Source organism: Clostridium sp. AF15-41 (assembly GCF_003604095.1).
Taxonomy (GTDB): Bacteria; Bacillota; Clostridia; order Lachnospirales; family Lachnospiraceae; genus Coprococcus.
Genome location: NZ_QTMQ01000009.1, coordinates 1 through 57671, shown reverse-complemented (window position 1 = coordinate 57671; position 57671 = coordinate 1). Strand labels below are relative to the sequence as shown.

51 protein-coding genes (1 of these 51 running past the window's edge) are annotated in these 57671 nt (G+C 40.8%); 49 read left to right on the top strand and 2 right to left on the bottom strand.

What is annotated here, in order from left to right; all coding sequences use genetic code 11:
• On the top strand, positions 1–1223 hold the 3' portion of the coding sequence (locus DWW43_RS07800) for a glutamine--tRNA ligase/YqeY domain fusion protein (RefSeq protein ID WP_044946142.1). The gene continues 442 nt to the left of window position 1, outside the view; 1223 of the gene's 1665 nt are visible here — the last part of the coding sequence; the start codon falls outside the window, past its left edge; it ends in the stop codon at positions 1221–1223.
• Between the two features lie 19 nt (positions 1224–1242).
• Positions 1243–1857, top strand: coding sequence for a hypothetical protein (locus tag DWW43_RS07795; RefSeq protein WP_119963226.1), 615 nt, complete (start codon positions 1243–1245; stop codon positions 1855–1857).
• Positions 1858–2098: 241 nt separating this feature from the next.
• Here DWW43_RS07795 and DWW43_RS07790 read toward each other — a convergent pair whose 3' ends face one another.
• Positions 2099–2818 carry a DUF6062 family protein gene (locus tag DWW43_RS07790; protein ID WP_044946144.1) on the bottom strand — a complete coding sequence of 240 codons (720 nt, stop codon included), beginning with the start codon at positions 2816–2818 and terminating at the stop codon, positions 2099–2101.
• 347 nt (positions 2819–3165) lie between these two features.
• On the opposite strand from DWW43_RS07790, the gene DWW43_RS07785 reads away from it, so the two are divergent.
• The 43 genes from DWW43_RS07785 to DWW43_RS07575 all read left to right on the top strand — a co-directional run bounded on the left by DWW43_RS07785 (position 3166) and on the right by DWW43_RS07575 (position 50861).
• Positions 3166–3453 carry a co-chaperone GroES gene (locus DWW43_RS07785; protein WP_021943267.1) on the top strand — a complete coding sequence of 96 codons (288 nt, stop codon included), beginning with the start codon at positions 3166–3168 and terminating at the stop codon, positions 3451–3453.
• 35 nt (positions 3454–3488) lie between these two features.
• Complete coding sequence (gene groL / locus DWW43_RS07780) at positions 3489–5120, top strand: chaperonin GroEL (RefSeq protein WP_119963225.1); 1632 nt, start codon at positions 3489–3491, stop codon at positions 5118–5120.
• A gap of 315 nt (positions 5121–5435) precedes the next feature.
• Positions 5436–7418 carry an InlB B-repeat-containing protein gene (locus DWW43_RS07775; protein WP_119963224.1) on the top strand — a complete coding sequence of 661 codons (1983 nt, stop codon included), beginning with the start codon at positions 5436–5438 and terminating at the stop codon, positions 7416–7418.
• A 249-nt stretch (positions 7419–7667) separates the two neighbouring features.
• Positions 7668–10871 carry a leucine-rich repeat protein gene (locus DWW43_RS12325; RefSeq protein ID WP_243104434.1) on the top strand — a complete coding sequence of 1068 codons (3204 nt, stop codon included), beginning with the start codon at positions 7668–7670 and terminating at the stop codon, positions 10869–10871.
• Between the two features lie 130 nt (positions 10872–11001).
• A complete protein-coding gene (locus DWW43_RS07765; protein WP_119963258.1) occupies positions 11002–11313 on the top strand; it encodes a flavodoxin in 312 nt (103 codons plus the stop codon).
• A gap of 9 nt (positions 11314–11322) precedes the next feature.
• Entirely contained in the window at positions 11323–11469 is a 147-nt protein-coding gene (locus DWW43_RS12085) for a hypothetical protein (RefSeq protein WP_165853044.1), read from the top strand.
• A gap of 251 nt (positions 11470–11720) precedes the next feature.
• The gene (locus tag DWW43_RS07760) at positions 11721–12593 is read left to right on the top strand and encodes an acyl-CoA thioester hydrolase/BAAT C-terminal domain-containing protein (protein WP_119963223.1); all 873 of its coding nucleotides are present in this window, start codon (positions 11721–11723) and stop codon (positions 12591–12593) included.
• Between the two features lie 310 nt (positions 12594–12903).
• Complete coding sequence (locus DWW43_RS07755) at positions 12904–13905, top strand: calcium/sodium antiporter (RefSeq protein ID WP_119963222.1); 1002 nt, start codon at positions 12904–12906, stop codon at positions 13903–13905.
• Positions 13906–13923: 18 nt separating this feature from the next.
• Positions 13924–14619: a TMEM165/GDT1 family protein gene (locus DWW43_RS07750; protein WP_119963221.1), complete on the top strand. Its 696-nt coding sequence runs from the start codon at positions 13924–13926 to the stop codon at positions 14617–14619.
• Positions 14620–14804: 185 nt separating this feature from the next.
• Positions 14805–16124, top strand: coding sequence for an MATE family efflux transporter (locus DWW43_RS07745; RefSeq protein ID WP_347475257.1), 1320 nt, complete (start codon positions 14805–14807; stop codon positions 16122–16124).
• An 8-nt stretch (positions 16125–16132) separates the two neighbouring features.
• A complete protein-coding gene (locus tag DWW43_RS07740; RefSeq protein ID WP_119963219.1) occupies positions 16133–17002 on the top strand; it encodes an AraC family transcriptional regulator in 870 nt (289 codons plus the stop codon).
• A 63-nt stretch (positions 17003–17065) separates the two neighbouring features.
• Positions 17066–18409 (top strand): MATE family efflux transporter, encoded by a 1344-nt coding sequence (locus DWW43_RS07735; RefSeq protein ID WP_207666006.1) that lies wholly within the window; start codon positions 17066–17068, stop codon positions 18407–18409.
• A gap of 309 nt (positions 18410–18718) precedes the next feature.
• A complete protein-coding gene (locus DWW43_RS07730) occupies positions 18719–19213 on the top strand; it encodes a hypothetical protein (protein ID WP_243104433.1) in 495 nt (164 codons plus the stop codon).
• Positions 19214–19296: 83 nt separating this feature from the next.
• Complete coding sequence (locus DWW43_RS07725; protein WP_008402805.1) at positions 19297–20094, top strand: PfkB family carbohydrate kinase; 798 nt, start codon at positions 19297–19299, stop codon at positions 20092–20094.
• Between the two features lie 128 nt (positions 20095–20222).
• Positions 20223–20480: a DUF4143 domain-containing protein gene (locus DWW43_RS07720; protein WP_243000361.1), complete on the top strand. Its 258-nt coding sequence runs from the start codon at positions 20223–20225 to the stop codon at positions 20478–20480.
• Between the two features lie 36 nt (positions 20481–20516).
• Complete coding sequence (locus DWW43_RS07715) at positions 20517–20969, top strand: GNAT family N-acetyltransferase (RefSeq protein ID WP_008402810.1); 453 nt, start codon at positions 20517–20519, stop codon at positions 20967–20969.
• Between the two features lie 216 nt (positions 20970–21185).
• The gene (locus DWW43_RS07710) at positions 21186–21383 is read left to right on the top strand and encodes a hypothetical protein (RefSeq protein WP_119963217.1); all 198 of its coding nucleotides are present in this window, start codon (positions 21186–21188) and stop codon (positions 21381–21383) included.
• Between the two features lie 74 nt (positions 21384–21457).
• On the top strand, positions 21458–22210 hold the full coding sequence (locus DWW43_RS07705; protein ID WP_119963216.1) for an EFR1 family ferrodoxin: 753 nt from the start codon (positions 21458–21460) through the stop codon (positions 22208–22210).
• An 8-nt stretch (positions 22211–22218) separates the two neighbouring features.
• Positions 22219–23133 (top strand): alpha/beta hydrolase, encoded by a 915-nt coding sequence (locus tag DWW43_RS07700; RefSeq protein ID WP_243104432.1) that lies wholly within the window; start codon positions 22219–22221, stop codon positions 23131–23133.
• Between the two features lie 117 nt (positions 23134–23250).
• Positions 23251–23661 carry a peptide deformylase gene (locus DWW43_RS07690; protein ID WP_119963214.1) on the top strand — a complete coding sequence of 137 codons (411 nt, stop codon included), beginning with the start codon at positions 23251–23253 and terminating at the stop codon, positions 23659–23661.
• A gap of 12 nt (positions 23662–23673) precedes the next feature.
• Positions 23674–24405 (top strand): hypothetical protein, encoded by a 732-nt coding sequence (locus tag DWW43_RS07685; protein WP_119963213.1) that lies wholly within the window; start codon positions 23674–23676, stop codon positions 24403–24405.
• A gap of 135 nt (positions 24406–24540) precedes the next feature.
• Entirely contained in the window at positions 24541–25308 is a 768-nt protein-coding gene (locus tag DWW43_RS07680) for a zinc ribbon domain-containing protein (protein ID WP_119963212.1), read from the top strand.
• A gap of 152 nt (positions 25309–25460) precedes the next feature.
• Entirely contained in the window at positions 25461–26210 is a 750-nt protein-coding gene (locus DWW43_RS07675) for a helix-turn-helix transcriptional regulator (protein WP_119963211.1), read from the top strand.
• Between the two features lie 157 nt (positions 26211–26367).
• The gene (locus DWW43_RS07670; RefSeq protein WP_008402823.1) at positions 26368–26715 is read left to right on the top strand and encodes a P-II family nitrogen regulator; all 348 of its coding nucleotides are present in this window, start codon (positions 26368–26370) and stop codon (positions 26713–26715) included.
• 27 nt (positions 26716–26742) lie between these two features.
• Entirely contained in the window at positions 26743–27879 is a 1137-nt protein-coding gene (locus tag DWW43_RS07665; RefSeq protein ID WP_117784925.1) for an ABC transporter ATP-binding protein, read from the top strand.
• Between the two features lie 13 nt (positions 27880–27892).
• Positions 27893–28759, top strand: coding sequence for an ABC transporter permease (locus tag DWW43_RS07660; RefSeq protein ID WP_119963210.1), 867 nt, complete (start codon positions 27893–27895; stop codon positions 28757–28759).
• 3 nt (positions 28760–28762) lie between these two features.
• Positions 28763–29563 carry an ABC transporter permease gene (locus DWW43_RS07655; RefSeq protein ID WP_008402826.1) on the top strand — a complete coding sequence of 267 codons (801 nt, stop codon included), beginning with the start codon at positions 28763–28765 and terminating at the stop codon, positions 29561–29563.
• 74 nt (positions 29564–29637) lie between these two features.
• Positions 29638–30702 (top strand): spermidine/putrescine ABC transporter substrate-binding protein, encoded by a 1065-nt coding sequence (locus tag DWW43_RS07650; protein ID WP_117784922.1) that lies wholly within the window; start codon positions 29638–29640, stop codon positions 30700–30702.
• Between the two features lie 52 nt (positions 30703–30754).
• Positions 30755–32233: an aldehyde dehydrogenase family protein gene (locus tag DWW43_RS07645; RefSeq protein ID WP_119963209.1), complete on the top strand. Its 1479-nt coding sequence runs from the start codon at positions 30755–30757 to the stop codon at positions 32231–32233.
• Between the two features lie 344 nt (positions 32234–32577).
• Positions 32578–33930 (top strand): putrescine aminotransferase, encoded by a 1353-nt coding sequence (locus tag DWW43_RS07640; protein ID WP_008402829.1) that lies wholly within the window; start codon positions 32578–32580, stop codon positions 33928–33930.
• 294 nt (positions 33931–34224) lie between these two features.
• On the top strand, positions 34225–34788 hold the full coding sequence (locus DWW43_RS07635; RefSeq protein ID WP_117807660.1) for a rhomboid family intramembrane serine protease: 564 nt from the start codon (positions 34225–34227) through the stop codon (positions 34786–34788).
• A 33-nt stretch (positions 34789–34821) separates the two neighbouring features.
• The gene (locus tag DWW43_RS07630) at positions 34822–36087 is read left to right on the top strand and encodes a glycerate kinase (protein WP_243104431.1); all 1266 of its coding nucleotides are present in this window, start codon (positions 34822–34824) and stop codon (positions 36085–36087) included.
• A gap of 107 nt (positions 36088–36194) precedes the next feature.
• The gene (locus DWW43_RS07625) at positions 36195–36899 is read left to right on the top strand and encodes a response regulator transcription factor (RefSeq protein ID WP_117807659.1); all 705 of its coding nucleotides are present in this window, start codon (positions 36195–36197) and stop codon (positions 36897–36899) included.
• Entirely contained in the window at positions 36877–38436 is a 1560-nt protein-coding gene (locus tag DWW43_RS07620) for a HAMP domain-containing sensor histidine kinase (RefSeq protein ID WP_165853043.1), read from the top strand. The genes DWW43_RS07625 and DWW43_RS07620 overlap by 23 nt, the downstream gene beginning before the upstream one ends.
• A 340-nt stretch (positions 38437–38776) precedes the next feature.
• Positions 38777–39193 (top strand): cytidine deaminase, encoded by a 417-nt coding sequence (locus tag DWW43_RS07615; RefSeq protein ID WP_021943733.1) that lies wholly within the window; start codon positions 38777–38779, stop codon positions 39191–39193.
• Between the two features lie 13 nt (positions 39194–39206).
• Complete coding sequence (locus DWW43_RS07610) at positions 39207–42137, top strand: insulinase family protein (protein WP_119963207.1); 2931 nt, start codon at positions 39207–39209, stop codon at positions 42135–42137.
• A 121-nt stretch (positions 42138–42258) separates the two neighbouring features.
• Positions 42259–43164 (top strand): GTPase Era, encoded by a 906-nt coding sequence (era, locus tag DWW43_RS07605; RefSeq protein ID WP_008402838.1) that lies wholly within the window; start codon positions 42259–42261, stop codon positions 43162–43164.
• On the top strand, positions 43161–43904 hold the full coding sequence (gene recO, locus DWW43_RS07600) for a DNA repair protein RecO (protein WP_119963206.1): 744 nt from the start codon (positions 43161–43163) through the stop codon (positions 43902–43904). Before era ends, recO begins: the two co-directional genes overlap by 4 nt.
• Positions 43905–43968: 64 nt before the next feature.
• Complete coding sequence (locus DWW43_RS07595; protein WP_044946160.1) at positions 43969–45366, top strand: glycine--tRNA ligase; 1398 nt, start codon at positions 43969–43971, stop codon at positions 45364–45366.
• A 280-nt stretch (positions 45367–45646) separates the two neighbouring features.
• Positions 45647–48292, top strand: coding sequence for a pyruvate, phosphate dikinase (ppdK, locus tag DWW43_RS07590; protein WP_119963205.1), 2646 nt, complete (start codon positions 45647–45649; stop codon positions 48290–48292).
• 265 nt (positions 48293–48557) lie between these two features.
• On the top strand, positions 48558–48806 hold the full coding sequence (locus DWW43_RS12320; protein WP_119963204.1) for a DUF6075 family protein: 249 nt from the start codon (positions 48558–48560) through the stop codon (positions 48804–48806).
• A gap of 57 nt (positions 48807–48863) precedes the next feature.
• Positions 48864–49613, top strand: a complete 750-nt coding sequence (locus tag DWW43_RS07580) for a LytTR family DNA-binding domain-containing protein (protein WP_119963203.1) — start codon at positions 48864–48866, stop codon at positions 49611–49613.
• 246 nt (positions 49614–49859) lie between these two features.
• Entirely contained in the window at positions 49860–50861 is a 1002-nt protein-coding gene (locus DWW43_RS07575) for a GHKL domain-containing protein (protein WP_161117334.1), read from the top strand.
• A gap of 146 nt (positions 50862–51007) precedes the next feature.
• On the opposite strand, the gene DWW43_RS07570 is transcribed toward DWW43_RS07575, so the two are convergent.
• Positions 51008–51313 (bottom strand): helix-turn-helix transcriptional regulator, encoded by a 306-nt coding sequence (locus DWW43_RS07570; protein WP_243104430.1) that lies wholly within the window; start codon positions 51311–51313, stop codon positions 51008–51010.
• A gap of 256 nt (positions 51314–51569) precedes the next feature.
• Between DWW43_RS07570 and DWW43_RS07565 the strand changes: the two genes are divergently transcribed.
• From DWW43_RS07565 to DWW43_RS07550, 4 genes are all read left to right on the top strand, one after another.
• On the top strand, positions 51570–51701 hold the full coding sequence (locus DWW43_RS07565; protein ID WP_008402847.1) for a cyclic lactone autoinducer peptide: 132 nt from the start codon (positions 51570–51572) through the stop codon (positions 51699–51701).
• 6 nt (positions 51702–51707) lie between these two features.
• Positions 51708–52280: an accessory gene regulator B family protein gene (locus DWW43_RS07560; RefSeq protein ID WP_008402849.1), complete on the top strand. Its 573-nt coding sequence runs from the start codon at positions 51708–51710 to the stop codon at positions 52278–52280.
• 43 nt (positions 52281–52323) lie between these two features.
• A complete protein-coding gene (locus tag DWW43_RS07555; protein WP_165853041.1) occupies positions 52324–55554 on the top strand; it encodes a prenyltransferase/squalene oxidase repeat-containing protein in 3231 nt (1076 codons plus the stop codon).
• A gap of 1 nt (position 55555) precedes the next feature.
• Positions 55556–57671, top strand: a 2116-nt coding sequence (locus DWW43_RS07550; protein WP_279221095.1) for a transglutaminase domain-containing protein, incomplete at its 3' end; no start/stop codon positions are given.

The following is a 57671-nucleotide window of genomic DNA, read 5'->3' as shown; positions in this document are numbered from 1 at the left end:
GAAGTATTGAAGAAAATCTTGCATTATTTGAAGCAATGAAGAACGGAGAGTTCCCGGATGGAAGCAAGGTGCTTCGTGCAAAGATCGATATGGCTTCACCGAATATTAATATGCGCGATCCTGTTATCTATCGTGTTGCCCGTATGACACATCATAATACAGGGGATAAGTGGTGTATTTATCCAATGTATGATTTTGCTCATCCGATTGAGGATGCGATTGAAGGTGTAACGCATTCTATCTGTACACTGGAATTTGAGGATCACAGACCTTTATATGATTGGGTAGTACGGGAACTGGAATATGAGAATCCACCAAAGCAGATCGAATTTGCAAAGTTATATCTGACAAATGTAGTTACAGGTAAGAGATATATTAAGAAGCTGGTAGAGGATGGTATCGTAGATGGCTGGGATGATCCAAGACTTGTATCGATCGCAGCACTCAGAAGACGAGGATTTACTGCTTCTTCTATTAAGAAGTTTATGGAGTTGGTTGGTATCTCAAAGAGCCAGAGCTCTGTTGATTATGCGATGCTTGAGTATTGTCTGCGTGATGATCTGAAGCTTACAGCAAACCGTTATATGGCAGTCCTGAATCCGATCAAGCTGGTGATCGATAATTATCCGGAGGATCAGGTAGAATATCTGCCGGTTGAAAATAATCAGGAAAATGAGGAAGCAGGCTCCAGAGAAGTTGCATTCAGCAAATATCTCTATATTGAAAGAGATGATTTCATGGAAGAACCGCCTAAGAAATATTTCCGTCTGTTCCCTGGCAATGAGGTACGTCTGAAGAATGCATATTTTGTAACCTGTACAGGATATGAGAAGGATGAAGATGGAAATGTAACAGTTGTTCACTGTACTTATGATCCTGCAACCAAGAGTGGTTCAGGATTCGAAGGAAGAAAGGTAAAAGGAACGATACATTGGGTATCAGCAGAAAGTGCAATTGATGCTGAGGTTCGTTTATATGAGAATATCGTGGATGAAGAAAAAGGTAAGTTGAATGAGGATGGTACTTTGAATCTGAACCCAAATTCATTGACCGTATTACAGGGATGTAAGCTCGAGAAAGCATTTGAAGATGCAAAACCTGGTGAAGCATTCCAGTTCCTTCGTAATGGATTTTTCTGTGTAGATTCCAAAGACTCTACTAAGGAGCATCCTGTATATAACCGTATTGTTTCATTAAAGAGTTCCTATAAGCCGGGAAAATAATATTTAGCCTATTAAAAGTATGAAAAATGATATATCAGAATTAGAAAACAGAAAATTATATATCCTGATCTCCAAGACACACACAGTTCCTGCAAGAATCATCAAATTCTGGACAAAAGAGCCATATGCACATGCATCCATTGCATTGGATCTGGAGCTTCGGGAGATGTACAGCTTCGCCAGAAAGGGAATCTATAATCCGTTCAACTGTGGATTCATTATAGAAGATATTGATACCGGAATATTTGGCAGAGATGTTGAAACAAGCTGTGTTGTTCTGGAACTGACCGTGACAGATAAGCAGTACAGACATGTACTGCAGGAGCTTGCGGCATTTAAAGCAAATGCTGATCTCTATCGGTATAATTTTTGGGGACTTTATGGTGTTATACGAAATAAGGCGATTGAGAGGAAATATAATTATTTCTGTTCCCAGTTCGTGGCAAGTGTGTTAGAATGTTCTGGTATACATATTCTCGATAAACAACCGGGGCTTGTAAGGCCGGATGATTTTCGGAAGAGCAGTAATGTTAAGGTGATTTACAAAGGCCTGCTCAGAAGATATCGTGAATACCTGTGGACACATGATCTGACACAGGCATTTGGCGGTCATGTAACCAAACAGGCAATGTAAAAAAAGTGACAATATTGCTGTGAATTTTATACTATATAAAAAATACTGTGTACATTACACTCACTATTATGAAGCAAACCTGCCCGAACGCCAGTCCTTAGTGAGCCATATAATACGGCGAACTTAGTACTGCTGCGTTGAGGGTAGAGCGAAAGCGTTTTGCGGAATAATATGTGAAGTGCAATGTACACAGTATTTTTGTGTGTATCCTATGTTTATCAGGCAGTAATATTGTCGCTTTTTATTCTACAAATGTATGATTAGCCTTGATTATGCCGCGAGGTAGGGCATCCTTTGAGTTCTTCCATGGTTCATTCTTGAATCGATAGTCGAATTTATCGATGAACCATCCGATATCTCCGTTGACACGTTCCATGTTTTCAAAATATAAGTGATTCAAAGCTTCTATGAATTCTTCACATTGGTTTTTGGACAGCTTTGTGACAGAGGTATCGTAGAGGATACCGTAGTGGTAAGTACAGAAGCCCTTGCTGCTTTTGAAGGTATCCTTGAATTCAGGATCTTTTTTCCACATATGAAAGATCGTATCGACATAGCGGTCAAAGGTACGATTCATACGGTCACAGATAAAGCAGGAGCTTTCCAGTTCTTTGATATATGCACCGACACCGGAAAAATTTGACTGCTTGGAAAAAAGTCCCGGTTTTGCAGGAGTTCCTTTTTCTGATAAAGCTTTCAGATCCCGGATCGTTTTATCAGTGTGTGTCTTTAACATCAGGGCAAGTCCCAGACGATTCTTTTCTTTATATAACATGCCGATGTGATGGGAGCAGAAGCCCATTTTATCTGTCATAGCACGATTATCGTCTTCCATATAGCTTGGTCCCATCGTATATTCGATGGCATGTTCCTCCAGCGTTTTCTGCATCTGACAGAGAGGACATTCACAGTCTGCATGAAAGGCATCGTTGACAGGTATTGTGTATAATTGTTCAGCCATAGTATTCTCCATTTCTATATATCATTTGGATAGCAGCCTTTGAACAGGCGTTATCCTGTATCATGTCAGAAATCATCGGTTTGATTCCTGTATTAGAAGCATATCATGCAACACCTGAATTTACAAATCAAAATCGCCGGTTTTCGTTCTGAATTCAGGGTATATTTCATATAATGTAAGAGACCTTGTCCATTTAATATATTTTTTATCATTTTAGGGGTTGATTTTTTCCACAAAATGAATACAATAATAATTGTGTTAGCACTCGAGAGATATGAGTGCTAGGAACTGCCGGAGTACATAAGGCAGATAAGAACGGATTTAATATGTTAGGAGGAATATATATTATGAAATTAGTACCATTAGGAGACAGAGTTGTATTAAAACAGTCCGTAGCAGAAGAGACAACAAAATCAGGTATTGTATTACCGGGACAGGCAAAAGAGAAGCCACAGTATGCAGATGTTGTAGAAGTTGGTCCCGGAGCTGTTGTCGATGGCGTTAAGGTTCCTATGGAAGTAAAGGCAGGAGACAGAGTTATTTATTCTAAATACGCAGGAACAGAAGTTAAGCTCGGTGATGATGAATATATCATCGTAAAACAGAGTGACATTCTTGCAGTTGTAAGTGAATAATCAGATAGCAGAAAAACAGTTGGAGGTAGAAAAAAATGGCAAAGGAAATTAAATACGGAGCAGAAGCCAGAAAGGCTCTTGAAGCAGGCGTAAATCAGTTAGCAGATACAGTAAGAGTAACACTTGGACCAAAAGGAAGAAATGTAGTTCTTGCAAAGTCATATGGTTCACCACTTATCACAAATGATGGTGTTACAATTGCAAAGGATATAGAGTTGGAAGATGCATTTGAAAACATGGGTGCTCAGATCGTAAAAGAAGTAGCAACAAAGACAAATGATGTTGCAGGTGATGGTACTACAACAGCTACTGTTCTTGCTCAGGCAATGATCAATGAAGGTATGAAAAACCTTGCAGCAGGTGCTAATCCAATCATCCTCAGAAAGGGTATGAAGAAGGCTTGTGACAAGGCTGTAGAAGCAATCTCAGAGATGAGCCAGACAATCAACGGCAAAGAGCAGATCGCAAGAGTTGCATCTATTTCAGCCGGTGATGATGAAGTTGGACAGATGGTTGCAGATGCTATGGAAAAGGTATCAAACGATGGTGTTATCACGATTGAAGAGTCCAAGTCCATGAAGACAGAGCTTGACCTCGTAGAAGGTATGCAGTTCGACAGAGGATATATTTCAGCTTACATGTCAACTGATATGGAGAAGATGGTTGCAGAACTTGATAATCCATACATCCTGATCACAGATAAGAAGATCACAAATATTCAGGATATCCTTCCGGTACTTGAGCAGATCGTACAGGGTGGTCAGAAGCTTTTGATCATTGCGGAAGATGTAGAAGGCGAAGCACTTACAACATTGATCGTAAATAAGTTAAGAGGCACATTCCAGGTTGTAGCTGTTAAGGCTCCGGGTTATGGTGACAGAAGAAAAGAAATGTTACAGGATATTGCTATCCTTACAAATGGTAAGGTTATTTCCGAAGAACTCGGTTATGATTTAAAGGATACGACATTAGATGACCTTGGTCGTGCTAAGAGTGTAAAGGTAACAAAAGAGAATACAGTTATCGTAGATGGTTTCGGAACAAAGGAAGATATCCAGGGCAGAGTAAATGTTATCAAGGCTCAGCTTGAGGAGACAACATCTGAATTTGATAAAGAGAAGCTTCAGGAAAGACTTGCAAAGCTTGCAGGTGGTGTAGCAGTTATCCGTGTTGGTGCAGCTACTGAGACAGAGATGAAGGAAGCTAAGCTCCGTATGGAAGATGCATTAAATGCTACCAGAGCTGCTGTTGAAGAAGGCATCATCGCAGGTGGTGGATCAGCATATATTCATGCAGCTAAGAAGGTTGCAGAACTGGTTGCAGACCTTGAAGGCGATGAGAAGACAGGTGCTAAGGTAGTTCTTAAGGCTATGGAAGCTCCGTTATTCCATATTTCAGCAAATGCCGGTCTGGAAGGATCTGTTATCATCAATAAGATCAAAGAATCACAGCCGGGTATCGGTTTTGATGCATACAATGAGAAGTATGTAGATATGATCGAAGCAGGTATCATCGATCCTGTTAAGGTTACAAGAAGTGCTTTACAGAACGCAACATCCGTAGCATCTACATTACTGACAACAGAATCTGTTGTAGCTGATATTAAGGAAGATGCTCCAGCTATGCCGGCAGGTGCAGGTATGGGCGGCGGAATGGGTATGATGTAAAAATAAAATATCACTCATAAAGTTCAAATAGAGAATAAAAAGGAAGATAGTATTGTTTATTATCGTGTAAGATACATGATAGTGACAGGCTATCTTTCTTTTTTTATACACGCATAGACCATATTTCCAGACCTAGTGAAACATTTCATGCCGTTTTTCAGACATTTCGTGCATAGAATCCGGTATGGGGAAATGATTATGGTACAATACCAGAAAATAACTTATTTGGAACAACATAATGAGACATGCAGATATAATTATACTATATGTTGTATTATGTGTTGTATTCAGATGAATGAAAGGGGATAAGAAAATATGGTAAGACGACTAAAAGAAAACAAAGTTACAGGCATCCTGACAGCCTTGCTGGTTGGTATTGTTATGTTTGTAGGCATGGGAACAATGAAAGTAAATGCAACAGAATACAGGTCAGGAACGATTGATCCTACGACTCTACAGGTAGGGGATACGGTTTATGTAGGAGCTGAGTTATCTCCAGACAAACAGATAGTAGTCTGTAAGCAATGTCATATGATCTGGATAACATACGGTGGCTCTTCGCAATATTGGATTGGAGACAGAATCAATTCTATTGTAATGAGATCAGATGCACACAAAGATCATGCCGGTTATGTTGGATATAGTGAGTTTAATTTTTACTTCACAGGAGAATATTTACCTAGTAATACGCCATATACAGTTATGGGAAATTCAAATCTTGGATATACGATTAAATATAATACAAATGGTGGTAGTGCAATAGCGGATGCTGTTAAACAGACACATATACCGAGTACATTTCCAACAACGACCAAAGCTGGATATGATTTTATTGGCTGGTATACAGATGAAAATCTTACACAGCCGGTATCGCGAGAACTTTCAATATTTGAAGATATAACATTATATGCAAAATGGATAGAAATAGGTGCACATGAGCATACATTTTCTAATAGTTGGAGCAGTAATGCATATGGTCATTGGCATGCGGCAACCTGTGAACATAGTGATTTGAAGGAAGATTTCCAGGAACATTCTTATGGAACTGCAGGTGAAGCCAGATATACATGTTCAATCTGTAAGTATGTAGATGCAGATAAGAAAGCTGCGGCAGATATCGTAGATGCGTCAAATACAGTATTAAAAGCAGATGAAGTGCAGGTTGGAGACAAGATTTATTTTGGTAATCAGTTATCGCCTAATAAATGGATCACTGTATGTAGGAAATGTCATATGATCTGGATCACATCTGCTGACTCTGATCCGGATAATATAGATGTAGGAATCAGTGATGGAGATCAGAAGTGTTATGAGGTTAAGCAGACGGATGAGCATAAAAACCATAAAGATGATGTTGGATATGCAGATTTTAATTGGTATACAACAAATTCAAACAGTCCATTAGAGAGAAATGTTCCATATACAGTTATCGAGAATGATAACCTTGGATATAAGATCACATATAACACAAATGGCGGAAGTGAAGTAACTGAAGCTGTACACCAGAAGAAGCTCCCGGATGTGCTTCCAACAACAAGTAAAGCTGAATATGAATTTGCAGGCTGGTACACAGACGAGGCACTCACAAAGGCGGCTGTGCCGGGCAAAGCTTTAACAGGAAATACAATTCTTTATGCAAAGTGGACAGTGAAGCAGTCTACGCCATCAGATCCAGAGCCTTCAAAGCCAGTAGTAAAAGCAAAACGGACAAAAGTAAATGATCAGGCATTAAGCTCCAAGTTCAGTATCACTACAGGAAAGACGATAAAAGTAACGTGGGGTAAGGTTGCAAAAGCAGATGGATATGATGTATATATGGCATATTGTAAGAAGGGAAAATACACCGTTGTTAAGTCTGTAAAAGCTGCAAAGACCTTATCTGTGACGATCAATAAGCTGAACAAGAAGGCTGTAAATCAGAAAGATAATGTAAAATGTTATGTAGTTGCATATAAGAAGGTTGACGGCAAGAAAGTGACCATTGGAAAATCCATTACAGGTCATGCGGTTGGCAAGAAGAATACGACTGTAACAGATGTCAAGAAGATTCAGATAAAGAAATCTGCTTACAGCCTGAAAAAGGGAAAAACAGCTAAGATAAAAGCAACTATTGTTAAAAAGAATAATAAACTTCCACTTTTTGGTCATACAGCAAAATTCAGATATGACACATCAAATAAAAAGGTAGCAACTGTATCCAAAGATGGCAAGATCACAGCAAAAGGAAAAGGCACCTGTTATGTATATATCTATGCAGTAAATGGATGCGCTAAGAAAGTAAAGGTAACAGTTAAATAAAAGTAAATAGAAAGAAGTTATAAATTCGGCAGTGGCTTGGATGGACAGTAGTCTGAGACCACTGTCGTTTTCTGTAGTAGACAACGACATAACAGTGGCAACCTGCGTGAAATTATGCCGTTTTTAACAGGATTTCTTCAGTGATTTAGCTTGTATGGGTTGACACTGTTTAAACAAGAATGCTATAAAGAGAAAAAGGTGGGTAATTTCATAATTCAAATCTAAAAATCAAATATGGGGAGGTAATCTATGAAATTAAAAAAGAAAGTGTTTGGAATGTTGGCAGCAGTACTGCTGATGGTGACGGCTGTATTTATTGGAACGCAGGGTATGGGTCTGGTACATGCGGAGACTTTAAAGGTATCCATAAACGGAACCGAACTGCAGGATGGTAAATATTATGAATTTGGAGGAAGCAGAGGAAGCGGAACGATGAGTGAGTGTGCCCCGGATTCGCTTCCTGAGGTATATATCTATTATGATGCCGGCGTTATAGAAGTATATGGGAATGTAAGGATATATTCAAATGGAGGAAGTTCAACAGAAATCCTGAAAATTGAAAACGGAACCCTGACGCTGAAAGGGTCGGGCAGATTCTATTTGGCAAACAGTGAAGATACGAAAGCATTGATTGCCGGAACTGAGGATTCATCCCTTATAACGGATGAGTATACTGGAAATATTGTGCTTAACGGATATGGCGGAAATGCTCTTATAAAAGGACTTTCTTTGGTAGATTTAAAAACCACCGGAGAAATAGCACTTAATAGTAATGATGCAATGGTCGGTGATGCATTCATATCTGCCGGCTCTGTTAAGCTTGAGGCAAATAATTTTGGCTTATACCTGTCGGACGGAACGGTGAAGCATATGATAGAGGCAACGGATGCACAAAACGGAGAAATCAGCTTGATAAAAACAGGCACCCGTAATTATTTGGATTTAATTAATGGCAGTAATATTAATGCATCAGAAGCCTTTTTCAAAGCAAAAGATATTTATCTGTCATCAAATGGAACTACTTCGAATCGGAGTATATTGTTTATTGGAGAAACAATAGCAGAAGGTAATCTTAAGGTAGAAACCCAAAGTGGTGTAGAGATGAATGTCCAGAAGACCGCAGTAAATGGTAATCTTAAGATAGATACAACAGGCAGCGGTTATGAAAAAGTAACCAGTGAAGAGGGCGTTGTATCAACCGGAAATACAGAAATCAATGCACCTGCGACAACTGTTCTGTTACAGGCAAATGGTAATGCTGCTGTAATCGAAGGAAATGCGAAGATCAATGCAAAAAGAATATCCATGATGAGTGCAAATAATGCAGTAATTGCTGGTAATGCAGAGCTTCAGGCTCAATATGGGATTACCCTTACCGGAGCAGGGGGATATCCGGTCATAGGGGGAAGCACCATTATACTGAATACATCAGGAAACGAGATTTCGATAAGCAGAAGTGGAAGTACTGATTCCAATACTATACCGCTCCTTGGAGGGACATTGCAGACCCGGAATGATACAGTATCGTATGAAGATGGAGAGAAAAAATGGGTACAGATGACGGCAACCGGTCAGATATATTATGCAGATAATTGTGAACATCCGATTATATTAGGATATTCCGGTCGCTGTATGGTGTGTGAAACATCCAATATTGAATATGCAGAGCTGATAGGAGCAGATGGAACTTCAAAGAGGATGCTGAATGGTGATCTTGGCGGAGAGGGAGCATATAATGATCTGAGATACTTAGAGGATGGAGATACCATAAAACTTATCCGGGATGTGTATGCAAACGGAAGATATGTGGCGATTGATGAGGCGAAAGCTGTGACACTTGATCTGAATGGACATACGTTAGCGATTGGTACACTTGCCGCAGAAAATGACCTTACAATTATAAATGGTAACTACAAAGGCAAGATTGAAAATACTGGTACCAGTCTTACTAAAGTATTGACTTTCCAGAATGCAAAGGCAAGACTTGGAAATTTGCAATGGATGACAAATAGTGGAGTAGTGCTCGAAGAAAGTGAAGTTACGGTAGCAGGAAATAACAGTTCTGGGCAATGCTGGTTGGAGAAGCTTACAATGGATAAAACTTCAAAACTGGTATTAAACAATGTGGGGGATGGAATCGGAAATTATGGTCAGAATACACTGGAAGAGAGTCTGGGCTCCATTCAGGAATTTCTGCCAGACGGTTATTCACTTGTACGGAGAAAAAAACATCCGACAGATACAGCAGACAGAAATACAATCAATGACCCTAGTGGAGAGATCGCTCAAAGTGCAGAACTTCGTTATCGCAGAATGACTGATACAGAGGTATCTGTTACACTGAATCCGACAACATATACCTATGACAAAAAAGCAAAGGAGCCGGAGGTATTTGTGACCTATGCCGGACAGACACTGGCAAAAGATAAAGATTATACGGTTGCTTATGCAGATAACATAAATGCCGGAAATGCAGTTGTTACGATTACAGGTATGGGCATATATCATGATGAGACACAGGTAAAGTTTAAAATCGAGAAAGCAGCCAAAGCAGCGCCAGCAAGGCTGACTGCCATAAATGTAAGTAAGGCAGGGGCAAAGGACGGAGCAATCGATAAGCTGACGACAGCAATGGAATACAGTACAGATGAGGTTCATTGGGTCAGTGTAACATCAGGCACAATGGTGAGTGGGCTTGCAGCAGGTAATTATTATGTACGATATGCAGAGACAGAGAACTATCTGGCATCTCCGGCAATAAAGGTAGTGATCGCTGTTCCAGTGAGCTCCTATAAGCTGACAAATGCAAAGACAGCTGTTACTTTGGGTACAACAAAATATGCTTATAACGGAAAGGCGAAGAAGCCTTTGGTAAAATCTGTAACCTTTGCTGGAAAGAAATTGAAGGCAGGAACTGATTATACAGTTACCTATAAGAAGAATAAGAATATTGGAAAAGCATCCGTGATTATCAAGGGAAAAGACAAATATACCGGAGGCATAACCAAGAACTTTATAATATATGCAAAGAAAGGAACAACAGTAACATCTGGTGCATATAAGTATAAGTTTACCAGTGGTTCTGAAGTTGCCTTTGCAGGTATAAAGAGTACAAAGACCACAAAAGTAGTGATTCCGAAGACTGTGAAGCTTGGTGGAAAGACCTTTAAGGTAACTTCGATCGCAAAGAAAGCGCTGTACAATAAGACTAAAGTAAAGAGCGTAACGATCGGAGAAAATGTAAAGACGATCGGAGCATCTGCATTCCAGAAATGTAAGAAGTTATCTACGATAACTGTAAAGACAACAAAATTAAAGAGTGTCGGCAAGAATGCATTTAAGGGAATAAAAGCAAATGCAAAGATCAAAGTGCCATCTAAGAAATTAAAAGCATATAAGAAGATCCTTAAAAATAAAGGACAGGGAAACAAGGTTAAAATTGTAAAGAAATAAAAACGGGAGCTTTTTAATGGAATATAAAGTGCGTAGGTTATAAGCAACAATTAACACACTTTATATTCCACTTTTTTACGGAAAAATTGGATGAAAGAATTTTGGGTTATGTTAAAAACAAGATCTTAGAATATCAGCAAAATCCTTTATATATCTATCAGAGTTTATTCAGAAGGCAGTCGGTGGAGATCTGTTTGAGGTTGAGACAGTAGATGATTATTCGAAAGATTATCATAAATGTACAGAAGAAGCACAGCAGGAATTAAGAGAGAATGCAAGACCGGAGTTAAAAAAATATCTGGAAGATATTTCAGATTATGACAATATTTCCGTATGTGGCCCATGCTGGTGGGGAACTTATCCGGTAGCTGTATTTACACAGCTTGAACGGCTTGATTTTACAGGGAAAAAGGTAATACCATTCATGACAAATGGCGGATGACCGGGACATGTGATCAAGGATATGATCAAGGAATGTAAAGGTGCAGAGATCATAAAGCCAATGGAGATCAAATTTGACTCACAAGGCGGTCGGGTACTGCAAACAGCAGAGAACAAAATTAATGATTGGATCGCAGAGGTGAAAAGAAGCCTATAGAGAGAGTTAATATTTATTTTCCACTTTTATGAGCAGTGTGCTATAATGACATGGATTAGAAATGACTAACTTGATGTTTTCAATTCTTGTGTTCTGGCGAAATTGTGCGCCATATGAATGTGAAAAATACAAAGTCGACAGGCGGTATAAAAGAAAGGCTTGTACGGATGAATATTCATGAATTTGGAAAAGAAAATAAAGAAACAATTGTTTGAGAAGATGATACAGGAACTTTGATAAAGGAGACAGCTATGAAAAAACAGAGATATACATATCTGAACGATGGATTTGAGGGAGTTTTATATGAGGCAGAAAACAAGGATGACAGGCTACTGATCGTTATTCAGGGACTTAAGGGATTGGAACTGCCTGAGAAGTACGCGGAGTTATTTTCAGGGAAAGGGTATTCAGTTCTTGCCATGACTTATTATGGCGCACCCGGACAGCCGGATCAGATGCGGGCAATTCCTTTGGAGATGTTTCAGACTGCGGTTGACCGTATGAAAGAGTATGGAGATGGCAGATTTAAGCGTTTTGGTATGTATGGTAATTCCAAAGGCGCAGGAATGGCTTTGCTTGCTGCATCAGTTGTTCCGGATATCAGTCTTGTTATAGCTGCATCTTCCTTTGGACATATTATGCAGGGCAGTGGTAAGGCAGATGCAGATCCATGTAAGGCTATGGTTTCATATCGTGGAAATGATTTCCCTTATGTTTCAAATAAGCATATGTTCTCCAACTTCCTGAAAAAATGTATAAAGGAACATCATGTGCGGCTGTTGTATTTTTTTGAGGAATGGGAGAAAGAGGGAACGATTGAGAATGAGATACCGGTAGAAAAGATCTGTGGAGATATTCTTTTTCTTACCTCTACACATGATGAATCTGTTCCGGCAAAGCATGATGCAGAATTATTGACAGCACGGTTAAAGCGGGAGAACTTCAGCTATGGCTTCAAACACATCAATTCAGAGACTGGCAGTCATAATCTCGGATATTTTCCGGTAAATAATGGTGCGCTCCCAAGAGAGAAGAAATATCCACAGGAATGTCAGAAAGCAAGAGAAGATACACTTGAAATCATTTTAAAGACATTAAATGCGTGGAGCGTAGCTGATTTGTAAAGAAAAATATTTCTAAAATAAGATGTTGACACACATGGTTACATTTGATAATATTTATCGAGTAACTTAATATTCCATGAGGGAGTAGTTAGCGCGAAAGTGTGATTTGTCAACATTCTGATTATAATAAGAGAGTATAATCTGGCAAATCTTAAATAATGAGACTCATGTATATCGATTAACAGCTTGTGTAATATACACCGGCGGATAATTGATATACATGAGTCTTTTTTAATCTGTCGGACATACTTTATAGTAGCAGACAGTTCGGCTGACATCACTGGTATGGATAGAGAAAAAGGAGAATAATATGGAAAAATTCATTAACAACGCCCCGTTTGCTCTTGTAATTGTAATTCTTGTGATCGGTTTTGTACTGCTGATCAAAGGAGCGGATTTTTTTGTAGAGGGAAGCTCGAGTGTAGCAAAGAGACTGCATGTTCCATCTATAATTATTGGACTTACAATCGTTGCGATGGGAACATCACTTCCGGAAACAGCGGTCAGTGTATCAGCATCAATAGCAGGCAATAATGAACTTGCAGTTAGTAATGTAGTTGGTTCTAATATTTTTAATCTGATGGTTGTTATCGGAGTATGTGCAATATTAGCCACAGTAAATGTTGCAGGGGAAACGATAAAGAGAGATATTCCGCTTTCGCTTATATGTGCCGGACTCTTAATGCTTTTAGGAATAATCGGTCTTGGAGACAAAACAGGCATGACGCTGGGACATATGGATGGTGCTATATTTGTTGGTTTATTTGCAGGATACATTTTTTACATGATCAGGATTGCATTAAAGGCCAACAAAGAAGGAAAGAAAGTTGAGATTGAAGGTGGCTCGGATGAGGATATTAAGCTTGTATCCGTTCCGGTCAGTATTCTGTTTATCGTTGGTGGAGCAATAGCGATTGCAGTCGGAGGAGATGTGACCGTTGATGCTGCATCCAGAATCGCAAGTGATCTCGGAATGAGTCAGACACTGATCGGACTGACAATCGTTTCGATAGGCACATCACTCCCGGAGCTTGTGACCTCAATTGTTGCAGCCAGAAAGAATGAAGTTGATATGGCACTTGGTAATGCGATCGGTTCAAATATATTTAACATACTTATGGTACTTGGTATTGCATCATTGATCAGTCCGATCAGTATAATCAGAGAGAATATTATTGATCTGTGTGTACTGGTTGCATTTACTGTGTGCGTATGGATATTCGCAGAGACAAAGAAGAAAATCGGAAGAATCGAAGGGTTGTGTATGGTTGCTCTCTATGCAGTATATGCAGTTTATATTGTAATAAGATAAATGAGGGTATAACAACAAATGATATTATTTTTAAAGGTATTTTTTACGGAATTCATAGCGGAGATGGGAGATAAGACACAGCTTATGTTGATTGCTCTTACGTCTAAGTACAAATTAAAAGATATCATATTAGGAACTGCTGCTGCAATTCTTGTACTGAATGGTCTGGCGGTTCTTGCAGGTGGACTTGTCAGCGAATTTGTTCCGGAATGGCTCATTAAGAATATTGCGGCACTTGCATTTCTTTACTTTGCAGCATCAACGATTTCCAATGACGACGAAGAGGAAGAAGAAAACGGACGATCAAAGATCAAGTTTGCGCCATTGGCTGTTTTCTGTACATTTTTTGTAGCTGAGCTTGGAGATAAGACTCAGCTTACCGCTATAACATTTGGTGCAAATGAAGGTATGGGGGCAGCACTTATTGTATGGATCGGTTGTTCGCTCGGACTATTTGCAGCGGACATTCTTGGAATGCTGATCGGTTATCTCTTAAAGAGCAAAACTCCGGATGGACTGCTTAACACACTGGCATTTGTGATATTCTCGATATTTGGTGTGTATGCACTTTATCAGGGCCTTAAGCTCATCTCTTCAAGTGTCTGCCGGATTCCGGTACTGCTGATACTTATAGCTGTAGTCGTTGTATTTGCGGGCTTATGTGCATTCCTTTTCGTACGGCGAAAAAAGAAAAAAAATACAGGAAACGAATAGAATACAAATCTCATTTCATTAAATAAATAGTCTGGATGTCAACGATAAGATTAACAATTCTGATAGATTATTGCGCGAAATAGTAGAAATAGTGCCATTTTTGTTTGATATTATACAAGAAACACATAAAGATATATCGTATTATTGATAATATATGTTATATTTGTATGTAAGGAGAAAACATGATGGTTGAAAGGAAAACATTATCGCAATTATCTGTGCCAATATGCCTGGAAACTTTATTCTATATGCTTTCAGGGATGGTTGATACACTTATGTTATCATCTGTAAGTGATCAGGCTGTGGGAGCAGTGGGAACAGCAAATACTTATATAGGTGTTTTCATTGTCATGTTTGGAGTGATATCATCGGGTATGATAGCTGTTATGTCACAAAATATCGGAGCGGGAAGACCTGGGATAGCGTATCAGGCCAGACAGCTTGGACTTATGTTTAATGCGTTCATTGGTATTCTGATGTCTGTTGTTCTTGCAATTTTTTCCGGCAGAATACTTAAAATAGTAAGTATTGCTCCTGCTTTGTTTGAACCGGCTGAAACATACCTCAAAATTGTTGGTGGAACATGTTTTTTAAATGCGCTTATTCCTATTTTTTCCAGCTATTTGAGAGTATTTGGATATACAAAGCATTCCCTGATAGGAACTATTGTTGGAAATGTTCTTAATATAATACTAAATTCGGTATTCTTATTTGCATTTAACTGGGGAGTAATGGGAGTTGCCGTTGCCACGGTTATTTCAAGGGTTGTAAATCTTGTTATTGTAGCGGTGATGGGCGCTGTACTTATAAAAGCAAAACAAAGTCCTGATCGTATTTTGCCGCGAAAGATACTTGCGCAGATTGTTAAAATAGGTTTTCCTTCTGCATTTGAAACAGCACTTTATAATATAGCAATGACATTTATAGTGCGTTTTATGAATCAGATGGATGCGAACGGAATGAATGTCACAGCTCGTTCGTATGCTATGCAGATAGCAAATTTCTCATATTGTGCAGGAGCTGCACTGGCACAGGCTAATGCTATTATGACAGGCTGGAGAATCGGAGCAAAGGAGTTTGAAGAATGTGACAGGGGTATAAAAAAAGCAGAGATATATGGCCTTGTAATAGCCACATGCTTCTCTGTGACATTTGCACTGTCCGGACACATTATAGTGCATATATTTACGGATGATGCACAGATGATAAGTCTTGTTGTAAAATTGTTAATAATAGATATATTCCTTGAACTTGGAAGGGTGACAAATCTTGTGTATAGTCAGGCGTTAAAAACCAGTGGAGATGCAGTTTTTCCGGTTATAATGGGTGCAATTTTCATGTATCTGTTTGCGGTTGGCGGTACATATTTTCTTGGAATACATTTGGGCTTTCTGGCGGTAGGAGCATATATTGCCATGGCAGGTGATGAATGTGCGAGAGCTGTTGGAATGGTGCTTCGATGGAAAAGCGGAAAATGGAAAAGTAAGAGTCTTATAGAATTATAGGAGAGATTATGTATTTTGAATTAAAGGAAAATAAACCACATGGTACAAAGGATGATCCGTTCAGTATATATCACATAGAGAATGCGGGGCAGTCCTTTCAGATACCGGTACATTGGCATGATGAATTTGAAATTATATATGTAAAAAGTGGCTTTTTGACTGTAAATATATCAGGAGAGAACTATATCGGGAAACCCGGGGATGCCTTCGTTGTATCACTGGGTAATCTGCATTTTATGGGTTCAAAGACCGGTACTGTAGATTATTTTACTTTTCTTTTCCCATTGAAATATATATCTTTTTATACAGATGATATACTAGATGATAGATTACTTGAACCCTTAGACAGTGGTCGTCTGATGATTAGTCCCAGTGTAAAAGATACGATAAAAGAATTGTGTGAGCAGTTAATTGAGATATATGAAGCAAAAAAGAGTGAAAGAGAGTTGAACATAACGACGCAGATAAAGATCAAAATAATTCTTTTACAATTTATTCTTGAAATGTGGGAAAAGGGATTTATAGTAGAAAATAACACAAGTGGTAGAAACATTGTAGAAAAAGAAATGGTCTCGTATATACAGCAGAATTTTACAGGAAAAATATCATTAAGGGAATTTGGGAAGCAATTTCATCTTTCTGAAAAATATATATCCAGATATTTTAAGGAGCATTTTCATATTACACTTTCACAATATGTGGCGTATTTACGATTAGAGTATGCAAAACAGCTGTTGCAAGACACCGATATTTCTGTTACAGAGGTAGCAATGCGGAGCGGTTATCAAAATATAAGCTATTTTATCAGAAGTTTTAAAAAAACATACGGAGTTTCTCCGTTAAAATACAGAAAAAAGCAAGTTGACTGTATGCAATAACATTGTATTGGCCGCGTTAGCTCTGATTTTGTAACGTTTTACGTTTTATGGAGGAAAATGATAATGTCAAAAGATGAATATTTAATTACAGATGCCCCTATAAAAGCACTGACTGTATTTGCAATGCCTATGATTCTGGGCAGCTTCTTTCAACAGGTATACAATATGGCAGATTCAATCATTGTTGGTCAGTATGTCGGTGCTCCTGCACTTGCGGCAGTTGGCGCATGTGCCGCACTGACAAATGTTTTTATCTGTATAGCACTCGGTGCCGGGGTAGGGGCGGGAGTGCTCGTAAGTCGTTATTTTGGTGCCCAAAATTATAGCAAAATGAAAACAATTGTAGCAACATCCTTGATCAGCTTTTTGATTTTAAGCGTACTTTTGGGTATTTTCGGTTTTTGTTTTTCTCGTTTTATGATGACTTCATTACAAACACCTGCTGATATACTGGAGGAAGCAGTGTTGTACCTTCGCGTTTATTTTGTGGGATTTCCGTTTTTGTTTATGTATAACATTCTTTCAACGATGTTTAACTCAATCGGTGAATCGAAGATTCCGTTAGGCCTTTTGATAGTTTCTTCTATTTTGAATATTTTTATGGACATTTGGCTGGTAGCCGGTCTTGGTCTGGGTGTGTTCGGTGCTGCTCTCGCAACTCTTATTGCACAGGGAATTTCCGCCGTGTTCTCGCTTTTGATTTTCTTTAGCCGGATGCGTCGATATAAAAGTCCCTTTAACTGGTTTGACAGGCAGGAACTATCTTCTATGCTTCAAATTGCCGTTCCGTCTGTTCTGCAGCAGTCTACAGTGTCAATTGGTATGATGATCGTTCAGGCTGTTGTAAATCCATTCGGCACGCAGGCTCTTGCAGGTTATGCAGCAACGATGAGAGTAGAGAATGTTTTTTCATTGATATTCGTATCCATTGGTAATGCAGTTTCACCATATGTTTCCCAGAACTATGGTGCAAAGAAAATTGAACGTATCAAAAAAGGATATCATGCTGCGTTGGTGTTGGATGTATGTTTTGCAGTGCTTGCTTTTGTAGTCATTGAAACACTGCACACACAAATTTCTTCGCTATTTCTTGGTAAAGATGGAACTGCTTTGGCGTATCAGGTGTCTGGCGATTATATGAGATGGCTTGGTTATTTTTTCATTTTTATGGGTATTAAGATGGCAACTGACGGAGTCCTTCGCGGACTTGGAATTATGCGTCCGTTTCTCATTGCAAATATGGTAAACCTTGCGATACGATTGTCGGTTGCATTGATTTTCGCACCCCGTTTCGGTATTGCGTTTGTCTGGCTTGCTGTACCGGTCGGCTGGCTTGCAAACTTTCTGATTTCGTATGTGGCACTTAGAAAAAGCTGGAGAATTCAACTAAAATTATACAGCAATTAATACGGGAAAGAAGATGGAATGATATAAAAGAATTTGAGTGATTAAAATCGATTTACGCGTTTGTAAGAGATGAAGATCATAGAGTGTGGTTTTGTCAGTTTACATAGCATAAATCTCAATTAGTTTTATTGCTTTTTTCTTGATAATTACATATAATGTAAACGAGCAAGTACACTTGCTTGATTTAAGTGCGTTGCTACTTTGAGTGCAAACCTTTAATTTAAGTGCTTTGCAGCTTAAAATGCGAATTGTTAATTTCAGGGAGATAAGATGATTAGCTCCCTGTTTTGCTATACTATGGAGATAGAAATGAAAAATAAATCGGTGGATGCATTCTATACGGCTGAGATTTTGGCACTTGTAGTTGCTTTGATTTTCTTTGTGGCGGGTATGACGCAGGTGGTCGGATATGCCTGTAAGAAGAATCATACAACAGGAACTGTAACATATCAAAGTTCTCGGCAGAGCTCCAATCATGTCAAGGTACATAGCGGAAATGATGTCAGAAATTATAAATCACGTTATGGGAAAGGCATCCGGTCAACTTATACGGTGCTGCAGATTAAGTCGAATTCGCCTGTCAATGGTGCCGATGTGTTCTGGTATGAGGGAAATTGCAGCACTCTGGGCAGTAAGAATGTTTATATAGGCTATAATGATAATTCCATGTCGGTCTTATCACAGTTTGAACTGGTAATGACGATCATAAGCGGTGCATTTTTATTATTACATGCAGTTTCAGCACGGTTGCTCAGTAAGAAAAATCCATATGGCGGGAAGCTTTTCTGGTTTTTTAAATTTTGACCAACCCTGCCGGAAGTCATTTTATATTATGACAGAATTAAGTTGATAAAACAGAAAAATTAGAAATTTTAGAGGTATAAAGAATGATAAATTTAGTAGCACTTCCGTGTTTATGTGTAGATGTTTTTGATGGAACTGATGAACTATATGCTGGCGGTGAAGCCCTTAATTTTGCAGTCCATGCATCAAAATTTGAGGAGTTCAATGTTTCAATATTGGGTGCGGTTGGACAGGATTCTTACGCAAAATTTATTATGGATTCTATTTCTGATAAGAGAATAGATGTAAGCCACGTAAGAGTAGAAAAGGATAAAGTAACAGCGAATAATCGTACATATCTTACAGCCGACGGTGACAGATATTACAAAGATGATTCATGGACGGGTGATATTGTTGATAAAATGATATTGAACCATGATGAATTGGAGTTTATCAAAAAATCAGATGTTGTATTTGTACATTTTTGGGCAGGCTGTTTTGGACAAATTATAGATTTAAAAAAGAATAACAATTTCAGATTGGCAGTGGATTTTGTAGAATATCGTAATTTTAAAGAAATGGAAAAATATGCACCATATATAGATTATTTCATGATTAGTGGAGAGAAATCAATTCTCCCAATATTTGAAGCGTTTTCAGAGAAGTATAAAGGGCTATTTAATGTGTCTTTAGCTGATAAAGGAAGTGTTACATATCATAATGGTGAAAAGTATTTTGTTCAAGCTAATAAAGTTAAAGAAGTAATTGATACTACAGGTTGTGGAGATAGTTACCATGCAGGCTTTGTATGTTCACATTTGATAAATGGGAATATTTATGAGGCTATGAGAGTTGGGACAGAATTAGCAACAGAGACGCTGTCTCATTATGGTGGATTTTAAGAGGAAGAGAGTTTTTGGAGTTCCTGAATTTCAATGATGGTTGGAATAGTATTGGATAATCTGTTACGGTGAAAAGAATTGTTATGAGAAAACAGCATATATTTCTTTTTATAACAACCAACGGATGAATGCGGTATAAATTATTTATGCTGGATGTCGGATTACTGGGGGCATTAAGTGAGTTGCCGGCGACATCTATATTGGAAGAAAATGATATTTTTATGGAATTCAAGGGTAATCTCACAGAGCAATATATGTTGCAGCAGATGATTTCAGATACACCGCACACACCGTATTATTATGGAACAGAGAAAGCTACGTTTTTCGGCTCTAAAGTATATGGATCAGGAATGGATGGTAAATATACCATTGTATGCGGTATGTAATTTATAAATATCAGTTTGTATAAGGGAATCGTGAAAATGGATATTAGATATAAAAGACTTACAGAAAAAGAACTGAATACGTTTATTCACATGAGGATAAATCAGCTTAGAGAAGAAGGTGCTAAAGAAAAGATAGATTTGGTTCCTGCATTGAAGGAATATTATACTCGACATATGGCGGATGGAACATTTGTATCTTGGCTTGCCCTTGATGAGGAAAATATTATTGGAACAAGCGGGATGTCATTTGTGGAGAAGCCTCCCTATTTTGGATGCCCAAGTGGAAAGATAGGATTGTTGTCCAGTATGTTTACTGATCCGAAATATAGAAGAAGAGGTATTGCAAAGGAGCTGCTATCCCGCGTTATAGATGACGCCAGGGAATATGGCTGTGGAACAATACAGATTACGGCGTCTGATATGGGAGTTAAATTATATACGGATTTTGGATTTGTACATAATGGTAACTTCATGCAATATAAACTTTAACGGCTATAGTATTTCTGATTGAAATGGGTAGAAAACAGAGGGATTATTTGATAAATTAAAAAGAGGAAAAAAATTTGACGATTGGTGCGATCATAGGCAAAGAGTATGAGCAGCAGTATTTTGATGACTATTCCTATTTTTGTGATTTTATCAGTGGAAAATTAACGGAACAACCTATTTTTTTCAGAAGTCGAGAAACAAGAAATTAATTTAATAATGGCTTACATAAAAGAAAGTGGAACATACGCCCAAAAATTCTACAGCGGAAAAATATCAGAGAACAATGTGGATATGGAGAAGATTGCATATGTGAATGATAATTTGTACGATAGGATCTGCGATAAAATAGGACGCCTACATAAAGAAAATGGGGAGCCGATGCCATACGAGAAAAATGACGATATTGTGAGATGATTTCAAGAAGAGTGTTGGAGAAAAAACTTTTATGAAAAGCTTGGCTTTGAGGCAAATACGGAGGTAATGTTATTATGATCTTGTGCTTTTCCGGAACTGGTAATAGTCGTTATATAGCAAAGAAAATTGCAGATGAATTGCAGGACGAGATTGTAGATATGAATGCAAAAATCAAGGCAACAGATTATTCGCCAATGAAAACAGGCAGAAATATAATCGTAGTGGTTCCAACTTATGCGTGGCGTATTCCACAAATTGTATCGGAGTGGCTTTGTAAAACGGAACTGCTTTCTGCAGAACGCATTTGGTTCGTGATGGACTGTGGAGGCGAGATTGGGAATGCAGCGAAATATAATCGGCGCCTTGCGGAGCAAAAACATTTATGGTATATGGGTACAGCTCAGGTTATTATGCCGGAAAATTATATTGCTATGTTTGGTGCACCGAAAGCAGAAGAAGCAAGAAAGATTGTTAGAAATGCGGAACCTACTATTATGGATATAATTGCGCACATTAAGGCAGAGCAGCCGTTCGCTGTACCAAGAAACAATCTTTATGACCGGTTAATGAGTGGTCCGGTAAATCCGATTTTTTATCATTTCTTTGTGAAATCTGATGCATTTCGTACGGATGCTACCTGTGTCGGTTGTGGTCAATGTGTTAAGAACTGTCCATTGAACAACATTACGCTTAAGGACAGAAAGCCTGTATGGGGAAAGCAATGCACTCATTGTATGGCTTGTATTTGTTATTGCCCTACAGAAGCTATTGAGTATGGAAAAAAGAGTGTTGGAAAACCGCGTTACCACTTTGAAAAAATATTCTAAGAGTAATATTGATTGTAATCACGGTTATTACATTATTCGTGATAATATCATTGGTTCGCCATAAAGTATGCAGTTCAAGAGAAAAGGATTTATTAACTCCGTTAGGTGAACTGGTAGAAGTCAACGGGCCCAAGATGAGCGTATATACAGAGGGGGATGGTGATAAAACGCTTGTGTTCATGTTCGGAGGTGGAACCTGCTCGCCAATATTGGATTTTAAGTCTTTGTATTCGCTGCTTAGCAATGATTATAAAATCGTTGTAGTGGAAAAATTCGGATATGGCTTTAGTGATGTTGTAGACGAAAACAGGGATATCGATACGATGTTAAGCGAAACAAGGATGGCACTTGATAAAGCCGGAATAAAAGGCCCATATGTGCTTTGCCCCCATTCAATGTCCGGACTTGAGGCTTTATACTGGGCACAGAAGTATCCGGAAGAAGTTGAGGCTATTGTTGGTTTGGATATGGCAGTGCCAGACTATTATGATGAAATGAACATTAATATTCCTATTATGAAATTAGGGCAGTATGGTGCGGCACTTGGAATCACCAGATGGATACCGAGCCTTGCCGAGAGCGATGCAATCAAAGCCAGAACATTGTCTGAAAAAGAAAAAGAGATTTACAGAGCAGTATTTTATCAAAAAACTGCAACTGTAACGATGATCGATGAAGTAAAAGCTGTAAAACAGAATGCAAATATTGTAAAAGAAAACGGAATTCCGCAGGTGCCGATGTTATTGTTTATTTCTGACGGCTCCGGTGGAACCGGTTTTACAAAAGAAAAGTGGAGAAGTATTCCCGAAAATTATATTTCAGGTTGTGACAATGCAAGCTATATTGAATTAGATTGTCCGCATTATGTCCACGACTACAAATATGATGAGATAAGTAAAGAAATCAGGAAGTTTATTCAGTGAATGGAACAGGTGGTACATATGACTGTGTTGCTTTAATGGCATATTATGTCATTTGCAAATCAGTGACAAATCTTGACGAGATAGAAGAGATAAATGAGAACTTATGGAGGATGGAAAATGGTAAAACCTATTGTAAAAGATATTCTTTTTCTGGGACAGAAATCCGTTCCGGCAACACAGCTTGATATGAATGTGGTAAATGATCTTCGGGATACATTAGTTGCAAATCGTGAGCGTTGTGTCGGAATGGCAGCAAATATGATCGGGTATAAGAAAAATATGATTATTGTAAGTGCCGGACCTGTAGATATGATTATGATCAATCCGGTGATCTGTTCTAAGATCGGACGTTATGAAACAGAAGAAGGTTGTCTGTCATTAGAGGGAAAACGAAAAACAACGCGGTATAAGAAGATAGAGGTAGAGTTTCAGGATGCTGGTTTTGTAAAAAGAAAGATGGTATTTGAGGGATTTGTGGCACAGATTATTCAGCATGAGGTGGATCACTGTAATGGGATAGTGATATAACAGGAGACAAACATGGAAAAAGACTCAGGCAAATGGATCATGTATGGTGTAGACTGGGATGATCCGGAGTGTATTCATACAGTAGATGAGGCAATAGAATATATAAATGAGATTGGCTTCCTACCGCTTTTTAGAAATGATATACCGGGATTTTCGCTGGAAGAACGAACCGTGCCGGAGTACTGGTGGTGTGAGGATGTTGACAGAGATCCATGGATGTGGCGGGCGGTTATCGCAAGAAGACATGACATCGTATATGGCAAGTTTTTTAATAAAAAGGCAGGTTTTATATCGAGAAAATGGCTTCCTGTATTTGCCAATTACAGACGGGATGGATATGATTTTGATGCGCTGTATGAGGATGGAAAAGTCCCGAATAAGCATAAAAAGATCATGGATCATTTTATGGAAGAACATGTGGATACAGAACTGTATTCCAACGAACTGAAGAAAATGGCAGGGTATGGAAAAGATGGCGAAAAGGGATTTGATGGAGCTGTCACCAATCTTATGATGCAGATGTACCTTTGTAATTGCGACTTCAGAAAACGTGTAAATAAAAAAGGACTGGAGTATGGTTGGGATGTGGCGGTTTACTCGTCTCCGGAACATATCTATGGGTATGATTATGTAACCTCCTGTTACAAGGATGATCCGCAGGAGTCGTGGAATACGATCATCCGACACATGTATGATATTTATCCGATCGCAACAGATGCACAGATAAAAAAGCTTTTGAAATAGAATCAAAGAAATTTATTATATTTAATCAAATTTATCTTATGTGCAGGATAGGAGCACATATGACAGGCAGGAAACAGCAGGTTGCTTTTTATAAAACAGATTCTCCTGTATGATATGAATAAAGGAGGACGAGTCATGGAAACAAAAAATATTATTTTTGAACTTCGTACAAAGAGAGGCATGTCACAGGATGAACTGGCTGAGAAAATAATGGTGACGAGACAGGCTGTATCACGTTGGGAGAATGGAGAGACAATTTCTAACACAGATACTTTAAAGCTTTTATCGAAGGAATTTGATGTATCGATCAATACACTACTGGGAGAGCCTAGAAAACTTATCTGCCAGTGCTGCGGAATGCCGCTTGAGGATGACACAATCATAGGACATAATAGTGATGGTTTATTGAATGAGGACTATTGTAAGTGGTGTTATGCGGATGGAACATATACCTATAGTGATATGGATGAATTGATAGATGTCTGTGTTAAACATATGGTAGATGAAAATGTTACAGAGAATCAGGCACGTGTTTATATGAAGGAACTTCTTCCGAAATTGGATTACTGGAAAAGATATGAAGAACTGAGTGACAATGGTCAGTTTGATCAATTCAAGAAGGAGCTGATCAGAGAAATTAATGATCTTCATGTAGAAGGTCTGCCTGAGGTAAAAAGACTGAACGCCCTTGTTGGAGAATATGTGAATTTAGAATACAGGCTTCCGAATGGAGAAAAAGTGAAATTCCTGGATGACCGGAAAACATATTTAGGCAATCAGCTTGAATGTGAATTTTGTGGAGACAGATACTTTGGAGTTCTTGCAGATATGGATTTTATTCTGATTTCAACATATGAAGCTCAGGGCAAAGATCCGGAACTGATAATTTACAAAAAAAGATAACTGATAATTTACACAAAAAGATAATTGCTTGACAAATCATTTTTTTGTGCTATACTTCGTACCAACAGAATAGTAAAAAATAAGTACGCAAGGGTGTGTTACATCGGTTGCGTACTTTTTTGTTTTATGAAATACAAGGGAGGTGGAAACTGGTGAAGACCCTTGAAACAAATGACTGGCTGGTCATGAACAGTATCATATACAAGATCTACACAACCGGTGATTTTGACGCCATGCGGACACAATTTCTGGAACAGATCAAGACCGTCATAGATTTTGACAGTGCAGATTTTTATCTGGCATCATCAAATGAGAAAGAAAATCTGGAACGTCCGGTATTCCTCAACTGTGATGAAGACTTGTCAGATATTTATGAGAATATGGATTATAGCCGTGGTATTATGTTCAGTGGCAGGAGTATGGTATATCGGGAAACTGATATCATATCTGATGAGAAAAGAGTTCAAACCGAATATTATCAAAGAGTATATAAGCCAAATAACTGGCATTATGCGTTACAAATGATATTTGGACGGAACAAACATTTTCTGGGCGTGGTGACACTATATAGGACGATTGGTAAAGAGGACTTTACATATGAAGATGTATTCCTGATGGATATGCTTAAAGATCATATGGCATACCGGTTGTCACAGGACAGAAACAATCAGATGACCAGTCAGGAGAAACTGACGCTGACACAGGCAGTAAAGGCCTATGATCTGACGAAGCGGGAGCAGACCATATTGCAGCTTTTGCTGCAGGGAATGGAGAATACGGAGATCTGTGACCATTTATCCATAACGGTAAATACACTAAAGAAGCATATTTTAAATATTTACCGGAAACTGGGAATTCGAAACCGTGTTCAGATGTTTAAACTGATTAAAGAAAAAGAGTAGTTAGTACTATAAAAGTAGTAGAAAAATGGTAATCCTGTTCTATTGAAGAATTAATTTGAAAGTAGTATATTTTCGTTAACAAGCAAAGGAGCTGTTCAGAGATGAACGGCTCTTTTTTGTTATATTAGTTGTATGTTGCAGATTGGAGGAAGAAAGAATGAAAGAAATCATATTAATAATCAGACCGGAAAAGCTGGAAGTATTAAAAAGCATATTGGATGAGAAAAATTGTGGTGGTATGACAATCTCAACCGTTATGGGATGCGGAACACAGAAAGGAACTGTTGAGGGCGTAAATGAGATTAAAGGCTTTAAAACTACGATCAATCTTCTTCCAAAAGTAAGAGTTGAAGTAGTAGTTGAAGATTCCAAGGTAGAACAGATCATTCTGGATGTAAGAGAAAAGGTAGCTACCGGACATGTCGGAGATGGTAAGATCTTCATTCGAAATATCGAAGAGGCTATACGAATCCGTACCGGTGAACGAGGAGAAAAAGCATTATAGAGAAATTTGAAAAAGAGGTGATATGATTTGGCAAATGTTATAGTTGATATCAAAGACGTAAATAAAATATACGGAACAAATCATGTTGTAAAAGATCTGAATCTGCAGGTAGAGGAAGGCGAGTTCCTGACATTGCTTGGATCATCCGGATGCGGCAAGACGACAACGCTTCGTATGATCGCAGGATTTGAAGAACCGACGACAGGCTCCATTCAGGTAGAAGGTGAGCCGATTGAAGATAAAGAGCCATTTGAGAGAAATGTAAACACTGTCTTTCAGAGTTACGCTTTATTTCCACATAAGACCATATATGACAACGTAGCATATGGTCTTAAGATGAAAAAGGTTCCAAAGAAAGAGATCAAAGAACGGGTAACGGAGATGTTAGAGATGGTTCAGTTATCCGGATTTGAGAAACGGTATCCAAGTCAGTTGTCCGGTGGACAGAAGCAGCGAGTTGCGATTGCAAGAGCGTTGATCAATCGTCCGAAGGTTCTGCTGTTGGATGAGCCGCTTGGTGCATTGGATCTGAAGCTTAGAAAACAGATGCAGCTGGAACTGAAACGGCTGCAGAAGAAATTACACATCACATTTATCTATGTTACACATGATCAGGAAGAAGCGCTTACGATGAGCGACAGGATAGCTATTATGCATGATGGTGTCATGGATCAGATCGGATCACCGACAGACATCTATGAAAGACCGGCAACCAAGTTCGTAGCAACCTTCATCGGAGAGACAAACGTATTTGACGGAACGATCAAATCGATCGTAAACGGAAAAGCGGTTATAGGAATTGAAAATGGAGATGTAACAACCTCCGGTTCCGTGACTGAGACAGAGGAAAAGAACACTGGATTTTCAGTTGGTGAATTTGTAACTGTTTCTGTTCGACCGGAAAAGCTTCATTTTTCGGCAGAACCGGTAGAGGGCTTCAGCGTACCGGCACTGGTCAAGGATTATATCTATGTTGGCTCAGTCGTCAAATGTCTGGCGGTTCTTCCAAATGGAAATGAAGTAAAGATGGAACGTCTGGCAGGCGAAGAACTTCCAAAATCCGGTGACAAAGTATTTATCTGCTGGAATCCGGAGGATGCGGTATTGATCCACAGTCTGGATAACAGCTTCTATCAGAGTATGGAAAATATAACACTGGCATAAGGAGGTGTTTGATATGAATAAAAAGAGATTCAGAGAAAAGACACTTCCGGCAACGATCATGGTAGGGCCGGTGACCTTATGGCTGATCCTGTTGGTAGCGGTTCCACTTATCTATATACTGGTCATGAGTTTTTGCAGTATTGATCAGTATTACAATGTAACATTTCAGTTCACATTCGATAATTACAAACATCTGGCGGACAGTTCTTATATTAAGATCTATGTTCAGTCACTTGTGATCGCATTACTTACAACCGTGATCTGTATCGTGCTTGCATATCCGTTTACCTATGTTATTGCAAGGACAAAGAGCAGATCAAAGAATCTGTTATATATGCTGGTTATCATTCCGTTCTGGACGAATTCACTGATCCGTATCTATGGATGGAAGACATTCCTTGGTTCATCCGGCTGGTTGAATACCGTGCTTATGAAGCTGCATCTGATATCAGAGCCATTGAACCTCTTATATAATCAGGGAACTACCGTATTTGGTATGGTGTACTGCCTGTTCCCATTTACGGTACTTCCACTTTATACCGCGATCGGCAAGCTGGATCATACTTTATTGGAGGCTTCCTCTGATCTTGGAGCTAAGGGCTGGCGGACTTTCTTTGAAGTGATCCTGCCACTGACAGCCAGCGGAATCTTTTCCGGCTGTATCATGGTATTTATTCCATGTCTTGGATATTTCTTTGTATCGAATATCTTAGGTGGTGGAAACGCAGATGTTATTGGTAACCTGATCGAGCGTCAGTTCAAGAGTGGAAATAACTGGCCGCTTGGTGCAGCTTTATCCATCATATTAATTGTTATCACATTGATCCTCGTCAAACTGTACCAGAAGACAGGCGGCGATATGGATAGTCTGGGGGTGTAAACGATGAGCAGAAAAGCAAAAGTAAGAACAAAGAGTATTCTTTCAAAGATCTTTTGTTCTCTGATTTATATTGTATTGTTTATGCCGATTGCAGTTGTTGTAGTGAATTCCTTTAATGCAACGACATCAAAACCATATCTGACCTGGAAGGGGTTTACATTTGACTGGTATGTGAAATTGTTTGAAAATCAGTCGCTTCTTACATCCTTTGGCAATACGATGATCATAGCATTGGTCACAACTGTACTTTCAACGATTATAGGTACGCTCGGTGCGATCGGAATGTACAAATATAAATTCAAAGGAAAAGGGATCATAGACGGACTTTTATATATCCCGGTCGTTATTCCTGAGATTGTAATGGGTATATCCTTACTTACGGTATTCGCAAAGGTCTCGATCCCAAGAGGTATGCTTACATTGATCATTGCACATATCACCTTCTGTGTGCCATATGTTATCTTCAATGTCAGGGCAAGATTATCCGGCTATGATATTTCGATTGAAGAAGCAAGTATGGATCTGGGAGCTAACCGCATTCGTACATTCTGGGAGATCACACTTCCGGTTTTAAGACCCGGCATTACAGCCGGTGCATTACTGGCATTTACGTTATCGATTGACGACGTTATCATAAGCTACTTTGTAAATGGTAATACGATGACTTATCCGTTACAGGTTATGGCAAGTATTAAGAGTGGAGTAGCACCTGATGTAAATGCATTATCAGCGCTGATCTTAGCAGGCACGATCATCTTTGTTGTCCTGACTCAGGGCAATCTGTTTAAGAAGAAAAAACAGTAGCTGTATAGAATGAAACAGTAAACAATTTATAGAAGTAACCGAACAAGGTTCAAGAGTAGAAGGGAGACATAATTATGAAGAAAAACAGAAAAAGAGCAGTAAGTATTGCATTATCACTTGTTCTTGCAATGACAGCAGTAAATATCACAGGCTGTGGTAAGAAAGCAGACAGTACAAACGGAGAGTTAAACCTGTTCATCTGGACAGAGTATGTACCGGATGAAGTAATTAAGGATTTTGAAAAAGAATATGGAATTAAAGTAAATGTATCAACATTCTCATCCAATGAGGATATGCTTGCAAAGGTAAAATCAGAGGATGAAGGAACTTATGATATCGTACAGCCGAGTGACTATATGGTAGAATCCATGATCGCTCAGGGAATGCTTGAGAAGTTGGATCAGGATGCACTTACCAATCTGTCAAATATTGGTAGTCAGTATCTGGATCCTGTATATGATCCGGGCAATGTCTACTCCGTTCCTTATCAGGGTGGGGTGGCAGCGATCGCAGTCAACACAGACAAGGTATCAACAGATATTAAGGGATATGCAGATCTCTTTGATCCTTCATTAAAAGGACAGATCGTAGCACTGGATGACTACAGAGCAGTTATCGGTATGACGGAGAGAAGCATGGGACTCAGCATGAATGAAACAGATACAGCAAAGCTTGCCGAGGTTGAAACGAAGCTTCTGACATTAAAGGATAATATCGCAGTATATGACAGTGACAGTCCAAAGTCATCTCTGATCAGCGGAGATTGTAATGTTGGTTACTGCTGGGCTGCTGAAGTAGCGCTTGCTATGGATGAGAACCCATCGATCAAGATTGTATTCCCTGAAGAGGGCGCATATAAATTCATTGATAACTGGGCAATCGCAAAGGGTGCCAAGAACTATGATAATGCAATGAAATTCATCAACTATATGTGTGATCCGGATGTTGCTACAAAGGTTATGGCGGAATACCCATATCTGAATGCGAATGCAACTGCAGTGGAGGCAAATGAAGATTACAGGAACAATGAAGCAAAGAATGTACCGGTTGAGGTATTTGAAAAAGGTGAATTTGTTGGAAATCTTGATACAGATACATTGACTGTTTACAACGATATGTGGAACAAATTAAAGCAGTAATACAAAACGGCAAAAGGCAGACAAAAAAAGTTGATCAGGAGGAGTAAGATATATGGAACCAAAAAAGATGTATATTGATGGTGAGTGGGTAACAGGAAGTATGGAAAAGCCGTTTGACGTTATCAATCCGGCGACCGGAGAAGTGCTCGCGCAGGTCTATGAAAGCAGTGTAGAAGATACCAGACGTGCTATCGCTGCGGCAAAGAAATCATTTTACCAGACAAGAGAGTGGCGTGATATGGATTCCCAGACCAGAAGTGATATGATTCTAAAGATCGCAGATCTGATCGACAAATATGCCGATGAACTGGCAATGCTGGATACTCTGGATAATGGTAAGCCGCTTCGTGAAGCAGAAGGAGATATCAGTGATGGTATTCATTGCTTCCGTTATTACGCAGGTCTTTGCAAGACTCCGCATGGTGGTGTATATGAGGTAAATGATGGATTTGGCAAGATGCATTCATATGAGACCAGAGAGCCGGTCGGTGTCTGTGTGCAGATCACTCCATGGAATTATCCGTTTTTGATGTCTGTCTGGAAGCTGGCTCCTGCACTTGCAGCAGGAAACAGTATCGTGTTTAAACCAAGTCCAAAGGCTCCGCTTTCAACAATCCGGTTATTCGAGATCTTTGAAGAAGCAGGACTTCCGAAGGGCTGCGTCAATCTGTTACAGGGTGATGCTGAGGTCGGAACGGAAATGGGCGAGAATACCGATGTTGATATGATCACATTTACAGGAAGTACCAGAGTCGGTCAGAGCCTGATGAAAGCAGCCGCTACAAATGTGAAGAAGATCGGACTGGAGCTTGGTGGTAAATCACCAAATGTCATTTTCGCAGATGCAGATCTGGATGGCGCTGTAGAGTGGGCAATGATCGGTATTTTCTTCAATCAGGGAGAGGTATGTTCCGCAGGATCCAGAATCATCATAGAAGAAAGCATCCATGATGAGTTTGTTGCCAGATTAAAGAAAAAGGCGGAAGCCATGACGATCGGCAATCCGGTGAACAATCCGGATATCGGACCAGTCATTACGGAAAAGGATATGGAGAAAGTTCTGTCTTACATAAAGAGTGGTATCGAGGAAGGCGCAACACTTGTAACAGGTGGTGAGCGCTATACAGAAGGAGAATGTGCAAAGGGCTACTTTGTACGTCCAACGATCTTTGATAATTGTACTTCGGATATGAAGATCGTCCGTGAGGAGATCTTTGGTCCCGTTGTCAGCATCCAGACCTTTAAGACAGAGGAAGAAGCGATTGCGATGGCAAATGATACTGTATATGGTCTTGCCGGAGCTGTATTTACTTCAGATATAACCAGAGCACATCGTGTGATCAGTGAGCTTCGCGCAGGTATCACATGGATCAACTGCTACAACCCAACCTTCAATGAAGCACCTTGGGGCGGTTATAAGATGAGTGGTATCGGCAGAGAGCTTGGCGTTCATGGTATCGAGGAATATCAGGAGGTCAAGCAGATCAATATTAATCTGAATCCGGGTATCGTAGGCTGGTATGAACACTAGATAAAACAGACCGTTCACTTTCTGAAAAATGAAGGTGGGCGGTTTTTTATTGCTTTTTAATGCGTTTCAAATACCGAATGATTTGGCAAATAACAGAAATAGGGTAGAAAATGATACTTCGATAGAGGTATGACGATGGAATTACAAGTCGGTTATATGAGTTGAATATACTTATATTTAATTATATATAACAGATAAATGGTAGATAAATGGTATAAATTAGTAATTGAAAAAGAGCATGAGATACGATAATATACAGACATAGAAGCAAAGGAGCTTGTGAACAGGTCACAGGCTCCTTTTTTTCAGTTTAAAGATGAATATATTTTAAGGAGGATTTTAATATGAGTTATGAACAGGTAAGTAAGGATTTGGAAAAGGTAATTGGTTATATCCATTCAGATGAATTAACAGATGATGAAAAGAAATTAATGACAGAACAGACATTAGATTATTTTGATAATTATGTAAGCCCGGGCTGGTTAAAATACAGAAAGTCAGTATCTACCAACTCAGCAGTGCTTGAGTGGAAAGATCATGACGGTGTATGTGATGGCTTATATGGTGAAGAATTCATTGACTGTCTTGGTGGTTTCGGTATTTATACATGTGGTCATAGAAATCCGGAGATCCTTGATACCGTAAAGGCACAGCTTGATCATCAGGCGCTTCATTCACAGGAGCTGTTGGATCCGCTTCGTGGATATCTTGCAAAGGCAGTTGCAGATATCACACCGGGTGACCTTCAGTATTGTTTCTTTACAAATGGTGGTGCAGAGGCAGTCGAAATGGCATTGAAGCTTGCCAGAATCGCAACAGGCGGAAGATGGTATATCTCAACCGTTGGTGCATTCCATGGTAAATCAATGGGTGCAATCTCAATGGGTGGTAAGAATACATACAGAGTTCCATATACACCTATGGTACAGCAGGTACAGCATGTAGAATATGGTAATGCAGAGGATGCAAGAAAGGCAATCCGTAACCTGATCGCTGTTGGTGAAAAGGTTGCAGCCATGATCGTTGAACCAATTCAGGGCGAGGCTGGTGTTATCGTTCCACCGGAAGGATATCTGACAGAGTTAAGACAGATCTGTGATGAGTATGGTGTAGCGTTGATCTTTGATGAGATCCAGACAGGTATGGGTCGTACCGGTACAATGTGGAGATGCGAAGCAGAAGGCGTAACACCGGATATCATGACATTCGGTAAAGCATTTGGTGGTGGTATCATGCCAATCACAGGTATTATCTGTAAGCCATCCATGTGGGTACAGCAGTTGATCGACAACCCATGGTTACTTGGTTCTCCTACATTTGGTGGTAACCCTGTATGTTGTTCGGCAGCGATCGCAACGATCAAATACATGATCGACAATGATATTCCAGGACAGTGTGCAAGCAAAGGTAAGATCTTAAAGGCAGGACTTGAAAGTCTGAAGGCAAAATATCCTGAGATCATCGATGATGTCAGAGGCGTAGGTCTGATGCTTGCTGTTGAGTTCGTTACATCTGATATCGGTTACAGCATCGCAAAGGGCTTGTTCTCAAGAGGTGTTATGACGGCCGGAACACTTGTAAACTCCAAGTGTATCCGTTTCGAGCCGACAGCGGTTATTACAGAGGAACAGATCGCAGCCGTTATCGAGCGTATGGATGCGGCACTTGCTGATACGAAGAAAGAATATAATCTGTAAATTCATCGGTATATTATGATGGAAAATCATCTGACCATAGTATAGGCAATGATTTTTCGGATGAATAGAATGTGCAAAGTACATATAAGACTACCGTTTATTCGGATACAGATTTGATCGTCAGTTGAAACTGCTATGATCAGACTGCCGGATGGACGGTAGTTTTGTTTTATAGAAATATTTATCCTGTAAAGCAATTTTGTTCTGGGGTAAAAGAGTCGAAGCGGCTCTTTGTATTTATACATAAATAGGGTATAATAAAGCTATTCATTCTATATGGGGAGGTATATACAGATGAGAAAATTAAAGATTACATTTAACGCGCCGGTGACGCTGGGCTTTGTATTCATTTGTTTTGTTGTAACGCTGCTTGGGGTACTGACCGGTGGCGGAAGTACCCGGTTATTATTTATGACATATCATTCATCGCTTACAAATCCACTCACATATCTGCGATTCTTTACACATGTATTCGGGCATGCAGGATGGAGTCATTTTATCGGAAATGCCTCCTATCTGTTATTGCTTGGACCGATGTTAGAAGAAAAATATGGTTCGAAAGAAATGTTGGAAGTGATCGGTGTAACAGCACTTGCGACCGGTATTGTGAATTACATCTTTTTCTGGAATGTAGCACTTTGTGGAGCGAGTGGTGTCGTATTTGCATTTATCGTGCTGGCGTCCTTTACCGGATTCCGAGCAGGCGAAATTCCGTTATCCTTTATTCTGGTTGCGATCATCTTTATCGGACAGCAGGTATATGAAGGTATCGCAGTACAGGACAATATCTCGAATATGGCACATATCGTTGGCGGTATTGTGGGTGCAGTTGTCGGATATAATCTGAACCGGAAATAAACGGTGTGATATTTGCAAGGGAGGACTTCTCAAATGAATCGAACATGTGAAATACATGACACCATATTGCAGGATGATCTGAAATTGAGAGAAAGACCGCTTAAGGTTCTGGTGGCTGTTGATTCTTTTAAGGGCAGTATGACATCTGTTCAGGCAGGCATGGCGGTTAAAAAAGGTCTGGAGAAAAATTATAAGAATTGTGAGATCGAAGTGGTTCCGGTTGCAGATGGCGGAGAGGGAACCATGGATGCGATCGCCTATGGAAAATCGAACATGAAACGTCATACAGTTAATGTAACAGGACCGCTTGGACAGGTCGTAAAGGCTTCTTATATCAGTTATGATGAAGCAGGAGAAAAAGTAGCATTGATCGAGATGGCAGAGGCAGCAGGACTTCCGCTTGTACCGGAGTCAGCCAGAAATCCGATGCATACAACTACATATGGAGTAGGCGAGATGATAAAGGATGCCATGCTGCATGGATGCCGGAGCTTTATTATAGGGATTGGCGGAAGCGCAACAAATGATGCCGGGATCGGAATGCTTCAGGCACTTGGATGCCATTTTCTTGACGAACATGGAAACGAAGTTTGCTATGGAGCAGAAGGACTTTCAAAAGTATGCGAGATTTACACAGAGGATATGTTACCGGAGCTTTCAGCATGTTCATTTCAGATTGCCTGTGACGTTACAAATCCGTTGGTTGGCGAGAATGGATGCAGCTATATCTTTGCACCGCAAAAGGGAGCAGATGCTCAGATGGTAGAGAACATGGAGAAATCCATGGTGCGTTATGCAGATCTGGTGGAACAGCAGAACTGGTCAGGCTGTAAGCAGGATAAAGTGCAAATGAATACAGACCCGGAGAAATGTCAGATGGACAGCATAATAAATCGTATGACACCGGGAGCAGGTGCAGCAGGCGGCCTAGGATATGCATTTCTGATGTTCCTGCATGCAAGATTACGACCGGGAATTGATATAGTATTTGATGAGATCCGTTTAAAAGAAAGAATAAAAAATGTCGATCTGGTTATTACCGGAGAGGGCAGGATGGATGCACAGACGTTAATGGGAAAAACACCGGCGGGCGTAGCGAAACTTGCAAAAGCACAGCAGAAAAAAGTGGTTGCATTTGCAGGCTGCTTCGGGGAAGGCATCGAACAATGTATGGAGAGCGGCTTGTTTGATGCGTGTTATTCCATAACCGACGGACTGTCCGAAGAGGAACGAGGGAGAGCCATGCAGACAGAATGTGCCATGCAGAATATGGAACGAGCTGTGAGAGAGAAACTATAGCAAATAAGAAAGCCTGAATAGAGCAGTAAACTCTATTTGGGCTTTTTATGTAAGAACATTTAAAAGTCATATCACACTGTTAATATAGGCGTAAGGAGGTAAGAAATATGACATATCAGATACTGATGATTGAAGATGATGAACAGATCTGCGAAGTGGTGAAAGATTACTTTACCAGAGAAAGTGAAAATGAGATCGTGGTACGGACGGCACAGAACGGACAGGACGGGCTGGATTTATTTGAGACGGAACGGGTGGATCTTGTATTGTTAGACATCATGCTTCCGGGAATGGACGGCTTTGCGATCTGCCGGGAGATGCGCAGGACGAGCATGGTTCCGATCCTGTTTTTAACAGCCAGAAGTTCCGAACGGGATATCCTGCTTGGCTATGATCTCGGCTGTGACGATTATATCATCAAACCATTTTCTCTTGTGACCTTATATGCGAAATGCAAGGCACTGATCAGACGGTCAAAGGATCTCAGCAGAACCGGAGAGTTGGTCTGTGGCAGGATACATATGAAGCCATCGGAGTATAGAGTCCTTGTGGATTCTCAGGAAATAGAACTTGCGCCAAAAGAGTTTGCATTGTTGCGGATGTTGCTTGAGAACAAAAATAAGACTGTGGCAAGAGAACGGCTGCTGATCGGTGTATGGGGTTATGATTATGAAGGCAGTGATCGTTGTGTGGATAATCACATTCGAAAGATTCGAAAACATCTTGGAAGTGCAGGAAAGCAGATTAAAACAGTGATAGGAAATGGATATCAGATACGGGGTGACGACGATGAAAAAGAACAAAAAGAATGATAAAAAAAGAAATGCATTATTGTCGGAGCGGCAGAAAAGAAAAAGACAAAAGATAAAAAGAAAATGGATATGGATTTCATCTGGCATTATAGCAGTCAGCATAATATTGTATCTGCTGGTGATCGGTTATTACAGAAATCAGGTCAATCTGGAATTAAAAGAATATTTTCAGGTATCAACAAATAGTGTCAGTGCAGGTTTGGCTGAATGTCAGGAAGATATTGCAGGTATGACAGATATAGAGGAAGCCCGTAATAGAATACAGGAGATCTTTGCGGAGGAAAATACACCATATTTTTTGACAGCAGTTTACAGGCGGCATTTGGAAAGCTCAGATGCAGTAGACAATATAGAAGAAAAAGACGGTGTAAATGCTGCAGATGAAAATCAAGAAACAGAAACTACGAAGCATACAGACGAAAATGATACAGAAAAATTAGAACAACAGGTACAGGATATAGAGGATGATATGGAGCAGATGCAGTCCGAAGTACAGATGCATTCACCGATTATGCCTTCTTTCCGACAGGTGGTTCAAAATGCTGATGCAGGGGAATTTGCATGGAGTCTTCATGGCAGAGTAGATAATGCCAATCAGTATAGTAAGACGAGCAGGTATTTGCTGGCTAAGATGGAGACTTATGGAGCACATCCGGCAGATATAACAGAGAGTATAAGTGGTTGTTTGGGTGGAAACTATTATTTTAAAAGTCAGTATGTCGTTTTTGACAATGATATATATTATATCGTATCCGCTATGTATGCAGATCCATTTGGCTGGCATACAGAAGGCATCTGGTTATTTTATGGAGGGCTTGCAGTTGTATTTCTCATTATAATTGCAACGATCTTGACTGCGTTTATATCCTGTAGACGGACATTTTCACAGATGGAAGATGCAGAGAGAAAAGAAACGGTTATTACAGCACTTGCACATGATGTAAAAAGTCCATTGATGGCAATTTCCGGGTATGCAGAGAATCTGAAACAGTTAAACCAGACAGGAGAGTGCCGGCATTACATAGATGTTATTTTGGAAAATACATCTTACATGAATGAACTTTTATGCCAGTTAAGCGAGTATATCAAGCTTGGTAAAATGGAAGCGTTACAGACAGAGTCTGTAAGCATCGAACAGATATGGGAGCCGTTACAGGAACGGTATCAGAATCTTCTGGATGAAAAAGGTCTGGAGGTAAGAATGTCAGGAAACTGTACGGTAAAAGGTGATCCGCTGATGCTTTCCCATATGTTAGAGAATCTGTTTGTAAATGCAATTAAGTATTCACTGAAAGGAAGTGTGATCCGGCTGGTATTAAAGGAAGATCATCTGATCCTTAGCAATCCGATGGAACAGCCGATTACAACCGATCCGGAGGAGTTATGGAAGCCATTTGTAAAGGGAGACGAAGCAAGAACCGGCAGAAGCGGAAGCGGAATCGGATTGAGCATCGTGCAGGAGATCATGCAGATATTTGGCTACCACGGAAGTTTAAAAACAGAAGACGGTGAATTTGAAATAATGATTTATTTTTAAATAGAGAGTAGAAATTTTAAATAGTAGATTGACAGTGGTCTTACTATTAGGTAACAAGCCTATCCACTCTGTGTAACTTCAAACTAACCTCGATCAAGTCGAGCTAAGGTCTCAGTTACGAATGTCGGTACTTGGGCAGCGTATTTTGCTGCCTTATGTACCGCTACATGAGGATAGAATGAGAATGTCTTGTGTAATAATAGGTAAGACCACTGTCAATCTGTTTTGTATAGTTTACAGTTAGAATACGCCAGAATCGCATTGCAAACACATGGAAAATAGGCTATATTTATGGGTGGTACTGTTAGTTCCATGTAACAGGAAGTAAGAGGAAATTTGTATGAATGAAAACGAGATTTCAGAGATGATCGAGCTTGCGATGCAGGCAAGAACAAAGGCATATGCGCCATATTCGAATTTTCAGGTGGGAGCCTGTGTAAAGATGGAGAATGGAAGTTATTATACAGGATGCAACATAGAGAATGCTTCCTATGGGGCAACAAACTGTGCGGAACGGACGGCTGTTTTTAAGGCAGTCAGTGAAGGGTGCAGAAAGCTGTCTGCGATCGCGATCGTTGGCGGACTAAAGAACGGAGAATGTGACTATACTTATCCATGTGGGATATGCAGACAGGTCATTGCCGAATTTGCCGAACAAGGCTGCGTGATCGTTGTAGCAAAGAACAAACAGGAATATAGGATGTATTCGGTAGAAGAGCTGCTTCCGGAGACATTTCATTTGAATAAAGAAGAATAAAGGAGACATCAGATTGAGAGACTTAAAAGAATTAACAGGGTATGACATCATAACAGAAGAAAAGATCCCTGAAGTAAATGGAACAGGTTATATCTTAAGCCACAAGAAGACAAAGGCCAGAGTGCTTGTAATTGCTAATGATGATGAGAACAAGGTGTTTAATATCGGATTCCGGACACCGCCGTATGATGATTCCGGTATTCCGCATATTCTGGAACATTCGGTATTATGCGGTTCCAGAAAATATCCGGTAAAAGACCCGTTTGTAGAACTGGCAAAGGGTTCATTAAATACGTTTTTAAATGCAATGACATATTCTGATAAGACGGTATATCCGATTGCAAGCTGTAACGAAAAGGATTTTGAAAATCTTATGGATGTCTATCTGGATGCGGTATTCTATCCGAATATTTATGAACATACAGAGATCATGCGTCAGGAAGGCTGGCATTATGAACTTGAAACTGTAGAAGGGGAACTGATCTATAATGGTGTTGTGTTTAATGAGATGAAGGGTGCATTTTCATCTCCGGAACAGCAGATGTATTCAAAGATTGAAAAACTTCTTCTTGCTGACACACCATACAAGAATGAATCCGGTGGTGATCCTGCAGCGATTCCAACATTAAGTCAGGAACGTTTTCTTGATTTTCACAGAAAGTATTATCATCCGTCAAACAGTTATATTTATCTGTATGGTGATCTTGATATGTATAAGGAATTGGACTATATCGATAAGGAGTATCTCTCGAGCTTTGATTATAGAGAGATTGATTCTACGATCGCTGTGCAGACAGCCTATGAACAGATGAAGGATGAGAGCTGCTTTTATTCGATCGCAGAAAATGAGAGCGAAGAAAATCAGACATTTTTAACCTATAATATGGTAGTTGGCAGCAGCCTTGATAAGAAGCAGTCCGTTGCCATGAATATACTGGAATACGCAATTATGGACGCTCCGGGCGCACCATTGAAGAAAGCATTAGTAGATGCAGGGATCGGAGAGGATGTCTTTGCTTCCTTTGATGATGGGATCCGGCAGACAATCTTTTCAATCGTAGCAAGAAATGCAAATATGTCCGATAAGGAACGTTTTGTGTCTGTGATCAGGGATACACTGACCGATCTTTCCGGGCATGGAGAAGAAGGAAAGGCGATCGATCGGACTTCGATTGAGGCTGCGATCAATAATTTTGAGTTTAAACATAAGGAAGCAAACTTCGGCAGATTTCCGAAGGGGCTTATGATGGGTCTGGATGCATTTAATACATGGCTGTATGATGATGCATCTGCACTTGAAATGTTTAAGTTAAATGAAGTATATGATGAATTGAAAGAAAGTCTGAAAACCGGATATTTTGAAGAACTGATCTGGGAAAAGCTGGTTCAGAATACCTTTGGTATGATTTTTGTTATGAAGCCGAAGAAGGGGCTTGATAAGGAGAATGATGCAGCAGAGAAGCAGAAGCTTGCAGACTATAAGGCCTCTCTTACGGAAAATGAGCTTGAACAGGTTGTATCAGATACAAAGGAATTAAAATTATATCAGGAGACACCATCTCCGGCAGAGGATATGGAGAAGGTTCCGTTGCTTAATATTTCTGATATCAGAAAAGAGATCCATCCGTTAAAGAACCGTGAGGACAGCATTTATGGTATGCCATTAATAAGTCATGATATCTTTACTAACGGAATTGGTTATCTGGAGTTTATATTTGATATCAATGATCTGGATGCAGAGTTTGTTCCATATGTAGAGCTGCTCACCAGCATTTTCAAATATGTGGATACAGAGCATTACACATATAGTGAACTGTCCAATCAGATCAATTTCCATACCGGTGGTATCGGATTTTCTACAGGAGCCATGTATAAGGATGGCGGGAAGGATCATCTTTCATTCTTCTCCGTTAAGACAAAGGCCATGTATGACAAGCTTGGAGAAGGTCTGAAGCTGATCGAGGAGATCCTGTTCACATCGAAGCTTTCGGATAAGAAGAGATTGAAAGAGATTATATCGGAAGAAAAGGCCGGACTTAAGACTGATCTGATATCCTCAGGGCATATCACATCTGCAACACGCGCGATGTCTTATGTCTCAGATGTGATGGCATTTAAGGATATGACAGAGGGAATCGGATATTATGATTTCTTACAGGAGTTGGATCAGGATTTTGAGCAGAATGCAGATGTGATCATTGAGAAGCTGCAGACAACGCTTGCCGAGATCCTTAGAAAAGGAGCGGTAACAATCTCTTATACCGGTGACAATGATATCAAGGAATTATTGGGCGCAGATATTGAAGCGTTTGCAAGAAAGTTGTCGACCAGACCTGCTTTTGCAGAAAAACGTGTGATGAAAAAAGCTGTTAAGAACGAAGCCTTTAAGACAGCAAGCCAGGTACAGTATGCGGCTCTCGCAGGAAATTATAAAGAAAAAGGATTTGAATATACCGGAGCACTGGAAGTCCTACAGGTGATCTTCTCCTATGGATATCTCTGGGAGAATATCCGTGTAAAGGGTGGGGCATATGGAGCTATGTGTTCATTTGCCAGATCAGGAATGGGATATTTTACATCCTACAGAGATCCGAACCTGATGGAGACATATGATATCTATAAGAAGGCAGCAGACTATGTAGCAGGCTTTGATGCAAGCGACAGAGATATGACCAAATATTTGATTGGTGCGATCGCAAAGTTAGATTCTCCAATGACACCATCAGCAGAAGGAGCATTCAGCCAGACCTGTTACTTTGCAGGTATTACAGATGAGCAGCTTCAGAAAGAACGTGATCAGGTACTTACTGCAAATGTAGAAACGATCCGTTCATTGGCACCTGTGATCCGGGCGATCACAGACGACGGGGTTATCTGTGCGATCGGTGGGGAAGATAAGATCGAACAGAATCGGGCAAAGTTTAAAGAAGTAAAAGATCTATAGTTTTTACAGAAGTAACGAAAGAAGATATAAGTATATAGATTTGTAAATAGTTCTCCGGCAGGTTACAGGATTCTGTGCCGAATGGAGAACATGAATACATACAGAGTATGGAAGGAGAAGTATGAACGATACATACAAATCAGGATTTGTTGCGATCATAGGAAGACCAAATGTAGGTAAATCCACACTGATGAATCAGTTGATCGGACAGAAGATCGCGATAACGAGCAGTAAGGCGCAGACAACAAGAAACCGTATTCAGACCGTGTATACCTCGGATGAAGGACAGATTGTTTTCCTCGATACACCTGGAATCAACAGGGCCAAGAACAAGCTTGGTGAATATATGTTAAAGGTGGCAGAGGGAACATTAAATGAAGTAGATGTCGTTATGTGGATCGTTGAAGCAACGACATTTATCGGAGCAGGAGAACGGTATATCATTGAACAGTTAGAACGAGTTAAGACCCCGATCATCATTGTGGTAAATAAGATCGATGCGGTAAGTGAAGAAGAAGTATTCAAGGCAATCTCGACCTATAAGGATGCCTGCAGTCATGCGGAGATCGTTCCGGTATCGGCATTAAAGGGAAAGAACAAAGATGAACTGATAAAGACGCTGTTCAAATACCTTCCATACGGACCACAGTTCTATGATGAAGACACGATCACCGATCAGCCGGAGCGACAGATCGTATCCGAACTGATCCGGGAGCAGGCTTTAAGACTTCTGGATAAAGAGATTCCACACGGAATCGCGGTTGTTATTGATTCGATGAAGGAACGTCCGAATGGACGGCTTATGGATATAGATGCAACAATCATCTGTGAGAGGGATTCCCATAAGGGTATTATTATCGGAAAACAGGGCGCAATGCTGAAGAAGATCGGCAGCAATGCAAGGTATGGCATTGAACAGCTATTAGATACACATGTGAATCTGAAGCTTTGGGTAAAGGTGAAGAAGGATTGGCGGGATACCGATACCCTTCTTCGAAATTATGGTTATAAGATGGATGAATCATGAAGGATGAGATAGTATTAAACGGAATCGTGCTTTCCTCCGGCCTTCAGGGAGAATATGACAGACGGCTTGTTATACTGACCAGAGAGCAGGGGAAGATCACAGCATTTGCAAAGGGAGTCCGACGACCAAGCAGCCAGTTGATCTCAAAGACGCAGCTGTTTGTCATGGGAGCATTTACTGTATATCCGGGAAGAAATGCATATACATTAATCAACGTAGATGCAAAGGAATATTTTCATGAACTGACCTTTGATATGAACAAATACTGTTACGGATCTTACTTTTGTGAGATGATGTCATATTTTACAAGAGAAGGCGACCGGTCGGCAGATTATCTGAATCTGCTGTTTGTTAGTCTGAATGCATTAAAAAAAGGACTGCTGCCGGTGAAACTGATCCGTTGTGTATATGAATTGAAGATCATGGATATCTTTGGACAGGGACTGCAGAGTTTTCACTGCCCGGTCTGTGGAAGCGACAAGCTGACACGGATATTTGATCCCTTATCCGGTGGAATCCTGTGTGAGAACTGCCGGAGCAAGGCTAAGAAAAGCATTCATATATCAGAAGATGCAAGATATGTGCTTCAGTATATTAATGGAGCGACGCTTGGAAATCTGTATAATTTCACGGTTTCAGACAGTGTGCTGGAAGAACTTATGATGATCACAAAGGAATTTCTGGCGGTATATGTAGACCGGAAATTCAATTCTGTAGAAATAATTGAATCCCTGTCTTGAAAAAAACAGGGAGAGAAGGTACAATAACGTACAAATAAAAGATGAAATATAAATGGAGGACATTATGGAAAAGACATTAGACAAGATCGTTGCTTTAGCAAAGAACAGAGGTTTTGTATATCCGGGTTCAGAGATTTATGGTGGACTTGCAAATACATGGGATTACGGTAACCTTGGTGTTGAGTTAAAGAACAATGTAAAAAAGGCTTGGTGGAAAAAGTTCATACAGGAGAATCCATATAATGTAGGTGTTGACTGTGCGATCCTGATGAACCCACAGACATGGGTAGCATCCGGACATCTTGGCGGTTTTGCAGATCCTTTGATGGACTGTAAAGAGTGCCATGAAAGATTCCGTGCAGACAAGCTGATCGAAGACTACATGGCAGAGAATAACATGGAGATCGAAGGTTCCGTTGATGGCTGGTCAAATGAAGAAATGGAGAGCTTTATCGAAGAAAAGAATATCTGCTGTCCTTCATGCGGAAAACATAATTTTACAGGTATCAGACAGTTCAACCTGATGTTCAAGACATTCCAGGGTGTAACAGAGGATGCAAAGAATACAGTATATTTAAGACCTGAGACAGCACAGGGTATCTTTGTAAATTTCAAGAATGTACAGAGAACATCCAGAAAGAAGATCCCGTTTGGTATCGGTCAGATCGGTAAGTCATTCCGTAACGAGATCACACCTGGTAACTTCACATTCCGTACCAGAGAGTTTGAGCAGATGGAGCTGGAATTCTTCTGTGAACCGGGAACAGACCTTGAATGGTTTGATTACTGGAGAAGCTTCTGTATCAACTGGCTAAAAGACCTTGGTATCAAGGATGAAGAGATGCGTGCCCGTGATCATTCACCGGAAGAGCTTTGCTTCTACAGCAAGGGTACAACAGATATAGAGTTCTTATTCCCATTTGGATGGGGCGAGCTTTGGGGTATCGCAGACAGAACGGATTATGATCTGACTCAGCATCAGACTGTATCCGGCGAACCAATGGATTATTTTGATGATGAGAAGAAAGAGAAATACATTCCATATGTTATCGAACCATCACTTGGTGCTGATCGTGTAACACTTGCATTCCTTTGTGCTGCATATGATGAAGAAAATATCGGAACAGAGGAGAAGCCGGATGTAAGAACTGTATTACATTTCCATCCTGCACTTGCACCTGTTAAGATCGGTGTCCTTCCACTGAGCAAGAAACTCGGCGAGGAAGCAGAAAAGGTATATGCTGAATTATGCAAATACTACAACTGTGAATACGACGACAGAGGAAATATCGGTAAGCGTTACAGAAGACAGGATGAGATCGGAACTCCGTTCTGTGTAACTTATGATTTTGATTCAGAAGAAGATGGTGCTGTAACAGTCCGTGACAGAGATACCATGGAGCAGGAAAGAGTAAAGATCGAAGATCTGAAGGCATATTTTGAGAAGAAATTCGAATATTAATCAGATGAAATGAATCAATATCTCGGATTAGAGTGCCCGGTTGATCGAATCTGAAAAATAAAAGGGACATTTGTCGGAAAAGAACATTATCCGGCGGATGTCTCTTTCTTTTTGAAAAAGATTCCGGAATATGCGGTTAAAAAGAGAAAAAAATTGAAAAAAGTGGTTTAATATTATTAGGTCATATGATATAATCACGTCAGAGTGGTGGGAAAATTCTGCCCTAAAGCAGGCTTTTTTCAGCATATATTTAATTAGATACGTAGGAGGTAATAAACAAATGGCAAACAAGTGGGTTTATATGTTTAGCGAAGGCGACATGACCATGCGTAATCTTCTCGGTGGTAAGGGTGCAAACCTTGCAGAGATGACAACAATTGGTCTTCCAGTTCCACAGGGTTTCACAATCACAACAGAGGCTTGTACTCAGTACTATGAAGATGGTCGTAAGATCAACGACGAGATCATGGCACAGGCTATGGAAGGTGTTAAGAAGATGGAGGAGATCAACGGCAAGAAGTTCGGAGATCTTGAGAATCCATTATTAGTATCAGTTCGTTCAGGTGCTAGAGCATCTATGCCGGGTATGATGGATACAATCCTTAACCTTGGTTTAAATGACGAAGTTGTTGCTGCAATGATCGCACACAACCCAGATCCAGCATTCGAGCGTTTCGTATATGATTCTTACAGACGTTTCATTCAGATGTTCTCAGACGTTGTTATGGAAGTTGGTAAGAAGTACTTTGAGCAGCTCATCGATAAGATGAAAGAAGAGAAGGGTGTTAAGTTCGACGTAGAACTTACAGCAGCTGATCTTAAGACTCTTGCAGAGCAGTTCAAGGCTGAATACAAGAACCAGTTAGGAACAGATTTCCCTTCAGACCCAGTTGAGCAGTTAAAGTTAGCTATCGAAGCTGTATTCCGTTCATGGGACAACCCACGTGCAAACGTATACAGAAGAGATAACGATATCCCTTATTCATGGGGTACAGCAGTTAACGTAATGCCTATGGTATTCGGTAACTTAAATAATGAATCCGGTACAGGTGTTGCATTTACTCGTGACCCTGCAACAGGTGAGAAGAAGCTTATGGGTGAGTTCCTTATCAATGCACAGGGCGAAGACGTAGTTGCCGGTGTTCGTACACCAATGCCAATCGCTCAGATGGAGCAGGAATTCCCAGAAGCATATGCAGAATTCCTTAAGGTATGTGAGACTCTTGAGAATCACTACCATGATATGCAGGATATGGAGTTCACAGTTGAGAACAAGAAGCTGTACATGTTACAGTGTCGTAATGGTAAGAGAACAGCTCAGGCAGCTCTCCAGATCGCTTGTGACCTTGTTGATGAAGGACATAAGACAGAGGAAGAAGCAGTTGCTATGATCGATCCTCGTAACCTTGATACACTTCTTCACCCACAGTTTGATGCAGCAGCTCTTAAGGCAGCTACACCAATGGGCAAAGGTCTTGGTGCTTCACCAGGTGCTGCTTGTGGTAAGATCGTATTTACTGCTGACGATGCAGAAGCATGGGCAGCTAAGGGCGAGAAGGTTGTTCTTGTACGTCTTGAGACATCACCAGAAGATATCACAGGTATGAAGTCCGCACAGGGTATCTTAACAGTTCGTGGTGGTATGACATCACATGCTGCTGTAGTTGCGCGTGGTATGGGTACTTGCTGTGTATCAGGTTGTGGCGATATCATCATGGATGAAGAGAACAAGAAGTTCACACTTGCCGGCAAAGAGTTCCATGAGGGAGATTTCATCTCAATCGATGGTACAACAGGTAACATTTACGATGGAGTTATCAAGACAGTTGATGCTTCAATCGCAGGTACATTCGGTCGTGTTATGGCATGGGCTGATAAGTACAGAACACTTAAGGTTAGAACAAATGCTGATACACCGGCAGATGCTAAGAAGGCTCGTGAGCTTGGTGCAGAAGGTATCGGTCTTTGCCGTACAGAGCATATGTTCTTTGATCCAGAAAGAATCGCAGCATTCCGTGAGATGATCTGCTCAGATACAGTAGAAGAAAGAGAAGAAGCTCTTGATAAGATCCTTCCATATCAGCAGGGAGATTTCAAGGCTCTTTACGAAGCACTTGAAGGTAACCCGGTTACTATCAGATTCCTGGATCCACCTCTTCATGAGTTCGTTCCTACAGAGGAAGCTGATATTGAGAAGCTTGCAAAGGCTAAGAATAAGTCAGTAGAAGAGATCAAGGCACTCTGCAACTCACTTCATGAGTTTAACCCTATGATGGGTCACAGAGGATGTCGTCTTGCTGTAACATATCCAGAAATCGCTAAGATGCAGACAAAGGCTGTTATTCGTGCAGCTATCGAAGTTCAGAAAGAGCATCCAGATTGGAATGTTGAGCCAGAAATCATGATCCCACTTGTATGTGAAGTTAAAGAGCTTAAGTACGTTAAGAAGGTAGTAGTTGAGACAGCTGATGCTGAGATCGCTGCTGCAGGCGCAGATCTTAAGTATGAAGTTGGTACAATGATCGAGATCCCAAGAGCTGCTCTTACAGCTGATGAGATCGCTAAGGAAGCTGACTTCTTCTGCTTCGGTACTAACGACCTTACACAGATGACATTTGGTTTCTCAAGAGATGATGCAGGTAAGTTCTTAAATGCTTACTATGATGCTAAGATCTTCGAGAATGATCCATTTGCTAAGCTTGACCAGACTGGTGTTGGTAAGCTCATGGATATGGCTGTTAAACTTGGCAAGCCGGTTAATCCAAAGCTTCATATCGGTATCTGTGGTGAGCACGGTGGAGATCCTTCATCCGTTGAATTCTGCCACAAGATCGGTCTTGATTATGTATCATGTTCACCATTCCGTGTACCTATCGCTAGACTTGCTGCTGCTCAGGCTGCAATCGCTAACAATGCAGGAAAGTAGATTACAGCTATATGTACTTCACGGAATTTCTGATTACCAGAGCTGATGTTAATGATTTCATGACACATCGTCCGGAGTACACGAAAGCGAACCGTTTTAAGGATTTCGTTTGTAAAATCTATCTTTGATAATTAGGGGAAAATTCCAAATATTGGGTTTTCCCCTTTTTTATTGGGCTTTCTAAGGATTCTATCTCTTACTAAGAGGTAGAGTCCTTTTATTTTATACAAAATTCCTAAAGGAGGTTCGAGGTTATGAACAACACATGGTATTTGAATCAGTAGATCACAGGACATTTTACAGAGAAAAATTAGCGAGAGCGAGATACAGAGACAGTTATCACAAGTCACTCATTTATATCCTTGGCATATCTGAGGACACGAGACGGCATTGCGATGAAATCTATGTGAAGAAAGTACTGAATTTATGGTATGTTAGATTGTCATTTAACTTTTTATTATGGCTTATAAGGAAACAAAGAGCAATACCTTCTACTGCAAAGCATTTGATTTAGGATGGTATGGGTGATATAATCTGAAATGTAAATATTTTGTTTAGTTATAGGGGATTGATGGGAGTGCTTAGAGTAGGAATTTGTGATGATGGGTCGGCAATCTGTTCGGAAATTGAAAGGATCGTTAAAGAATATGGGAAGAAGCATGACTTGAGACTTGATACAGAGATGTGGAGTACGGGAGAGGCACTGGTGGATTATCTTGAGGATGGAAATGCGATTGATTTATTATTCTTGGATATTGATTTGATTACGACCAGCGGTGTAGATATAGGACAGTATATTCGGCATAGACTGAATAATTATAGCATGAAGATTGTGTTTATATCTGCAAATACAACATATGCAATGAGCCTGTTTGATATAATGCCGATGAATTTTCTTGTGAAGCCGCTTGTAAAATCTAAGGTAGAGGAATGTCTTGATTTGGCTGTTATGTTTCTCGTAAAAGAAGAGAAGGTGTTTCAATGTAAAGTGGCTGGTAAAACTCATTATATACCATTTAGATCTATCCTTTATTTTGAAAGTGATGGCAGAAAAATCAGACTTGTCACGGAGAAAAAACAAAAAAATGGTGGCTTAGATACAAAAGTGGATGTGTATGAATATTACAGAAAGATAAAAGAGGTTGCTCAGGAAATTCTGTCGGACGAATCTTTCTTGCAAGTTCATAGGTCTTATATCGTCCAGATTGCTTACATACAAAAATATGAATATACACAGATACTAATGATGGACGGTACACAGATCCCTGTTAGTCAAAATTTTCGGAAAGAAGTACGGAGCAAGATGCTGGAGAGGGGATGAAGAAAAATGTACACGGCAGTATATTTAATGTGCAACATGTTCAGAATATATCTGATTAAGCATCTTACAGACATGTTTTTTCAGGGAGAGAATCCGGATAAGAAACATGTTGTAGGAGTATGTATTGTTTTTTATGCGGTAAACAGCGCGTTGTTTATCTGTCTTAATATATCATTGATTAATCTTATATGTAATGTTCTCGGCATAGGTGCGCTCGTGTGCGTGTATTCCAGAAACAGAAAATATGTGATTTTTATTATTGTAATACTTACTATTGTGTGCATGGGCTGTGATATGCTTGCTACAAGTCTGCTGACTCCGGCATACAAATCAGGAGATGCACTGGATATGCTGACATTCGTCATGGTCGATATGATTATGTTTGTGTTTATGTGTCTTCTGAGAAGGATAATGCAGAGCCGGAATGAGCAACAGATAGTGCCGAGCGTGGCTCTGATAATTGTGCCGATTATCAGTATATGTATACTTTTGTATATGGCTTACATGAAGCATTATATATCAGGCGACTTTATAGCAGTAGGATTGGGACTTTTATGTATAAATTTCTTGGTGCTGTATTTGTATAATATGCTTCTTGAATCCGCTCAGGAAAAATATGAGAACCAAATTCTCAGGCAGTATGTCAAGGAATATTCAAACCAGTTGGACATTATTCTTGAATCAGAACAAAAAGTAAGACGCATGCGCCATGATATCAGGAATCATTTGTCAGAGATACAGCTTCTGACCATGCAGAATAAGCGCGATGAGGTTTTAAAATACATAGAAAGCATGACGGACTATATGCAGAATTCAAGGGCAATTTCAGAATCTGGCAATATTGAGACAGACAGCCTTTTGAATTATATGCTTGGGTTGGCAAAGAAGGACGGAATTCATGTTGAAACGGACATATGTCTGCCGGAAGAATTGCGTAATTCGTTTGAGTTCAACATTGTTCTGGGCAATCTGCTTGACAATGCAGTCAGGGCGGCAAAGTCCAGTGAAGAAAAATACCTCTATGTTAGAATCAATATGGACAAAGGGACATTGAGGATTCTGGTAAAGAACAGCTACAGCGGTAAACTGCGTAAATCAGGGAGACATTTCCTTACCACCAAAGATGATTCGTATAATCATGGCATGGGTTTACAGAGTGTACAGGATGTTGTGAATCAAAATAATGGTGAGATACAGTTTGAAGCTACTGAAAATACTTTCATAGTCAGAGTTATATTGTTCAATTAACAATGATGTCTGCCAAGCTGCTTGGGGTTATGCCTGCAGCTTCTCTTAATTTCTTGATACGCTCAGGTATGTCAATGACTATTTTGTTTCTATAAAAGGTATGATTATGCTGTGTAAGGTTTCATGTCATTTCCTAGTATATTCTGTTAATTGTTTTCTTTTGAATTCTCCGTAGAAAAATAATGGACGAGACGGAGAATAATATCTACGCCTTCTGGACTTACTCCTGATATTTCAATTAGCTGCAATTCATTTCTTCCAAGTAAATAGTCTGTAGATACATGAAAAAAATCAGCCAAATCAACAAGAGTGTCTATAGAGGGTTTTGATGTACCCATTTCCCATGCGTTTACTGCTGAGCGAGATATGTTAAGTGCGCTTGCCAAATTACTCTGGGTTATACCGATGACTTCTCTCAATTCCCTGATACGTTCAGATATGTCCATTACCATTTTTATTCCTCACAAAAAATACGATTATGTCATGTTACATGTTTGTCCTTTCATTAGTATATTCAATTCAAAGTCAACTATAATTATCTTATTTGATAGTTACAAATGACAAAAAGAACCGGATTTTGGCAAAAAAACACGAGTTATGACAAAAAAGCTGTTAGTTATGACATATGGCGAATTTTAAGAAAAAAATGTGCTATGATTTAGACGGCTAATATCAAAATAGCAAAATATATCACAGGAGGGATGCAGTATGAACAAGGCAAAGAAGCTCGTAAACAAGATGGCAAAGAAATCGGCGGAGAAAGCAGCTAACTCAGCTTGCTGTTTCTGGGCATATCAGCCGAAAGAGCCAAAGGCAGTCAAGAAGCTGCGCAAATTCTAAGAGCCGATGAAGACATTGCAGGAATATGTAACCAACGAATATGACTCCGATGAGGAGAAGGAGATCATAGCCTATGGGCTTGAGCGTATCAGGGAGAACGTGCTTGCCTTTGGATTTACAGTTCTTGTCGGCTTCTGCTACGGTGATGTCCTCTCGGGCGTTCTGCTGTGGGTGTTTCTTTATCCCATAAGGAGCAGCGCGGGAGGATATCATGCGCAGACCAGATGGGGCTGCAGAGTTATGTCGGTTTCGCTTCTGCTTGCAGCTTATACTGCGGTATATGCCGTAAACAGGCTGGCATACGGACAGATGATACTGCTTGGGCTTCTGCTCTGCGCGGTGCTGACTCTATGGCTGCTTGCTCCGATTGGCACGGAGAATAAGCCTCTCGATGATATCGAGCATAGAATTTATCAAAAAAGGACAAGGATTATAGTTCTGGTTGAAACGATATTAGCCGTGTTTACACTGTATGAGGGAATATCGGTCATATATCTGCCGATAGTTATGGCATTTTTAATTTCATCAGCACTGCTTGTGATGGGATGTATTAAGCTGAGAAAAAATAAGGGAAAGTAAACATCAATTATATATTTTGCAACAAATGAAAGGAAAAAAAATCATGTTAAAGGGGAAAATATCTTTATGGAATAGAAGTGGAATATTCTCTTCTATGTTGGCATTGCTTTTGTGTATTGCCATGTGTTTTGAATGTGTGCCATTTTATACTGTGGCGGCGGAAGAGACTGAGGAAACTGGTACATATAAAACAAAGGCGATAAGCTGGCTTGTCGGCGAGAAAGACGATGTGAGCGGCTGGGGTGATACAGACCTGATAAATGATACAGCCAACGCTCTGACTATACTCGGAAGAGAAGGAAAGCCGACAGACAGCACTTTCCTTGAGAAATGGAAAGGCAGCCATAAGGATATGAATACCGATGAGATGGTGCATATCGCGCGGGCAGAGTATATGTCCGCAGATTCAAAAGAGGCAGAATCACTGCTTTCTGATATCATGTCCCGCCAGAATCCTGACGGGGGTTTCGGTCTTACAGAAGAATATGAGAGCGATGTCTATGACACCGTGCTTGCACTTTCGGCGGTATGCGCTCAGGCTGTGGCTACACCGACGGATGCGACCGCAGATTACAGCAACGCGGCAGGAGACGCAGCATTCTACCTTGCGGGGAAACAGAAAAGCGACGGAGGGTATGCGTACACGGATGCATCTGACAGCTCACCGTATTTGACGGCGTATGCGGGAATGATTCTCTCCATGTGCGGGTGTGATGATTTACCGGCGTGGACTGCACTTGACGCATACTGTCAGGACAGATTCACAGGGGAACTTTCCGAGGATACATTTGCCGAACAGGCAGTACTTGCCATGTATATGTACAGAAGAGAACTGATACAGGATGCGGATGCTTTCGAGGAGAAGCTTCATTCCGTACAGGGAAGCGACGGAAGCGTGTACGGGGATATCACGGACACGATATGGTACATACTTCTGCTTGACGAGATAGACAGTTATCATACACTGCGCCTTAGCATTACGAACGTGGAGACTGAGACTGATACATATGTGCTGGAAGCCGGAGAGACACAGAGTCTGTCGCTTCATACTGACATATCATATGATACCAATCAGAATGTGACCATGAATGTGCGGTATACCATCACAGAGGACGGAGAAGCGACAGCATCTGTCACAAAGGAGATGGAACTGTCTGCCTCGAATACGAAAGCTTCGCTTGATTCGGCACTTGAGGCAACGGCTCAGGAGGGGAAAGAATATATCCTGAAAACAGAGATTGTGTCGGTGGATGACGAGGCAGAGGTGCTTGCATCAGATGAGATTAAGTTCTCCGTACATGTGACTGAGAGACAAAAGCTCACACTCACTGCTGATGTGACGACAGGAATCGGGTATTCAGTTAATCTGTCATGGAATGATATAAGCAATGATGACGATACTTACAGATATCGTGTATTCAGGAAGATGAATGGCGGCGAATGGGAGACGCGTTCCACGTGGGACGGCTCGGAGAAGGTGAGGGTTCTCAATATCTATCCGTGCTATGCCGCGCAGAATTATTTGAAGAACTGGATGGAGCAGACAGTGAGCGACACGGGTGAGCCTGCCGGCAAAGGGCTGTTTGTCATAGACACGGTATACATAGGGAGTTATAATTCGGACCCGGATAAATATTTGAAGGACGAAAACGGAGATTACAAGTACGACGTGCTGATGTTTGGAACATACGATTCAAATGCCGGACAGGATCTCTCGGAAAAAGGATATGAGGCGACAAAGGCTTTTATTGATACAGGACGCGGAGCCATGTTTGGTCATGATACACTGGCTCGTATATCAAGCTGTTATCATCCCAATTTTGCAAGATTCGCAGATGATCTCGGCATTAAAGTTGCAACATGGTGCAGTTATACGCCGAGCAGCACAGTGAGGGTTGTAAACTCGGGTATGCTCACAAGTTATCCGTGGAAACTGTCAGGAACATTACAGATACCGAGTGCACATACTCTCGGACAGTATTCGGGTGGAGCGCTTTCTTCAACAGTCTGGATGGAATTTGGAACGTGGTACAGCACAGATTCGGAGACAGGAGCAACCACAGCTGCCTATCTCGTGACAAACAACCAGCTTGCCATGATACAGACAGGACACAGCAACGGTCAGGCGACTGATGATGAGAGAAAAGTTTTTGCGAACACACTGTTTTATCTGAAGCAGCTTACAAGCGAAACATCGGCAAAGGACAACTCGTTCTATGATGAGGCGGCACCGACACAGCCGGATATAACTGAGAGTGAAACCGGAACATTTATATGCAAATCCGAGGATATGGGAACTGACTATCAGTACTATGTGGAGGCTGTAAGCTCAGGGCACGGAGAAAACGTGGAATCAAACATAGTGGATGCCACGGCACTGTCCGGCATGAGAGGATTTATTACCGGCATAAGTGATTCGACAGAACCTATGGACGAGCTGAGAAAAAAGACAGATGAAGGAAAGCCGGCGGCTGAGGTGTCGGAAGCTTCTGACGGCACACTGAAAATTGATTTAAGCGAATATGATTTAACCGCATATGAGCCGGGGCAGACGGTGTATCTGCACATATGCGCGGTGGACAATGCGGGCAACATAAGTGATGAGACAGTCATCAGCATAGAGATACCAAAGGGGAAGGAATATCTGAGTCTGGATCAGGCGCTTATCGCAACAGATGGAGAAGTGCAGCTCTATTGCTGCGAGGCGGATATTACAGGCGATATATATGGGGCAGAGACGTTCAGGTTTCAGGGAAGCACGATACATCTTAACGGGACGGCATCATCGGCAGGGAGCCTCTCCATAGCGGGCGGAGTGCTGGATATCGCGGGTATGCAGGAGAACGTACAGCCTCTGGATGTTCCGGATTATACACAGGACATAAAGGATGATATGGAACTTGAGGGAGCTCCTCTCACGGAGATTGCAGTGTACAACAGCACGGATATAATCGTTCCGACGATATGCCTGAAAACTACAGGCGCGTGGTGTAACAGCGTGACGCTTTCGGCAAGCTTGATGTCCGGCGGTGACATATCTTTCAATGCAAACACGATACATTGCGGCGCGGAGGATGAGCCTGTCGTGCTGTGCTCGGAAAAGGGAGACATAAAAATACAGGCTACGGCATTTGAGGGAGAGGGACTGATATACGCACCGGAGGGAACGGTCACGATAAATGTCTCGAAATTCGATTACATAGGAAGCGTTGTGGCAAAGAGGGTAATTATACAGGCGGGTTACTACAACCAGAACCGCATGGAGGGAGAATAAGATGATAGAGAGATGTAAAAAGGGAAAAATATGGTACCGCAGCGTATGCACGTTATTATCTGTTGCTCTGTGTGTATGTATGCTGTCGGGCTGCAGAAGCAGACAGGAGTCAGCCTCTGTCGGAACGAAGACCGCCCAGACATATGCGGATACCGAAAACGGAGAAATAACAACAGATGAAACAGAATCGCAGGATGATTCAGACAAAATTCAGACGGTATGGCAGACTGCAGAGAAAGCAGTCACAGACGAGGCTGATAAAGCAGACGATGTCATGACACAGCTTTCGGAGAGTGTAAGCAGCGGCGATGCGGACAGAGTGATTGAGCTTGCCGATACACTGTCCGGGCAGCTGGACTCATCTTATACTGCGGCGGAAGAATGGCAGACCGCCCTGCAGGAAGTGAGCGATAGTCTGGACGATGAGGCGCGCACTGTATATGAGGAAAGAGAGAAGGCGTTCAATGAATCAGTATCTGAGAGCCGTGATGAGGCATCAGCACTGCTTGCCGGAATAAAAGAGTCGGCGGGTCAGGGGGATATGGAGACAGCGGCAGAGCAGACGGATGAGCTTACAAAGCTTCTTGGCGCTGATGAAACGTATGAGACTTACGGCGAGGATATACCTGATACAGAGCCTGTACACGAGGCAGAAACGGCTGAGTACAATGTTGACGCGGACACACCTGAAGCTTCGTCAGTTATGTCCGAGGATGAAAGCGAGAAAACCGAGTATCTCGCACTTGCCAGTGAGACAGAACTGTTGGATACTGTAAAGGAGAAAGCTGACGAGCTGAAGACGCCGCTGGCAGTATACAACTACATAAAGAATAACATAGGCTATGAGACATACCACGGCAGCCGCAAGGGTGCAAACGGAACATACGACGCCATGAGCGGCAACGACTATGATCAGGCAAGCCTTCTCATAGCCATGCTGAGATATCTGGGATATCCGTCAGCGTATGTAAAGGGAACCATAGACCTCACACCTGAGCAGGCGGTGTCACTTACCGGAGCTGATACGGCAGAGCATGCGGCTGACGTGCTTGCGGCAGCGGGTACACCGGTAACAAAGCTTACGCTTGACGGCGAGCTTGTATATGTGCGCATGGAGCATGTGTGGGTGCGCTCCTACATACCTTATACGGACTACAGGGGAGCCGGAGACGCTTCCGGCAGCTCTGTATGGCTGGATCTGGACACAGAAATCAAGTCATATGAGAACGTGGACAACATCTATGACGCTCTCGATGATGCGGGTTTCAATGATGAGGTGGCGAAGCTTGCTGAGACCGGGGACGCCTCACAGATGGATACGCTTCTTGATACATGGGAAGAAAAGCTCGGTTCGATGGACACGGATTCCATGTATACGAGAAAACGTATTATCTCACAGAAAGAAGAGAGTTATCTTCCGGCTTCGCTGCAGTATGCGACATACGGAGAGACTGTCATATTTGCTGAGATACCGGATTCAGACAGGGACAAGGTAAGCTTCGGCATAGACGGTGATGTGTTCACAAGCTTCACAGCTTCCGAGTTGTATGGCAAGAGTGTACTGCTCGCATACGAGCCTGCCACGGATGCAGACAAAGCCATATATGACAGCTATGACAGTATATTCGACGTACCCGCCTATGCGGTGTACATGAAGCCTGTCATCTATGTGGACGGCGAGGTCACAGCGGAGGGCGACGAGTACCTCGAGATAACCCTCGGGACAAAGCAGACATTTACCATAGGACTGTCGTCGGCTCTAGGCAGCCATGACGTGACAAACGATGTGACAACTGGCTCGATGTACGCGGTCACTCTGGACATGCAGAGCATCACATCCTCAGAGCTTCAGGAAATATATGATGAGGCTTCTGCACTCTCAGACAGCGTAACCGAGACAAATGTCTACAGCACAGATTATCTCGGCAAGCTCCTGACACTTGCGGGCAGGCTTTACTTCGCACAGGTGGATATGGCTGACATAATGACGGCTGAGGCATATGGTGTGACAGCCGTAAGAGACTTGAGCGAGGGTATCACGGGCTACGAGTTGAGATGTGATAAGCTGTACGGACAGGTATCCGGACTCAGCGAGGGCAGCCTGTACATAGACGTGG

Excerpts from the sequence above, each read along its gene's own strand:
- DWW43_RS07710 (WP_119963217.1), top strand. The coding sequence starts at position 21,186 with ATGGCTTACATAAAAGAAAGTGGAACATACGCCCAAAAATTCTACAGC.
- DWW43_RS07715 (WP_008402810.1), top strand. The coding sequence starts at position 20,517 with ATGGATATTAGATATAAAAGACTTACAGAAAAAGAACTGAATACGTTT.
- DWW43_RS07615 (WP_021943733.1), top strand. The coding sequence starts at position 38,777 with ATGAATGAAAACGAGATTTCAGAGATGATCGAGCTTGCGATGCAGGCA.
- DWW43_RS07690 (WP_119963214.1), top strand. The coding sequence starts at position 23,251 with ATGGTAAAACCTATTGTAAAAGATATTCTTTTTCTGGGACAGAAATCC.
- DWW43_RS07580 (WP_119963203.1), top strand. The coding sequence starts at position 48,864 with ATGGGAGTGCTTAGAGTAGGAATTTGTGATGATGGGTCGGCAATCTGT.
- DWW43_RS07790 (WP_044946144.1), bottom strand. The coding sequence starts at position 2,818 with ATGGCTGAACAATTATACACAATACCTGTCAACGATGCCTTTCATGCA.
- DWW43_RS07655 (WP_008402826.1), top strand. The coding sequence starts at position 28,763 with ATGAGCAGAAAAGCAAAAGTAAGAACAAAGAGTATTCTTTCAAAGATC.
- DWW43_RS07570 (WP_243104430.1), bottom strand. The coding sequence starts at position 51,313 with ATGGTAATGGACATATCTGAACGTATCAGGGAATTGAGAGAAGTCATC.
- recO (WP_119963206.1), top strand. The coding sequence starts at position 43,161 with ATGAAGGATGAGATAGTATTAAACGGAATCGTGCTTTCCTCCGGCCTT.
- DWW43_RS12325 (WP_243104434.1), top strand. The coding sequence starts at position 7,668 with ATGAAATTAAAAAAGAAAGTGTTTGGAATGTTGGCAGCAGTACTGCTG.
- DWW43_RS07560 (WP_008402849.1), top strand. The coding sequence starts at position 51,708 with ATGAAGACATTGCAGGAATATGTAACCAACGAATATGACTCCGATGAG.
- DWW43_RS07645 (WP_119963209.1), top strand. The coding sequence starts at position 30,755 with ATGGAACCAAAAAAGATGTATATTGATGGTGAGTGGGTAACAGGAAGT.
- DWW43_RS07730 (WP_243104433.1), top strand. The coding sequence starts at position 18,719 with ATGAAAAATAAATCGGTGGATGCATTCTATACGGCTGAGATTTTGGCA.
- DWW43_RS07640 (WP_008402829.1), top strand. The coding sequence starts at position 32,578 with ATGAGTTATGAACAGGTAAGTAAGGATTTGGAAAAGGTAATTGGTTAT.
- DWW43_RS07725 (WP_008402805.1), top strand. The coding sequence starts at position 19,297 with ATGATAAATTTAGTAGCACTTCCGTGTTTATGTGTAGATGTTTTTGAT.
- DWW43_RS12320 (WP_119963204.1), top strand. The coding sequence starts at position 48,558 with ATGGTATTTGAATCAGTAGATCACAGGACATTTTACAGAGAAAAATTA.
- DWW43_RS07745 (WP_347475257.1), top strand. The coding sequence starts at position 14,805 with ATGGTTGAAAGGAAAACATTATCGCAATTATCTGTGCCAATATGCCTG.
- DWW43_RS07705 (WP_119963216.1), top strand. The coding sequence starts at position 21,458 with ATGATCTTGTGCTTTTCCGGAACTGGTAATAGTCGTTATATAGCAAAG.
- groL (WP_119963225.1), top strand. The coding sequence starts at position 3,489 with ATGGCAAAGGAAATTAAATACGGAGCAGAAGCCAGAAAGGCTCTTGAA.
- DWW43_RS07650 (WP_117784922.1), top strand. The coding sequence starts at position 29,638 with ATGAAGAAAAACAGAAAAAGAGCAGTAAGTATTGCATTATCACTTGTT.
- DWW43_RS07775 (WP_119963224.1), top strand. The coding sequence starts at position 5,436 with ATGGTAAGACGACTAAAAGAAAACAAAGTTACAGGCATCCTGACAGCC.
- ppdK (WP_119963205.1), top strand. The coding sequence starts at position 45,647 with ATGGCAAACAAGTGGGTTTATATGTTTAGCGAAGGCGACATGACCATG.
- DWW43_RS07660 (WP_119963210.1), top strand. The coding sequence starts at position 27,893 with ATGAATAAAAAGAGATTCAGAGAAAAGACACTTCCGGCAACGATCATG.
- DWW43_RS07630 (WP_243104431.1), top strand. The coding sequence starts at position 34,822 with ATGAATCGAACATGTGAAATACATGACACCATATTGCAGGATGATCTG.
- DWW43_RS07755 (WP_119963222.1), top strand. The coding sequence starts at position 12,904 with ATGGAAAAATTCATTAACAACGCCCCGTTTGCTCTTGTAATTGTAATT.
- DWW43_RS07670 (WP_008402823.1), top strand. The coding sequence starts at position 26,368 with ATGAAAGAAATCATATTAATAATCAGACCGGAAAAGCTGGAAGTATTA.
- DWW43_RS07565 (WP_008402847.1), top strand. The coding sequence starts at position 51,570 with ATGAACAAGGCAAAGAAGCTCGTAAACAAGATGGCAAAGAAATCGGCG.
- DWW43_RS07795 (WP_119963226.1), top strand. The coding sequence starts at position 1,243 with ATGAAAAATGATATATCAGAATTAGAAAACAGAAAATTATATATCCTG.
- DWW43_RS07720 (WP_243000361.1), top strand. The coding sequence starts at position 20,223 with ATGCGGTATAAATTATTTATGCTGGATGTCGGATTACTGGGGGCATTA.
- era (WP_008402838.1), top strand. The coding sequence starts at position 42,259 with ATGAACGATACATACAAATCAGGATTTGTTGCGATCATAGGAAGACCA.
- DWW43_RS07620 (WP_165853043.1), top strand. The coding sequence starts at position 36,877 with ATGAAAAAGAACAAAAAGAATGATAAAAAAAGAAATGCATTATTGTCG.
- DWW43_RS07685 (WP_119963213.1), top strand. The coding sequence starts at position 23,674 with ATGGAAAAAGACTCAGGCAAATGGATCATGTATGGTGTAGACTGGGAT.
- DWW43_RS07680 (WP_119963212.1), top strand. The coding sequence starts at position 24,541 with ATGGAAACAAAAAATATTATTTTTGAACTTCGTACAAAGAGAGGCATG.
- DWW43_RS07785 (WP_021943267.1), top strand. The coding sequence starts at position 3,166 with ATGAAATTAGTACCATTAGGAGACAGAGTTGTATTAAAACAGTCCGTA.
- DWW43_RS07595 (WP_044946160.1), top strand. The coding sequence starts at position 43,969 with ATGGAAAAGACATTAGACAAGATCGTTGCTTTAGCAAAGAACAGAGGT.
- DWW43_RS07740 (WP_119963219.1), top strand. The coding sequence starts at position 16,133 with ATGTATTTTGAATTAAAGGAAAATAAACCACATGGTACAAAGGATGAT.
- DWW43_RS07750 (WP_119963221.1), top strand. The coding sequence starts at position 13,924 with ATGATATTATTTTTAAAGGTATTTTTTACGGAATTCATAGCGGAGATG.
- DWW43_RS07760 (WP_119963223.1), top strand. The coding sequence starts at position 11,721 with ATGAAAAAACAGAGATATACATATCTGAACGATGGATTTGAGGGAGTT.
- DWW43_RS07625 (WP_117807659.1), top strand. The coding sequence starts at position 36,195 with ATGACATATCAGATACTGATGATTGAAGATGATGAACAGATCTGCGAA.
- DWW43_RS07635 (WP_117807660.1), top strand. The coding sequence starts at position 34,225 with ATGAGAAAATTAAAGATTACATTTAACGCGCCGGTGACGCTGGGCTTT.
- DWW43_RS07735 (WP_207666006.1), top strand. The coding sequence starts at position 17,066 with ATGTCAAAAGATGAATATTTAATTACAGATGCCCCTATAAAAGCACTG.
- DWW43_RS07555 (WP_165853041.1), top strand. The coding sequence starts at position 52,324 with ATGTTAAAGGGGAAAATATCTTTATGGAATAGAAGTGGAATATTCTCT.